Here is a 55,129-nt window from a genome sequence, read left to right on the forward strand (position 1 = left end):
GCATCGTCGAGATCCTCGAGAAGGCCAAGTAACCCCTTCCGAGGGGCATTCCCCTCGGACCAGTTCCGCCAGGCTCCGGGGGCTGCGACCAAGCAGCCCCCGGGGAACCGGCAGACGATCAGGAGATAGACGTGATCCAGCAGGAGTCGCGACTGCGCGTCGCCGACAACACTGGTGCGAAGGAGATCCTTTGCATCCGTGTTCTCGGTGGCTCCGGTCGCCGCTACGCGGGCATCGGTGACGTCATCGTCGCCACCGTCAAGGACGCGATCCCCGGTGGCAACGTGAAGAAGGGTGACGTCGTCAAGGCGGTCATCGTTCGCACCGTCAAGGAGCGCCGTCGCCAGGACGGCTCGTACATCCGCTTCGACGAGAACGCCGCCGTCATTCTGAAGAACGACGGCGACCCTCGCGGCACCCGTATCTTCGGCCCCGTGGGCCGTGAGCTGCGCGAGAAGAAGTTCATGAAGATCATCTCGCTCGCGCCGGAGGTGCTGTAAGCATGAAGATCAAGAAGGGTGACCTGGTCCAGGTCATCACCGGCAAGGACAAGGGCAAGCAGGGCAAGGTCATTGCCGCTTACCCGCGCGACGAGCGTGTCCTGGTCGAGGGTGTCAACCGGGTCAAGAAGCACACCAAGGCCGGCCCGACGGCCCGCGGCTCCCAGGCCGGCGGCATCGTCACGACCGAGGCCCCGATCCACGTGAGCAACGTTCAGCTCGTCGTGGAGAAGGACGGCAACAAGGTCGTCACTCGCGTCGGCTACCGCTTCGACGACGAGGGCAACAAGATCCGCGTTGCCAAGCGGACGGGTGAGGACATCTGATGGCTACCACCACGACTCCGCGTCTCAAGACGAAGTACCGCGAGGAGATCGCGGGCAAGCTGCGTGAGGAGTTCTCGTACGAGAACGTCATGCAGGTTCCCGGCCTCGTCAAGATCGTGGTCAACATGGGTGTGGGCGACGCCGCCCGCGACTCCAAGCTGATCGAGGGCGCCATCCGCGACCTCACCACGATCACGGGCCAGAAGCCGGCCGTCACCAAGGCCCGCAAGTCCATCGCGCAGTTCAAGCTGCGTGAGGGCCAGCCGATCGGTGCCCACGTCACGCTTCGTGGCGACCGCATGTGGGAGTTCCTGGACCGCACCCTGTCGCTCGCGCTCCCGCGCATCCGCGACTTCCGTGGTCTGTCCCCCAAGCAGTTCGACGGCCGTGGCAACTACACCTTCGGTCTCACCGAGCAGGTCATGTTCCACGAGATCGACCAGGACAAGATCGACCGCACCCGGGGTATGGACATCACCGTGGTGACCACGGCGACCAACGACGCTGAGGGCCGCGCGCTCCTTCGTCACCTCGGCTTCCCCTTCAAGGAGGCGTGAGCGAGATGGCGAAGAAGGCTCTGATTGCCAAGGCTGCTCGCAAGCCCAAGTTCGGTGTGCGTGCGTACACCCGCTGCCAGCGCTGCGGCCGTCCGCACTCCGTCTACCGCAAGTTCGGCCTGTGCCGCGTGTGCCTTCGTGAGATGGCTCACCGTGGCGAGCTGCCGGGCGTGACCAAGAGCTCCTGGTAACAGCCCACTTGGGTTGATACCGGACTCTCGGTAAGCAACTGGGTCGGCAGGAGCCCGACTTCACATGGCTTAGGCTTGTGTGGTTGGGCGCCTGCCGCCCTGGACCGACTTACTACGCCGTAGGTCCCCGTGCCGCACCCGTCCCGTCTCGGATCGGGGAGAGGGATGGCACAGACAGGAAACCCCGGCGAGAGAGGCCGAAGGCCAATTCATGACCATGACTGATCCGATCGCAGACATGCTTACGCGTCTGCGGAACGCGAACTCGGCATACCACGACTCCGTGACGATGCCGGCATCGAAGATCAAGTCTCACATCGCGGAGATCCTCCAGCAGGAGGGCTTCATCACGGGCTGGCGCGTCGAGGACGCCGAGGTCGGCAAGAACCTCGTCCTCGAGCTGAAGTTCGGCCCGAACCGTGAGCGCTCCATCGCGGGCATCAAGCGGATCTCCAAGCCCGGTCTCCGGGTGTACGCGAAGTCCACCAACCTGCCGAAGGTGCTCGGCGGCCTGGGCGTGGCGATCATCTCCACCTCCCACGGGCTCCTCACCGACAAGCAGGCCGGCAAGAAGGGCGTGGGTGGGGAAGTCCTCGCCTACGTCTGGTAGCGGAAGGGAACGGAGGAAACAGCTATGTCGCGTATTGGCAAGCTCCCCATCACGGTTCCCGCCGGCGTGGACGTCACCATCGACGGCCGTACGGTCCAGGTGAAGGGGCCCAAGGGCGCCCTCTCTCACACCGTTGCCGCGCCGATCGACATCGTTAAGGGCGAGGACGGCGTTCTCAACGTCACCCGTCCGAACGACGAGCGTCAGAACAAGGCCCTGCACGGCCTGTCCCGCACGCTGGTGGCGAACATGATCACCGGCGTGACCACGGGTTACGTGAAGAAGCTCGAGATCAGCGGTGTCGGTTACCGCGTCGTGGCGAAGGGCTCGAACCTCGAGTTCTCGCTCGGCTACAGCCACCCGATCCTGATCGAGGCCCCCGAGGGCATCTCGTTCAAGGTCGAGTCGCCGACCAGGTTCTCGGTCGAGGGCATCGACAAGCAGAAGGTCGGCGAGGTTGCGGCCAACATCCGCAAGCTGCGCAAGCCCGACCCGTACAAGGCCAAGGGCGTCAAGTACGAGGGCGAAGTCATCCGCCGCAAGGTCGGAAAGGCGGGTAAGTAAGCCATGGCATACGGTGTGAAGATCGCCAAGGGTAATGCCTACAAGGCGACTGCCATCAAGCGCCGCCACATCCGCATCCGCAAGAGGATCTCGGGTACGGCCGAGCGTCCGCGCCTCGTCGTGACGCGCTCGAACCGCCACATCGTGGCCCAGGTCATCGACGACATCCAGGGTCACACCCTGGCGTCGGCGTCGACCCTGGACGCGTCGATCCGCGGTGGCGAGGGCGACAAGTCCTCGGCTGCAGGCAAGGTCGGCGCCCTGGTCGCCGAGCGCGCCAAGGCTGCGGGCGTCGAGGCCGTCGTGTTCGACCGTGGTGGCAACAAGTACGCCGGGCGCATCGCCGCTCTGGCGGACGCCGCCCGCGAAGCCGGCCTGAAGTTCTGAGCCGGTTCCGTAGCTCAGCGGAAAACGAAGAGAGGTAATTCCAATGGCTGGACCCCAGCGCCGCGGAAGCGGTGCCGGTGGCGGCGAGCGGCGGGACCGGAAGGGCCGTGACGGCGGCGCAGCTGCCGCCGAGAAGACCGCGTACGTTGAGCGCGTCGTCGCGATCAACCGCGTCGCCAAGGTTGTGAAGGGTGGTCGTCGCTTCAGCTTCACCGCGCTGGTCGTGGTGGGCGACGGTGACGGCACCGTGGGTGTCGGTTACGGCAAGGCCAAGGAGGTGCCGGCCGCCATCGCCAAGGGCGTTGAGGAGGCCAAGAAGCACTTCTTCAAGGTCCCCCGTATCCAGGGCACCATCCCGCACCCGATCCAGGGTGAGAAGGCTGCCGGCGTCGTGCTGCTCAAGCCCGCGTCCCCGGGTACTGGTGTTATCGCCGGTGGTCCGGTGCGTGCCGTGCTCGAGTGCGCCGGTATCCACGACGTCCTGTCGAAGTCGCTCGGCTCCGACAACGCGATCAACATCGTGCACGCGACCGTGGAGGCCCTGAAGGGCCTGCAGCGCCCCGAGGAGATCGCGGCCCGCCGTGGTCTGCCCCTCGAGGACGTCGCCCCCGCGGCTCTCCTCCGTGCGCGTGCCGGGGCGGGTGCGTAATGGCTCGCCTCAAGATCACGCAGACGAAGTCGTACATCGGCAGCAAGCAGAACCACCGTGACACCCTGCGGACCCTGGGCCTCAAGCGCCTGGGTGACGTGGTCGTCAAGGAGGACCGCCCCGAGTTCCGCGGCATGGTTCGCCATGTCCGTCACCTCGTGACGGTCGAGGAGGTCGACTGATCATGGCGGAGCAGAACCCGCTGAAGATCCACAACCTCCGTCCCGCCCCGGGCGCCAAGACCGCCAAGACCCGCGTCGGTCGTGGTGAGGCGTCGAAGGGTAAGACGGCCGGTCGTGGTACCAAGGGCACCAAGGCCCGCTACCAGGTTCCGGAGCGCTTCGAGGGCGGCCAGATGCCGCTGCACATGCGCCTCCCGAAGCTGAAGGGCTTCAAGAACCCGTTCAAGACCGAGTACCAGGTCGTGAACCTCGACAAGCTGGCCGCGCTCTACCCCGAGGGTGGCGAGGTCACCGTCGAGGGCCTCGTGGCCAAGGGTGCCGTTCGCAAGAACAGCCTCGTCAAGGTCCTCGGCCAGGGCGAGGTCTCCGTGGCGCTGCAGGTGACGGTCGACGCCGTCTCCGGCTCCGCCAAGGAGAAGATCACCGCCGCCGGCGGTACCGTCACCGAGCTCGTCTGAATTCTTCAGAAAACGGGCTTGATGACCTGAACGATCCCACCGGGGATGCTCCACAAATGGGGTATCCCCGGTTGGTCGTTCCAGGGGAGCACGGACGCCGGTAAGGTGGCCTGCACTGTTAACTTTTCGCCTGGTGTGCCTCCAGGGGGGCGCCAGGCGGCCTGACCGTTACGTATTCGTCGAACCTCAAGACCGTCACCTCTGACGCATGTGCGCGGGGGTCGCAGGAGGCACCGTGCTCACCGCGTTCGCCCGGGCGTTCAAGACGCCCGACCTGCGCAAGAAGCTGCTCTTCACGCTCGGCATCATCGTGGTCTACCGGCTCGGTGCCCACATTCCGATTCCGGGCGTCAACTATCAGAACGTTCAGATCTGTATGGAGCAGGCGAGCGCCAACCAGGGGCTCTTCGGCCTGGTGAACATGTTCAGTGGCGGCGCTCTGTTGCAGATCACGATCTTCGCGCTCGGCATCATGCCGTACATCACGGCGAGCATCATTCTCCAGCTGCTGACGGTGGTGATCCCGCGCCTCGAGGCCCTGAAGAAGGAGGGCCAGGCCGGTACGGCGAAGATCACGCAGTACACGCGCTACCTGACCGTGGCGCTCGCCATCCTGCAGGGCACCGGCCTGGTCGCGACCGCCCGCAGCGGCGCACTGTTCCAGGGCTGCCCGCAGGCCAGCCAGATCGTCCCCGACCAGTCGATCTTCGTGACCATCACCATGGTCATCACCATGACCGCCGGCACGGCCACCGTCATGTGGCTCGGTGAGCTCATCACCGACCGCGGTATCGGCAACGGCATGTCGATCCTGATGTTCATCTCGATCGCCGCGACCTTCCCCAGCTCCCTGTGGGCCATCAAGAAGCAGGGTGACCTCGCGGGCGGCTGGATCGAGTTCGGCGTCGTGATCCTCGTCGGCCTCGTCATGGTGGCTCTGGTGGTCTTCGTCGAGCAGGCCCAGCGCCGTATCCCCGTGCAGTACGCGAAGCGCATGATCGGCCGCCGGTCCTACGGCGGTACGTCGACGTACATCCCGCTGAAGGTGAACCAGGCGGGTGTGATTCCTGTCATCTTCGCGTCGTCGCTGCTCTACATCCCGGCGCTGGTCGCGCAGTTCGCCGGCGGCACCTCGGGCTGGAAAACCTGGATCGACCAGCACCTGGTCAAGGGAGATCACCCGTACTACATCGTCACCTACTTCCTGTTGATCGTCTTCTTCGCCTTCTTCTACGTGGCGATCTCGTTCAACCCCGAGGAAGTTGCAGACAACATGAAGAAGTATGGTGGCTTCATCCCGGGCATCCGGGCTGGCCGACCGACCGCTGAGTACCTGAGCTATGTACTCAACCGGATCACCTGGCCGGGCTCGCTGTATCTGGGCCTGATCGCTCTCGTTCCGACGATGGCATTGGCCGGCTTCGGCGCGAACCAGAACTTCCCGCTCGGCGGGACGAGCATCCTCATCATCGTGGGTGTGGGTCTGGAGACCGTGAAGCAGATCGAGAGCCAGCTCCAGCAGCGCAACTACGAAGGGTTCCTCCGCTGATGCGTATCGTCCTCGTCGGGCCGCCCGGTGCGGGCAAGGGAACGCAGGCCGCGTTCCTCGCCAAGAACCTGTCGATCCCGCACATCTCCACGGGCGACCTGTTCCGAGCCAACATCAGCCAGGGCACGGAGCTGGGCAAGCAGGCGAAGGCGTACATGGACGCCGGCAACCTCGTGCCGGACGAGGTCACCATCGGTATGGCCAAGGACCGCATGTCGCAGCCGGACGCCGAGAACGGCTTCCTGCTCGACGGCTTCCCGCGCAACGTGTCGCAGGCCGAGGCGCTCGACGAGACGCTGAAGACCGAGGGCATGAAGCTCGACGCCGTGCTCGACCTCGAGGTCCCCGAGGACGAGGTGGTCAAGCGCATCGCCGGCCGCCGTGTGTGCCGCAAGGACTCCAGCCACGTCTTTCACGTGACGTACAGCCCGGCGAAGCAGGAAGGTGTCTGCGACGTCTGTGGCGGCGAGCTGTACCAGCGCGACGACGACAGCGAGGAGACCGTCCGCAAGCGGCTGGAGGTCTACCACACGCAGACCGAGCCGATCATCGACTACTACCGGGCTCAGGGGCTGGTCGTGACGATCTCGGCGCTCGGGAAGGTGGACGAGGTCACCAAGCGGGCGATGGACGCGCTTTCGCGCGAGAGCGCGTAGCGGTTGGTTTCTCGTCGGCCGCGGCACCCTGTGGGGGTGCCGCGGCCGACGTGTTTCTCACAGTGGGGCGGCGAGCGTGCTGTCGCGGGGCCGTATCGTTGACGTAACTCGTGCTTCCCCCTTCAGAAAGGCGTCAGCCACAGATGGTGCAGATCAAGACCCCCGAGCAGATCGCCAGAATGCGTGCGGCGGGCCTTGTCGTCGCCGCCATCCATGCGGCCACCCGTGAGGCCGCGGTGCCCGGTGCCACCACCCGTGACCTGGACGAGGTCGCCCGCAAGGTGCTCGACGAGCACGGGGCGAAGTCGAACTTCCTGGGTTACGGCGGCTTCCCCGCCACCATCTGCACCTCGGTGAACGAGGTCGTCGTCCACGGCATCCCGGACGACCGGACCGTCCTGAAGGACGGCGACATCATCTCCATCGACTGCGGTGCCATCATCGACGGCTGGCACGGCGACGCCGCGTACACGGCGTTCGTGGGCAGCGGTCACGCCCCGGAGCTGATCGAGCTCTCCCGGGTGACCGAGGAGTCGATGTGGGCCGGGATCGCCGCGATGAAGAACGGCAACCGGCTCGTCGACATCTCCCGCGCCATCGAGACGTACATCCGACGCCAGCCGAAGCCCGGCGGCGGCAAGTACGGGATCATCGAGGACTACGGCGGCCACGGCATCGGCACCGAGATGCACATGGACCCGCACCTGCTGAACTACGTCGAGCGCCGTCGCGGCAAGGGCCCCAAGCTGGTCCCCGGCTTCTGCCTCGCGATCGAGCCCATGGTGAGCCTCGGCACACCGAAGACGCGTGTCCTCGAGGACGACTGGACTGTCATCACTACCGACGGCACGTGGTCGTCGCACTGGGAGCACTCGGTCGCTCTGACGGAGGACGGTCCGCTGGTCCTGACGGCCCCCGATGCCGGCAAGGCGAAGTTGGCGGAGTACGGGATCACGGCTGCGCCGGATCCTCTCGCGTGACGATGGCCTGCCGCCCCGGACCCGCTGGCGTAACGATCACCCGGTGCGGGCATTCTTTGTCGATTCGTCTTTCAGGGGGCACTGACGTAGACTGACTCGTCGGCTCTCGTGTACTCGCATGCCCGCATGCAGTCGCACGGAGTCGATCAAGGTAGTCGATTCGAAGGGCGAAGCGTGGCCAAGAAGCAAGGTGCCATCGAGATCGAGGGCACTGTCGTCGAGTCTCTTCCGAACGCCATGTTCAAGGTCGAGCTCCAGAACGGCCACCAGGTCCTGGCACACATCAGCGGCAAGATGCGCATGCACTACATCCGCATCCTCCCTGACGACCGGGTCGTGGTGGAGCTGTCTCCGTACGACCTGACGCGTGGCCGGATCGTTTACCGATACAAGTGAGCTTGGGCGGGTCCCGTACTCGCCCCGGCGGCCGGGAGGGTCGTCGCCGGACAGGCTTGACCTGTCAAACTCCCCGGAGTGATCCAGGGGAGAGTCTTCTTGGTCCGCCCGGAAGAGAACTCCAACGGTACAAGTAGATCTTTGCCTCGCCCCCGCCTGGTGCGGGGGCACTGACCCGGAGAACCTCACCTAATGAAGGTCAAGCCGAGCGTCAAGAAGATCTGCGACAAGTGCAGGGTGATCCGCCGTCACGGCCGGGTCATGGTCATCTGCGACAACCCGCGCCACAAGCAGCGCCAGGGCTGACGCACGACCGCATCCTCTGCACCCGCAGATCTCGCGCGACGCAAGCACATATGTACATACGCAGGGCCCGGATCCGAGTGATCCGACACCCCCGGTCGGAGGCCGGGGACCCGGTCCGTACCGAATCTTCCGCTGCATCTTTTGAAGAGCGTGAAGAGGACGGCGGACGGGATTCGGTTCTGTGGAAGACCTCCGACAGACAACTGGAGCCATTGAATGGCACGCGTTTCCGGTGTTGACATCCCGCGCGACAAGCGCGTGGAGGTCGCCCTCACCTACGTGTTCGGCATCGGCCGGACCCTTTCCCAGCAGACGCTGGCCGAGACCGGCGTGAACCCGAACACCCGCGTTCGCGACCTCTCCGAGGAGGAGCTGGTCAAGATCCGCGAGTACGTGGACGCCAACCTGAAGACCGAGGGTGACCTCCGTCGTGAGGTTCAGGCCGACATCCGCCGCAAGGTCGAGATCGGCTGCTACCAGGGTCTGCGCCACCGCCGTGGCCTGCCCGTCCACGGTCAGCGCACCAGCACCAACGCCCGCACCCGCAAGGGCCCGCGTCGCGCCATCGCCGGTAAGAAGAAGCCGGGCAAGAAGTAGTCCGCAGCGGACACTGCGGTTTTTCGGGGGACGACCCCCGAGGGCCGCGTGGCCCCCGCATTCCAGCGGTCTTCGCTGTAGGACCGACCACCTCCCGTAGGAGTTAAGACATGCCCCCCAAGGGACGTCAGGGCGCTGCCAAGAAGGTGCGCCGCAAGGAAAAGAAGAACGTCGCTCACGGCCACGCGCACATCAAGAGCACGTTCAACAACACCATCGTTTCGATCACCGACCCGACCGGCAACGTGATCTCCTGGGCCTCCGCCGGCCACGTCGGCTTCAAGGGCTCGCGCAAGTCCACCCCCTTCGCCGCGCAGATGGCTGCCGAGTCGGCCGCCCGCCGCGCGCAGGAGCACGGCATGCGCAAGGTCGACGTCTTCGTCAAGGGTCCGGGCTCGGGTCGTGAGACGGCCATCCGTTCGCTGCAGGCGACCGGTCTCGAGGTCGGCTCCATCCAGGACGTCACCCCCACCCCGCACAACGGCTGCCGTCCGCCCAAGCGCCGCCGCGTCTGAGGTCCGGTTGTCTTGAGGATTCGGGCGGTACGTCCCCTTGGGGCCGTGCCGCCCGTACCCTTGCAGTACCCCGCCGGGTGACCGTGCGGGTTCCGTCGGGCGTCAAATAGCGGGCGTCCACGACTGAAGGATCTGATCCACACATGCTGATCGCTCAGCGTCCCTCGTTGACCGAAGAGGTCGTCGACGAGTTCCGCTCCCGGTTCGTGATCGAGCCGCTGGAGCCGGGCTTCGGCTACACCCTCGGCAACTCCCTGCGTCGTACGCTCCTGTCCTCGATCCCGGGTGCGGCGGTCACGTCCATCCGTATCGACGGCGTTCTGCACGAGTTCACCACCGTGCCGGGCGTCAAGGAGGACGTCACCGACCTGATCCTCAACATCAAGCAGCTGGTCGTCTCCTCGGAGCACGACGAGCCGGTCGTGATGTACCTGCGCAAGCAGGGCCCGGGTCTGGTCACCGCCGCCGACATCGCGCCCCCGGCCGGTGTCGAGGTGCACAACCCCGACCTCGTCCTCGCCACGCTCAACGGCAAGGGCAAGCTGGAGATGGAGCTGACCGTCGAGCGCGGTCGCGGCTACGTCTCCGCCGTGCAGAACAAGCAGGTGGGCCAGGAGATCGGCCGTATTCCGGTCGACTCCATCTACTCGCCGGTTCTCAAGGTCACCTACAAGGTCGAGGCGACCCGTGTCGAGCAGCGCACCGACTTCGACAAGCTGATCGTCGACGTCGAGACCAAGCAGGCCATGCGTCCGCGCGACGCCATGGCGTCGGCCGGTAAGACCCTGGTCGAGCTGTTCGGTCTGGCGCGCGAGCTCAACATCGACGCCGAGGGCATCGACATGGGCCCGTCCCCGACGGACGCCGCGCTCGCTGCCGACCTTGCGCTGCCGATCGAGGAGCTCGAGCTCACCGTTCGCTCGTACAACTGCCTGAAGCGCGAGGGCATCCACTCCGTGGGTGAGCTCGTGGCCCGCTCCGAGGCCGACCTGCTCGACATTCGCAACTTCGGTGCGAAGTCGATCGACGAGGTCAAGGCGAAGCTGGCCGGCATGGGCCTGGCCCTGAAGGACAGCCCGCCCGGATTCGACCCGACCGCTGCGGCCGACGCCTTCGGCGCGGACGATGACGCGGACGCCGGGTTCGTCGAGACCGAGCAGTACTAGGCGCTCCGCGAGGAGGCCGGATTTTGGGTGCGGGCCCGCTGTGGCTGGTCGCGCAGTTCCTCGCGCCCCTTCCGGGCGCCCTTTCGGGGACGCCCGGATCTCCGACAGGCGACCGCCTGCTCGGATACTGACCCCGGTACCTGATACGGCCGGGGCAGACACCTAGGAGAAACACCATGCCGAAGCCCACCAAGGGTGCCCGTCTGGGCGGCAGCGCCGCGCACGAGAAGCTCCTCCTCGCGAACCTCGCGAAGTCGCTGTTCGAGCACGGCCGTATCACCACCACCGAGGCGAAGGCCCGCCGTCTGCGGCCGTACGCCGAGCGTCTGGTCACCAAGGCGAAGAAGGGCGACCTTCACAACCGCCGTCAGGTGCTCCAGGTGATCACGGACAAGAGCATCGTCCACACGCTCTTCACCGAGATCGGCCCGCGGTACGAGAACCGCCCCGGTGGCTACACCCGCATCACCAAGATCGGTAACCGCCGTGGCGACAACGCGCCCATGGCTGTCATCGAGCTGGTCGAGGCGCTGACGGTCGCGCAGCAGGCCACGGGTGAGGCCGAGGCCGCCACCAAGCGTGCGGTCAAGGAGGCCGAGGAGGCCAAGGTCGAGGAGACCAAGGTCGACGTCACCAAGGATGTCGCCGAGGCTCCGGCCGAGGAGACTGCGGCCGAGGAGTCGAAGGACGCCTGAGGCTGAGCTCTCGCTGAGCGGGCCTGCCCTTGACGGGGCGGGCCCGCTTTCGCGTACCTGAGAGGATCAAGGAGTGAGTGACGAAGTACAGCCCGGGTTCGTACGCCTACGGCTCGATCTGTCCTACGACGGCACCGGCTTCTCCGGCTGGGCCAAGCAGGCCGGCGGGCGGCGGACCGTGCAGGGGGAGGTCGAGGACGCGCTGCGTACCGTCACGCGGTCGAGGGATACGTACGAGCTGACCGTCGCCGGACGGACCGACGCCGGGGTGCATGCGCGCGGGCAGGTGGCGCACGTGGATCTGCCGGAGGCTGTCTGGCGTGAGCATCACGAGAAGCTGCTCAAGCGGCTCGCCGGGCGGCTGCCCCGGGACGTGCGGGTGTGGGCCCTCAGGGAGGCGCCCAGTGGCTTCAATGCTCGTTTCGCGGCGACCTGGCGGCGCTACGTCTACCGGGTCACCGACAATCCCGGCGGCGTGGACCCGCTGCTGCGCAACCATGTGCTCTGGCACGACTGGGACTTGGACGTAGACGCGATGGACGCCGCCGCCAAGTCTCTTGTCGGGGAGCATGACTTCGCGGCGTACGCGAAGAAGCGCGAGGGGGCGACGACGATCCGCGAGATCCTCGACTTCGGGGTGCGCCGGCACGCGGACGGCATCGTCGAGATCGAGGTCCGCGCCGACGCCTTCTGCCACAACCAAGTACGTTCCATGGTCGGTGCATTGCTGTTCGTGGGCGACGGGCACCGCGGCGTGGAGTGGCCGCGGAAGGTCCTCGACGCGCGGGTCCGCGACAGCGCCGTGCATGTCGTCCGACCGCACGGGCTGACGCTGGAGGAGGTCGGCTACCCGCCGGACGACCAGCTCGCGGAGCGGCAGCTGCAGGCTCGGCGGGTGCGCGTCCGGGGGCAGTAATGGGTGGTTGACGGGTCTGTTCCGGCCGCTCCGGCCGGAGCGGCCGGGGTGGCCGGAGCGGGACGGGAGGCGGGCTATGCCTTGTCGAGTACCTCTTCCAGGGCCGGCTTGAGGAACGGCTTCAGGGTCTTCGAGTACGTCGACGTGATGTGGCTGTTGTCGAAGTAGACGACCTGGTCACCGATCACCGCCGGGCAGATGTCCACGGCGCAGAACGCGTCCGTCGTGTCGATGATCTCCGCACCGTACTTCTCGGCCACCTCCCGCTCCATGGCACGGAACTCCGGGTACTCGAGCGCCTGCCACTCCTTGCGGTTGCAGAGGGAGATGTTGTCGATGTGCGTGGCGAGACAGTCGGGGACGTTCTGGCCGGGCTGCGGGGTGTCCGTCATGTAGACGAGCTTGGCGCCCGTCTCCTTGAACACCTTGAACGAGGTCTCGGCGCCCGCCCGGTTCGCCTCACGGCGGGCCCGGTCGGCGATGACGAGGACGTCGGGCCGGATCTTCTTCAGCTCGGCGAAGGCAGATTCGCGCCAGCTGTCGCACTCGGTGTACGCGCGGTTCACGTTCGGATTGACGATGCGATAGACCTGCGGCGAGCAGCCGCCCTTCGCGATGGTCACCACCCGCACGCCGAGTTCCTTGCCGATCTCGTGGTAGACATCGTTCCACTGCCAGGCGTGGGAGTCCCCCATGAGGACAAGGGTCTTCTTGCCCTCCGGGTCACCGGCGACACAGCCGTCCCGCATCTCGAACTTCTTGACCTCGAAGTCGTCGATGCAGCCGTGCTCGGCGAAGTTCTCGGGCGTGTCCTGAAGAGCGCTCTGCACGGTTGCGGAGAGCCGCGTGCGGTGCACGGCGTCCTCGACCGATGCCTGGCTGGTGAACCCGACGCCGAGCGTGCTCCCCGAGGGTGCGGTCGCCAGGTTCAGCGGGATGATCGTGGCCAGGACCATCGCCCCCGCCGTGCCCGCGGTGGTGAACCCGCCGCTGAAGACGCCCTTCCAGGGGCGGGCCACCCACTGCACGTTCTTCTTGAACTTGCGCTCGACGGCGTAGTGCAGGACGACGGCGACCAGGAACGAGAGGACGGCGACCCGCAGCCGGTCCTGGAACGCGAACTCCCGGTCGGTGATCGACGGCCAGAGCACCAGCAGCGGCCAGTGGGTCAGGTACCAGCCGTAGCTGACGTTGCCGACGAAGTCGAGGACGGGGTTGTCGAGCAGCCGCTCCGCGCCGAACCCGGGATTGGCGCAGCCACCGGCGATGACCATGACGGTGCCGAGGACCGGGCCGGCCACCGCGTACCCCGGCAGCGGGGTGTGTTCGGTGATGAGCATCGCCGTGACGAGCACGGTGCCGAGCCCCAGCCACGAAACGACCGCGGCCACGCCCCTGTTCATGCGGGAGGCGAGGGGAGCCGCGAGGGAGAGCAGAACGCCGCAGGTGATCTCCCAGATCCGGGTGTGGGTGCTGAAGTACGCGAGCGGCTGGTTCTCGGGAGTCTGAGACCAGCCCAGATAGAACGATCCGCCGATGATGGCCATGAGGAACAGCGCCACCAGAGCGCGGTTGCGGAAGATCAGGCGGCTGATCCACACCATCGCGACGAGAAGGAGCGGCGCGACGACATAGAACTGCTCTTCGATGGCCAGCGACCAGAAGTGCTGATACGGGGACTGCGACCCGTCGTTGGCGAAGTAGTCGGTGCCGGTCTCGACCAGGCGCCAGTTCATGAAGCTGAGGGAGGCGGCGAGACCGTCGGCCATGAAGTCGCGGAACTTGAGCGGGCTGCCGTACATCCACGCCAGGGCCGCGGTGCCGACGATGACGACGGCCATGGGCGGCGTCAGACGGCGGAAGCGGCGCGCCCAGAACTTGGTCAGGGACACCTTGCCGGTTTTCTCGATCTCCGCGAAGAGCTGGCTGCCGATGAGGAAGCCGCTCAGCACGAAGCTCACGTCCACGCCACCGTGGATGTCGAGTATGCCGCAGTGCATGCTGACCACCATCATGATGGCTACGGCACGCAAGCCCTGAATGTCAGGCCGGTACTTGCGAAGACGCTCTGTCTTCACGGCCTTGGTGCGATGGCGGGACATGTTTCTCCAGTAACTGACTGTCCGGGTCGAGCCGTGTGGCAGACAGGTGACTTCAGTGGACCGCCGCGCAGGCGGCAGCCGTACCGCTGACGCGTACTCCTTGGGCGGGAATGCGGATGCCGCACGACAGCCTCAGCTGGGCGGGCAGCTCGTTCTCGGCACCGACGTGCGCATGGCAGCCCACCACCGCCTCACGAAGGAGCGATGCGCTGCCGATGGAGGCGTCGTGGTCCACCACTGAGTCGTGGATCTGTGCGCCCTCGGCGACCGTGACGCCCTCGCCGATGATGGAACGGTCGACAACCGCGTGCGGACCGATGACGGCGCGCGGTCCGATCGTCGAGCCGCCGGTGATGCGGGCTGTCGGGGCGATGGCGGCCGTGGGATGGATCAGAGCCTCGGCCGGCCGCTCCACGAGGGGAGAGGTCGCCTTGCCGGTGACCAGGTCGGCGGAGCCGTGGACGAAGGCCAGCGGGGTGCCGAGGTCACGCCAGTAGTCGTCCGTGGTGTGGCCGAACACGCGCTTCCCCTGGGCGACGAGTTCCGGGAACGTCTCCTGTTCGACGGAGACTTCACGGCCGGTCGGGATGGAGTCGAGCACGGAGCGGCGGAAGACGTAGCAGCCGGCGTTGACCTGGTCGGTAATGCATTCCTCGGCGGTCTTGGGCTTCTCCAGGAAGGACAGCACCCGTCCGGCCTCGTCGGTCGGTACGAGGCCGAAGGCGCGCGGGTCGGAGACGCGGGTGAGGTGCAGGGTGACGTCCGCTTCCCGCGCCTCGTGCCGCTGAAGGACGTCCCGCAGGTCAAGGCCGGACAGGATGTCGCCGTTGAGGATCAGGACCGGCGCGTCCGCTGGACCACGCAGCAGTCGCCCGGCGTTGCGGATCGCACCGCCCGTGCCGAGCGGCACCTCCTCGACTGCGTAGGAGATCTCCAGGTCCCGGGTGAAGTCCCTGAACTCCTCCTCGAAGAGGCCGGCGAGATACGAGGTGGCGAACACCACGTGCCCGACCCCGGCGTCCATGAGCTTGGCGATCTGGTGCCGGATGAAGGAGGAGCCCGCGACGCTGAGAAGCGGCTTCGGGGTGTGGTTCGTCAGGGGGCGCAAGCGGGTTCCCTTGCCGCCCACCAGGATGATGGCTTCTTGCATGATGGCCTCGCTCGGTCAGCTGGTGGCGTCGGCGCCAGGGCCTGCGTAGTCGGAGGTGAAGCAGGACTTGATGGCCTTCTCCGTGAGGGGGCGTCCCGCGAAGTCGAGCCGGGAGGCGACCTTGTCGTCAGGCTTGGTGTTCGGGTCGTCGTCGAACCAGATCGACCACCAGTAGACGCCCTGCATCTGCCGGTCCTGGACGACCTGGCAGACGGCGGTGTACCAGTTGGCCTGCACTCTGGGGTTGACGGCGCGCTTCGTGTAGAAGTCGCCGGGAGCGTGGTAGGCGCCGTTCATGGCGCCGATGCCGGCCTCGGCGATGACGATGTTCGGCAGCGAGCCGGTGGCCTTCTTGTCCAGCCAGTCGTTCCAGCCCTCGACCAGGGTCTTGACGCGTGCGGTGTCCGCCACCTTGACGGGGAAGTAGGCGTCGACGCCGAGGTGGTTGACCGGCATGTTGATGCGGCCGGACACGTAGTTGTCCCAGTTGGCGTCGTAGGCGACCTCGCCAGAGAAGGTCTTCTCGGCGAAGGCGACCAGGGCGTCCCAGCCTGGGTCGCCCTCCAAGGAGTTGAGCTCGGTGCCGACCACGAAGGTGTTCGCCTTCGTTTTCTCGGCGGCTTCGAGATACGGGGTGAGGAACTGCTTGTACGACGCGAACCAGGCGGAGCGCGAGGCAGGTTCGATGTTGCCGCGCCAGCCGTCCGGCGGGTTCAGGGACTTCTCGTCCATGATCGGGCGGAGCGTGGTGCGGAAACCGGCGTCCTCGAACACCTTCAGTACCCGCTGGAGGCGTTCCGGGGACGGTGTCTTGGCCCCGGCCGAGAGTTCGTTGGATGCGACGCCCTCGGTGAAGAAGGGGAAAGAGATGGACACCGAGTTCGCGCCCAGGCCGATGAGGTACTCGGCGTGCTTGCGGGCCTGGTTCTCGATGAACGTGTCGGAGCGCTTCTTCTTCTCCTCCTCCCAGTAGAGCTGTACGCCCCACTGCGCCATGCCGGCCTTCCAGGGCTTGGCGACCTTGAGGGCGTCGGCGGAGGAAGGGGGAGAGGGGGAGGACGCGGATGTCGAAACGGTGGCGTCGTCGGACGGGGTGGCGGACTCCTCGGCGTCGCCCCTCACGATTCTGGGCAGGGCCGAGCCCGACTCCCAGCGCACCGGGTGGTCGCCGAGGACGAAGGGGGTACCCAGAACGATGGTGAGGACGGTCACCGGGAAGATGGCGAGCAAGGGCAGTCGCGAGCGCATGTCAGTTGTCTTCCGGGCGGTCAGGCGGGCTTGGCGATCACGACGAACTTGTTCTCCTCGCGACGGACGAACTTCAGGAAGCCCTTGAAGCCGCCGAGCCCTTCCAGTACGGAGAAGACGGGGATGAGCGCGACCACCACGATCGGCTCCCACCACTTGCGCCGGCCGCTGACCGACGCGAGCGCGTTCAGCCGCAGCCCCTCCCAGTAGGTCCAGATCACGTAGGCGAAGTTGAGGGCCCAGAGGATCACGATGGACTGGGTCACGGGCGAGGTGTTCATGTCGTTGATGAGCCAGCCGAGGAGCAGCACGGCGCCGATGTGCTGGAGGGGGCCGAGGATCCAGGTGGCCACACAGATCGACAGGAACCAGCGGTAACGCAGCGGCACGGCCCTGTTGAAGCAGAGCGCCACCAGGCCCCAGGCCCACCGGTCGCGCTGCTTGACGAAGTCGGCCGCGCTGGCGGGGGAGGCGCCGTAGCAGCGGCCGTTGAACCAGTCGCTGCGGCCCGGGTACCTGCGGCAGAAGGTCAGGGCGAGGCGGGCGTCCTCGACGATCTCCTTGGGACCGAAGTCCCAGCCGATCTCGGCCTCGATGGACGCGCGTAGCACCAGCAGCTCGCCGTGCACACCGGCGGCCGGGGTGCCCATGCCGGTCAGTGCGCGGAAGCGGGCGATGTCGTCGGCGGGGCGCACCGCGTCCGCGAGCCAGGTGAAGAGGTTGACCGCGTTCTCGCGGGGATACGTGAGGATGCCCTGGGCCATGTGCTTGGCCTTGTCGGGGTGGGCCCGGCGCTGGCGGTTGATGAACTGGGCGAGCGAGGACGCGGTGTCGGGGCCGACGCCGGTGTCGTCGTCCATGTGCAGCACCCAGACGTAGTCGAGGGCCTCGCCCTCCGCGATGCGCAGCTCGTGGGCGTAGTGGTTGGCGCGGGCCTTGAAACGGGTGCCGTTGGCCGGGACGTAGTCCTTGGGGACCGTGATCACCCGGATCAGCGGGTGCGAGTCGGCGAGCCGGTCGATGTCCTCCGCCGCCTCGCAGCCCTCCTCGGTGAGGATGTCGACGCGCATGTAAGGGAACCACTCCGGCAGGTGCTCGACGTACGAGAGGATCGAGCGCTCCAGGGCCGGGTAGGTGTCATGCCGTCCGATGGTCGGGCACAGGACGATCAGGAAGTCCTGCTCGGCCGGCGCGGGAGGGACCATCTTGCCGCTCTTGCGGACCCGGCGGCGGATCAGCAGCGCACCCTGGATGCCGACCATCACACCGACCACCGGCAGGGACCAGACGACGGTCAGGGCCCAGCTCAGCAGCGACGAGCTGGGCCGGTAGGTCCACAGCCCGAAGGCGACCAGCAGGACGAAGGGCAGCAGGAACGGGAGGATCCCCGGCTTCCACGCCGCAGTGCGCTTGGCCAGCTTCTGATTGTGCCGCGAGTACGGCAGACCCCCGTCGACGACTGTCGTTGCCATGACGTGCGCAACTCCCATGAGATCGGTGGTGCGTTGAGGCAGCGACAGATCTCGGCCGAGGCACGACGGAGCGCGCCACGGCACATTCACTCTGGGTTTTGCCCCCCAACGCCTTCTTTGGCGCTATCGGCCACTCACCAGTCAGAAGCCCCCCCAGGCGCCTAAACCACTGGCCGAACAGGAATGCGATTGTGCCACATGAGTTCGAGCTGAAGTGTTGCCCGTGTGAAAAATGTGCGTGAAGAGTAAATCAACTCAGGTTTTGTGGAGCGATCTCCAGTCGAAGTTCCCCTGTCGGTCATTCGCGCCGCCGGTGATGACCAGCGGTGAACCATATGTCCGCTTCACGTCCTCGTTGGTGTTCTTGCCCCGGGGCGAGGACACGTTGTCGTACGAAAGCGCCTGGCCCCACACGGTCCAGAGCACCCACGGCGTGGCCGAAAGGGTGCGCGGCTGTGCCGCGTTGAGCGGAACGTGGAAGGACTCGGCCATGATCCGGGGCTTGTGGTACTGCTCCAGTCCGCGGTACCAGACCTCGGTCCAGGTCTCTCCGTGGAAGGGCCGCGACGGGGTGTCGCTGTAGTCGTCCACCCCCACGATGTCCACGTACCGGCTGCCCGGGTAGTAGTCCCGCGGCTCCTGCCCGTAGGTGCCGTCCCAGGAGTTCGGTGACCAGACGAAGATCAGGTTGTGCAGGCCGCGGCTGCCCACGAGGTAGTCGTGCATGATGCGCCACAGCTTCCGGTACGCGCCCGGGTCCTGCCCTGCCCACCAGAAACCGCCCTTGCCAGGGGCCGTGTTCATCTCGTGGTAGGGGCGGAGGAGGACCGGTACCCCGAGGGCCGCGAGGTACTGGAGGTGGTCGGCGAGATAGCTCAGGTCGAGCAGCAGCTCCCTGTGCTCGTCGCTGCCCTGGGTGACCACCCGTCCGAACCAGCCGGAATCGTTCGCCGCGGGCGAGTTGCGGCGCATTGTCTGCTTGTACCCCTTCACCTCGCTGCCCGGGTACGGCTGGTGGAAGGAGAAGCCGACGATGCCGGCCGGGCCGCCGCCGTTGTGCGGAAGGCTGACCGTGGTACCGGACGCGCAGTCCTCGCGGGTGCCGGTCGGGTTGTACGAGCCGTCCGCCTCGCGCGGCAGGCCCGCCCATACGCCGACGGCCAGGTCCACCGCGTCCTCGGCGTATCCCCAGTGGGGGCGGCAACTCGGCCATGCCGACCGCGAGTAGGACCGCGGCTCGCCCACCCCCCAGCCCTGTCCGCCGTAGCCGGGTCCGAGGTCTACCTCCACGAAGCCGGGCAGCCGTCCCGTGATGTCCCGGACCTTGCGGTAGTAGTAGCCAGGCTGCTTCACGCCCCGGTAGTCGCCGTACTGCGCGTTGTACCGCTCGTTCTGGAGCTCGACGTGCTGGCCGATCACGGTGCGGGTGGAGCGCCCGCGGCGTGCGTCGTTCTCGAGGCCGGCCAGCAGCGCGTAGACCCGGCGCGCGGCGGCCGTCGCCTGCGGATCCCGGTCCCGCAGGTCGGTCGGGACCAGCGTCGGCCTGCGCTCGGCGGCCTCCGGCCAGGCCCATAGCGTCAACGGCGTCAGCAGGGCGGCACAGGCGCCCGCCCCGATGAGCTGCACTCGCCCTCGCATACGCATGGTCCCAGCCCTTTCCCCCGGCGATCTGCGAGGAGATTCTGCCCCGTCTACGGATGAAGCAGGGGATCCCTCAGGACGCCGGGGAGTTGGCCGCCGCCGACGCCTGTGCCTCGCCGCGGCGGCGGATCTGCCGGAACGTGAACTCGGCGAGGTCGTCGCCCGTGGTGAAGACCGCGCTGTCCTTCTGCGTCACGTTCTTGCCGTTGGTGAAGCCGGAGACCGTGAAGTACGCGTAGCGCCCGTACGAGTTGGCCGTGGAGCGGCAGACCGCCGTGGTGCAGAAGGCCGGGACGCCGGAGCCGGACAGGGAGGCGACATTGCCCTTGTCCCACTCCTGCTTGGCCTTGGTGGCCTTGGCCTCGGTGTCGAACAGGGCGACGCCGACGGTGACCGCGACGCCTTTCCTGGAGTACGTGGCACGGATTACGCGGGTGCAGTCGTTGCTGGTCAGGACCTTGGCGAGCGCGCCCCGGACCGCCGTCGCGCACTTCGTCGTGCTGCTGGTGGAGCCCTTCTTGTAGATCCGCTCACCCATCGTCAGGCTGCTGCCGGGAAAGAGGGTGTCCGCGCTGAGCGGCGCGGTGTCCTTCTTGACGCTGGAGACGAAGTCCTTCGGGTCCAGCGGGGGCGGGGCAGTGGTCGCCTCGAAGGACGGGCCGGGCTGTGTGGTGTCGCTGGGGATGTCCGCGGAGGTGGGGAGCTCGTCGGCGGGCTGGTTCGACGCCGAGCTGCTGTTTGCGGAGACGACCGCCATGGCCACGAGCGCGCCGACCACGACCGTGGCCAGGGCGCTGCCGCCTATCCACAGCCACCTGCGGCGGCGGGCGCGCGCCTCCGAGGCCTCGGCGAGCGCCGCCCAGTCGGGAGTATCCGAACCCGAACCCCAGTTGGGGGGACCCGCATCCGGCCCCCCGGGGCCCCACTGAGGCCCTCCTTGCCCAAAGCTCATGGGGCGCATCTTAGACGTGCCGAACGGGGGCGCGAACACGCGCAAGCGGGGCCGGTGGAGGGCCCGTTCGGGCCGATCGTCATTCCTTCCCTTTGTGGTGTGCCCGTGCGGGCTGTCTGCGCGGGACGCCGCATGGGCGGCGGCATCGTGAACACGGTTGCCGCCGGCGGCGGCGACGCTGCGATGCCTGGTGTGGCCGGGCGGGCCTGAGCCGTGCGCTGACGGTTCCCGTCGCGCGGCGGGGGGCCCCGACGGCGGGCGGTTCCGCGTCGCGCGGCGGCGGTCCCGCACCTCGCCGTCAGCCGCTCGGCCACACGCTCGGGCTCGCGACCCTCCGTAGATCCGGTCACCCAGGGCGACCGGCCGTACGTAGTGGGCACGCGTGCGTGCCGACCCCGATCCGCGGCGGGGGCTACTCCCTTCCGTATGTCTCTGATCCGTATGTCTCTATGAGGCCGCCTCTTCGCGGGCGCCCCTGGGCGGTCCTTCCGGGCCGGCCGCCCCTGGGTGGTCCTTCCGGGAGGTCCCCCTGGGCGGTCCCCGAGGCGGTCCTCCCGGGGCGGTCCTCCCGAGGCGGTCCTCCCGGGGAAGCGCCGCTGCGGCCGGAGCCGGGGTGCCGCAGACGGCCGCGAGCCGGGCTCATCGGGGTAGCCGGGGCGCGCCGCGGGTGCGGTGTGCGTGCGCGCCGATGGCGGTGCCACTGTGACGCCGGCTTTCGGGGGACTCCCAGCCTGTGCCCGCTCCCGGGCGACGCCCGGCGGAGGCCGGCTGCGCGGCGCCGCCGGGAGCGAAGCCCCGACGCACCGCCGCAGGGAAGCCCCGCGACGCGGTGCCGCCGTGCGAGGCCCCGCGACGCGGTGCCGCCGGGCGAACGCCCGACGCGCCGCCGCCCGGCGAAGGCCCCCGACGCGGCGCCGCCCGGCGAAGGCCCCCGACGCGGCGCCGCTCGGCGCAGGCCCCCGACGGGCCGCCGCCCGGCGAAGGCCCCCGACGCGGCGCCGCTCGGCGCAGGCCCCCGACCCGGCGCGTTCGGCGCAGGGCCCACGACTCGGCGCCGCCCTGCTCAGGTCCCCACGCGGCCGCGAACGGTCTCCGTGGCGGTTAACCTGGAGGTGCAGGGCCGCCCACGGCGGTCGAGTGCCGACTGCGAACGGCCCCCGGCCCCGCGTTTTGACCCATACGGGCAGGCGCGGGTATCCTGCTTGTTCGTTATGTGTATTGGCTTGCTCAATCTCACGTGAGGGGCCCTTACACCGGTCCACCGGGCCGATGACCAGCGGCAAGCACTCGGTTGCGTCACCGATGTGCGGCCAGGGCTGTCGTGATCGTCCGTGGTGGCCTTGTCAGGACCCACTCACTGAAGAAGCGAAGGCTACGAACCGTGCGTACGTACAGCCCCAAGCCCGGCGATGTCACCCGCCAGTGGCACGTCATCGACGCCCAGGACGTTGTCCTGGGTCGTCTGGCATCGACTGCCGCCACCCTTCTGCGGGGCAAGCACAAGCCGATCTACGCGCCCCACGTCGACGCTGGTGACTTCGTCATCATCATCAACGCGGACAAGGTGCACCTCTCCGGCAACAAGCGGACCCAGAAGATGGCGTACCGCCACTCGGGCTACCCGGGCGGTCTCCGCTCGATCCGCTACGACGAGCTGCTCGCGAAGAACCCGGAGAAGGCCATCGAGAAGGCCGTCAAGGGCATGCTCCCCAAGAACACCCTGGGCCGTCAGATGCTCTCCAAGCTGAAGGTCTACTCGGGCGACCAGCACCCGCACGCTGCCCAGCAGCCGGTGCCGTTCGAGATCACCCAGGTCGCGCAGTAAGTCCGGCCACCCCTAAGACTGAAGAGAATCTGAGGAGAATCGTGGCCGAGACCACCGTTGAGCAGCCGCTCGAGGACGTCGCCGACGTCGAGCACTACACCACCGAGTCGGAGGTCCCCGTCGAGGGCGAGTACACCTCCGAGTCCCTCGCTTCCCGCTTCGGCGAGCCGCAGCCGGCCGCCGGCCTGGGTCGCCGCAAGAACGCCATCGCCCGCGTCCGGATCGTCCCGGGCACCGGCAAGTGGAAGATCAACGGTCGCACCCTCGAGGACTACTTCCCGAACAAGGTGCACCAGCAGGAAGTCAACGAGCCCTTCAAGGTGCTCGAGCTCGAGGGCCGCTACGACGTCATCGCCCGTATCGCGGGTGGCGGCGTCTCCGGCCAGGCCGGCGCCCTGCGCCTCGGCGTGGCCCGCGCCCTGAACGAGGCGGACGTGGACAACAACCGCGGCGCGCTGAAGAAGGCCGGCTTCCTGCGCCGCGACGACCGTGCGGTCGAGCGGAAGAAGGCCGGTCTGAAGAAGGCCCGCAAGGCCCCGCAGTACAGCAAGCGCTAATCGCTGCTGCTTGTACAGCACTTTCGCCCCGGCGGCACGCAGTGTGCTGCCGGGGCGTTCGTTTATCACAGGCGTGCGGCGTATAACGGCATGAGGCCATGAGGCCATGAGCCCATAAGGCCATGAGGCGTTCATACGCCTGCCTGGTCGGACTGTTTCCGAAGCTTCCTGAGCCTCCCCCACCGCTTGATGCGTGGGAGGCACCCGCAGAAATTCTGAAAGTTCGGAGGACACCAGTGGGACGACTCTTCGGCACGGACGGCGTGCGCGGTGTCGCCAACGCGGATCTGACGGCTGAGCTCGCGCTCGGCCTGTCTGTCGCGGCGGCGCACGTGCTCGCCGAGGCGGGCACCTTCGAAGGCCACCGGCCGGTGGCGGTGGTCGGGCGGGACCCGCGCGCGTCCGGGGAGTTCCTCGAGGCCGCGGTGGTCGCGGGCCTGGCCAGCGCCGGTGTCGACGTCCTGCGTGTCGGCGTGCTGCCCACCCCCGCGGTGGCGTATCTCACCGGCGAGCTGGGCGCCGACCTCGGCGTGATGCTCTCCGCCAGCCACAACGCGATGCCCGACAACGGCATCAAGTTCTTCGCCCGCGGCGGCCACAAGCTCGCCGACGAGCTCGAGGACAAGATCGAGGCCGTGTACGAGGAGCACCGCACCGGTGCCCCCTGGGACCGTCCCACGGGCGCGGGCGTCGGCCGCGTGAAGTCGTACGACGAGGGCTTCGAGCGGTACGTCACGCACCTCCTCGGCGTCCTGCCGAACCGGCTCGACGGGCTGAAGGTCGTCCTCGACGAGGCGCACGGCGCGGCCGCCGGCGTCTCGCCCGAGGCGTTCAAGCGGGCCGGTGCCGAGGTCGTCACGATCGGCGCCGACCCCGACGGGCTGAACATCAACGACGGCTGCGGCTCCACCCATCTGGACCTGCTGAAGGCCGCCGTCGTCGAGCACGGCGCCGACCTCGGCATCGCGCACGACGGCGACGCCGACCGCTGCCTCGCCGTGGACCACACGGGTGCCGAGGTGGACGGCGACCAGATCCTCGCCGTGCTCGCTCTGGCGATGCGCGAGCGCGGTGCCCTGCGCGAGGACACCGTCGTCGCGACCGTCATGTCCAATCTGGGCTTCAAGCTCGCCATGGAGCGCGAGGGCCTGTTCCTCGTGCAGACCGCCGTCGGCGACCGCTATGTGCTCGAGGAGATGAAGGAGAACGGCTACGCGCTGGGCGGCGAGCAGTCCGGGCACGTGATCATCCTCGACCACGCCACGACCGGTGACGGCACGCTGACCGGCCTTCTCCTGGCGGCGCGGGTCGCCGAGACGGGCCGGGCGCTCGCGGACCTGGCCGCCGTCATGGAGCGTCTGCCGCAGGTGCTCGTCAACGTTCCGGACGTCGACAGGTCCCAGGTGCACACCTCCGCCGAGCTGACCGCCGCGGTCGTCGACGCGGAGCGCGAGCTGGGCTCCACGGGCCGGGTGCTGCTGCGCCCGTCCGGCACCGAGCCGCTCGTACGCGTCATGGTGGAGGCCGCCGACATCGAGCAGGCGCGCTCGGTGGCCGGGCGGCTCGCCGACGTGGTGAAGTCGGCTCTCGGTTAGGCCGACAGGACCTGGGGGGCTCGGTCAGAGCCTGCTCTTCGCGGCGGTACGTTCACGCTGCCTGTTCCAGAACAGCTTCTGGGCGAGCAGCGTGAGCGTACCGGCGAGGACGATGCCGAGCAGGTTGAGCAGGAGCTGTTCGGTGGAGCCCAGGGTCTGGGCGGTGTCGCCGTAGCTGAGCGCCACGGCCGCGTTCGCGGCCGCCGGGACGGTCGTCACGGAGATGGCGACGCCGACCAGGGCGCCCGACTTCGCGGAGGTCAGCGAGAGCGTTCCGGCGGCGCCCGCGAGGACGGCCACGACGAACGAGAACCAGTCGGGGGCGTAGATGAAGCCCGTGTTGGGCCGGTCCGCCTCCAGCTGCGCCTCGCTGAACAGCCCGACCCAGTCCATGAAGAGGCTGAAGACCACCGTCATCAGCATCGCGATGGCGAACCCCGCGAGCAGAGCCGTCACCGCGCGCAGGGCCAGGCGCGGTGCGCGCCGCACCAGGGCCGTGCAGATCCCGGCCAGGGGCCCGAACTCCGGGCCGACCGCCATCGCGCCCACGATCAGGATCGCGTTGTCGAGGACCACACCGCAGGCCGCGATCATCGTGGCGAGCGTGATGAAGGCGACATACGTGACGGAGAGCGTCGACTCCTCGTGCGTGGCGTCGGTCAGGTGTTCCCACAGCACCGCGTCCGCGGCCTCGCCCGGCGCCTCCTCCTCGGCCTTGTCGGCGCGCTTGGACAGCGACAGGTCGATGTTCTCGACGGCGATCGAGCCCCGCTCGTGGATGCCGAGGGTCTGCAGCCCGGAGAGGAGTTCGTCGCCGGCCTCGCGGGCGACGTCGCACAGCACCACGTCGCCGGCGGGGTTGCGGGCGGCGCCCGGCAGCACGGCGAGATGTGTCGTGCCGGGGGTCCGCTCGATGAGGCGCACCGCCTCTTCGGTGACGTCCGCCGGGGTGATCAGGCGCAGATGCAGCATGGCGGCAGGGTAACCGGCGCTGTTTGCGCCGGCGTCACGGCTTCCGGGCCTCGGCGGTCACAGCTTGCGCAGGCTCAGCCGCTGCACCTTGTGGTCCGGGCCCTTGCGCAGGACGAGGGTGGCGCGGCCGCGCGTGGGCGCCACGTTCTGCAGAAGATTGGGCTTGTTGATGGTCCGCCAGGTCCTGCGCGCGTAGTCGAGGGCCTCCTCCTCGGAGACCTGGGTGTACTTCCGGAAGTACGAGGACGGGTTCTGGAAGGCCGTCTCGCGCAGCCTGCGGAAACGGTTCAGGTACCAGCTCTCGATGTCCTCGGTGCGCGCGTCCACGTACACGCTGAAGTCGAAGTAGTCGGCGAGGCCGACCCGGGTGCGGCCGTCCTTGCCCGGCAGCGCGGGCTGCAGGACGTTGAGGCCCTCGACGATCAGGATGTCGGGGCGGCGGACCGTCAGCTTCTGGCCGGGCACGATGTCGTAGATCAGGTGTGAGTAGACGGGGGCCGTCACCTCGTCCTTGCCCGCCTTGATGTCGGCGACGAAGCGGGTGAGGGCGCGGCGGTCGTACGACTCGGGGAAGCCCTTGCGCGACATCAGGCCGCGCGCCTCGAGCTCCTTGGTGGGGAGCAGGAAGCCGTCGGTGGTGACCAGTTCGACGCGGGGGTGCTCGGGCCAGCGGGAGAGCAGGGCCTGCAGCAGACGGGCGACGGTGGACTTGCCGACCGCCACGGACCCCGCGACTCCTATGACGAAGGGCGTGCCGGACTGCGAGCCCTTCTCGCCGAGGAAGGTGTTGAGCGCGCCGCGCAGCCCGCTCGTCGAGCCGACGTACAGATTGAGCAGGCGGGACAGCGGCAGATAGATGTCCCGCACCTCGTCGAGGTCGATGACGTCGCCCAGACCGCGCAGTCTCTCGACCTCCTCCGCGGTCAGCGGCAGTGGCGTCTTGGCGCGCAGGGCGCTCCACTCGGCACGGGTGAGGTCGACGTAGGGAGTCGCCTCCGGCCTTGACCGGTGGGCGCTCCGCGGCGGCGAGGAGACCGGAGAGATCACAGTCCATTGTTACGGGAGTTTGAACACCGCGGGGCGTGGGGTCGGTCACGCGGGTATCTCCGGCATTCCGGCCACGTGCAGCACGAGGTCTGGACCAGCGTTCCGCACGGGGATACGGTCCCGCCACCCGGTGCCGAGCCGCGCACCGGGGTCGCAGGGGGTTTGGGGGTCGCCATGTCCGTACATCTTCGTGTTTTCGCCCGTCGCCGAGCCGCGGCGGGAGATGCGAGGACGGCTGCGCGGGCAGGTGTGCGGGCGGATTTCGAAGGGCGCGTCTGCAGCGAACTGTCCGCCGATCTGCCCGACGAGGACCTGGGCGAGGACCTCGGCGATGTCCTGGACCTCTACGAGATGGGCAGCAAGCCGCGGTGCGAGGAGGCCGAGTACCTGGAGCTGGTCCAGGAGGCGATCGAGCGCATCGAGCGGGGGGAGTAACCCTCTGGATCCACAAGCCGGTACCACGGGGTGCACGAGGTGGCGGCCGGCCGGCCGGGTGCGTGGCAAACCTCCCGGTGCATAACACAAGATGGCCGGATCTGCCGGAAACGCGCGGCCGGTGAAGAGGGTGAAACGACCTTCAAGTCGTGGGGGGTGAGGGCTCGCCGTAGGCTGCGGCCATGTGCGGAATCGTGGGTTACGTCGGCTCGCAGCCGGCGCTTGATGTCGTCCTCGCCGGGCTGAAGCGGCTGGAATACCGGGGCTATGACTCGGCCGGTGTCGCCGTGCTCGCCGACGGTGGGCTGGCCGCCGCCAAGAAGGCCGGGAAACTCGGCAACCTGGAGAAGGAGCTGGCCGAGCGGCCGCTGCCGACCGGTTCCACGGGCATCGGACACACCCGCTGGGCCACCCACGGAGGGCCCACGGATGCGAACGCACATCCGCACCTCGACAACGCGGGCCGTGTCGCGATCGTGCACAACGGCATCATCGAGAACTTCGCCGCCCTGCGCGCCGAACTGGCGGAGCGGGGGCACGAGCTGGCGTCCGAGACGGACACCGAGGTCGTCGCGCACCTGCTCGCCGAGGAGTTCTCCGGCTGCGCGGACCTCGCCGAGGCGATGCGGCTGGTGTGCCGGCGTCTGGAGGGCGCGTTCACGCTGGTCGCCGTGCATGCGGACGACCCGGATGTGGTGGTCGGGGCGCGGCGGAACTCGCCGCTGGTGGTGGGCGTTGGGGAAGGTGAGTCCTTCCTCGCCTCGGACGTCGCCGCCTTCATCGCCCATACGCGCTCGGCGATCGAGCTGGGGCAGGACCAGGTGGTCGAGCTGCGGCGCGACGGGGTGACGGTCACCGACTTCGACGGCCGGCCCGCCGACGTGCGCTCGTACCACGTGGACTGGGACGCCGAGGCGGCCGAAAAGGGGGGTTATGACTACTTCATGCTCAAGGAGATCGCCGAGCAGCCCAAGGCGGTCGCCGATACGTTGCTGGGGCGCATCGACGCCTCGGGTTCCCTGACGCTGGACGAGGTCCGCATCCCGGGCTCCGTGCTGCGGGAGGTCGACAAGGTCGTCATCGTCGCGTGCGGTACGGCATTTCACGCCGGACTGATCGCGAAGTACGCCATCGAGCACTGGACGCGGATTCCCTGCGAGGTGGAGCTCGCCAGCGAGTTCCGCTACCGGGACCCCATCCTCGACCCGGGGACGCTGGTCATCGCCATCTCGCAGTCCGGCGAGACCATGGACACCCTCATGGCGCTGCGGCACGCCCGAGAGCAGGGCTCCAAGGTGCTGGCGATCTGCAACACCAACGGCTCGACGATCCCGCGCGAGTCCGACGCCGTGCTGTACACGCACGCGGGTCCGGAGGTCGCCGTCGCCTCCACCAAGGCGTTCCTGACGCAGCTCGTCGCCTGCTATCTGGTGGCGCTCTATCTGGGCCAGGTGCGCGGCACCAAGTGGGGCGACGAAATCCACGCCGTCGTCAGGGACTTGGCGAAGATCGCCGACCAGGTCGAGCGGGTCCTGGAGACCATGGAACCGGTGCGGGAACTGGCGCGTTCGCTCGCCGACAAGGACACCGTGCTGTTCCTGGGCCGCCATGTGGGCTATCCCGTAGCCCTGGAAGGCGCGCTGAAGCTCAAGGAGCTCGCGTACATGCACGCCGAGGGCTTTGCGGCGGGCGAGCTGAAGCACGGGCCGATCGCCCTCATCGAGGACGACCTGCCGGTGGTCGTCGTGGTCCCGTCGCCGCGCGGACGCTCGGTACTGCACGACAAGATCGTTTCGAACATACAGGAGATCCGGGCGCGCGGTGCCCGGACGATCGTGATCGCGGAGGAGGGGGACGAGACGGTCGTCCCGTACGCCGACCACCTGATCCGTGTCCCGGCCACGCCGACGCTGCTCCAACCGCTCGTCGCCACCGTGCCGCTGCAGGTCTTCGCCTGCGAGCTGGCCACGGCGCGCGGCAACGAGGTGGACCAGCCGCGCAACCTCGCGAAGTCTGTGACGGTGGAGTGATGAGGGCGCGCGCTGTCGGCACCGGCGGAGCGGCCGGGGGAGCGAGATCGTGATCATCGGGGTGGGCATCGACGTCGCCGAGATCGACCGGTTCCGCAAGTCCATGGAACGCACGCCCGGGATGGCCCGACGGCTGTTCGTGGAGCGGGAGTTGCTGCTGCCCAGCGGGGAGCGGCGCGGCATAGCCTCACTGGCCGTCCGTTTCGCGGCCAAGGAAGCCATCGCCAAGGCCCTCGGCGCCCCGGCCGGCCTGCACTGGACGGACGCGGAGGTCTACGTGGAGGACAGCGGCCAGCCGCGCGTACGCGTACGGGGCACGGTCGCGGCCCGCGCGGCCGAACTGGGCGTCCGCTCCTGGCACGTGTCGCTGAGCCATGACGCGGGGGTGGCTTCGGCGGTGGTGATCGCGGAGGGGTGACTACCGCCGCACTGCTGCACCGCTGTGGCACAGCCACGCGTCAGGGCGCACCGAAAAGCAACGGCACCCCCGGCTAGGGGAGACTCGACGGCATGCGTACTGCGTACAGCGTGGAAACCGTAAGGACAGCCGAACGCACCCTCATGGCGAGGCTCCCGGAGGGAACCCTCATGCAGCGCGCAGCGGCAGGCCTCGCCGCCGCATGCGCGGAGTTGCTGGGCCGCGTCTACGGCACCCGCATCGTCCTCCTCGTCGGCAGCGGCGACAACGGCGGCGACGCCCTCTACGCGGGCGCCCGCCTGGCCCGCCGCGGCGCGGGCGTGACGGCGGTACTGCTGGCGGCCGAGGACCGAACCCACCCAGGGGGCCTCGCGGCCCTGCGGGCGGCCGGGGGGAGCACGGCCGCCCGCAGGGCCGCCGAAGCGCTGATCCACCACGCCGACCTGGTCGTCGACGGCATCGTGGGCATCGGCGGCAAGGGCGGTCTCCGCCCGGACGCCGCGCAACTGGCGGCGCTGGTCGGGGACGCGGGCGTGCCCGTCGTCGCCGTCGACCTGCCCAGCGGCATCGAGCCCGACACGGGCGAGGTCCGCGGCGAGGCGGTACGGGCCGACGTGACCGTGACATTTGGCACATACAAGCCGGGCCTGCTCATCGACCCCGCGCGGGAGCACGCGGGCACCGTCCGGCTGGTCGGCATCGGGCTCGACCTGCCGGCCGAGGCAGATCTCGAGGCGCTCCAGTACGCCGATGTGGAGCGGCTGTTGCCGGTGCCGGTTGCGGAGAGCGACAAGTACCGGCGGGGCGTCGTGGGCATCGTCGCTGGCTCCGCCCGCTATCCCGGCGCGGCCGTGCTGGCCGTCGCCGGGGCGCTGCGGGGCGGGGCCGGGGCCGTGCGCTACGTCGGGCCCGCGGGCGACGCCGTGATCGCACGCTTCCCGGAGACCCTGGTGTCCGCCGGGCCGCCCGCGAAGGCGGGCCGCGTGCAGGCCTGGGTCGTCGGACCGGGCATCGGCGACAACGCGCAGGCGGTGGCGGAGGTGCTCGGCGCCGACGTGCCGGTGCTGGTGGACGCGGACGGGCTGCGCCTCGCCGACCCGGACGCGGTGCGGGCCCGCACCGCACCGACCCTGCTCACTCCGCACGCGGGCGAGGCGGCCGCGCTGCTCGGCGTCGACCGCGCGGAGGTGGAGGGCGCACGGCTGGCGGCGGTACGGGAGCTCGCGGGGCGGTACGGGGCGACGGTGCTGCTCAAGGGTGCGACCACGCTGGTGGCCGGGCCCCGTGGGGGCGCCGTGCGGGTGAACCCGACGGGGACGCCGTGGCTGGCCACGGCCGGGAGTGGTGATGTGCTGTCGGGGCTTGCGGGGTCCTTGCTGGCGGCGGGGCTGGAGGCGCGGGACGCCGGGTCTGTCGCGGCGTATATGCATGGGCTGGCGGGGCGGTTCGCTGCGCATGGCGCGCCCACGGGTGCGCTTGAGGTGGCCGAGGCCTTGCCTCGGGCTTGGCGGGACGTCACTGCGTGACTCTCGCCACGGGGCGGACGCGCGCCCCGTTGGGGGCGGGCGCTGCGGGGCGGGCGCGGCGCCGCGGTGGTTCCGCCTGTGCCCACCTGTTCCGCCCCAGCGGAACGACTGCCCACAGGCGCAGCGGCGCCCAACGTCGCAGTGGGGTGTCGTAGGGCTCTGAGACACTGGGTGCGCCATGAATGAGACTGCCCCGTTGCGCGCCCGCGCTGAGATCGATCTGTCCGCCCTTCGGGCCAACGTGCGGACGTTGCGTGCCCTGGCGCCCGGGGCCGCGTTCATGGCCGTCGTGAAGGCGGACGCGTACGGGCACGGGATGATTCCCTGCGCGCGTGCCGCACTGGACGCGGGCGCGACCTGGCTCGGCACCGCGACGCCCGAGGAGGCGCTCGCGCTGCGGGCCGCCGGGATCGGGCCCGACCGCGCCCGCGTCATGTGCTGGCTCTGGACGCCGGGCGGCCCGTGGCGCGAGGGCATCGAGGCGGATCTCGACATCGCGGTGAGCGGGATGTGGGCCCTGCGGGAGGTCAAGGCCGCCGCGCGGCAGGCGGGCCGCCCCGCACGCATCCAGCTGAAGGCCGACACCGGCCTCGGGCGCAACGGCTGCCAGCCCGCAGACTGGCCCGAACTCATCGCCGAGTCCCTCGCCGCGCAGGCCGAGGGGCTCGTCCAAGTCACCGGCCTCTGGTCGCACTTCGCGTGCGCCGACGAGCCCGGCCACCCGTCCATCGAGGCCCAGCTCACCCTGTTCCGCGAGATGGTGGCGTACGCAGAGGCCAAGGGCGCGCGCCCCGAGGTGCGGCACATCGCCAACTCGCCGGGCACGCTGACCCTTCCGGAGACGCACTTCGATCTCGTACGACCGGGGATCGCGATGTACGGGATCTCGCCGAGCCCCGAGATCGGCACATCGGCGGACCTCGGGCTGCGTCCGGTCATGACGCTGTCCGCGTCGCTCGCACTCGTGAAGCATGTGCCGGGGGGCCATGGCGTGAGTTACGGACATCACTACGTCACACCGGGGGGCACGACTCTCGGCCTCATCCCCGTCGGTTACGGTGACGGGATCCCGCGTCATGCGTCGGGCACCGGGCCCGTGTTGGTCGGGGGCAAGCTCCGGACGGTGGCGGGGCGTATCGCGATGGACCAGTTCGTGGTCGATCTCGGAGGGGACGAGCCTCCGGCCGGCGCGGAAGCGCTGCTGTTCGGACCGGGCGACCGGGGCGAGCCGACCGCCGAGGACTGGGCACAGGCGGCGGGGACCATCGCGTACGAAATCGTCACCCGCATCGGATCGCGCGTTCCACGCGTCTATGTGAACGAGCGGCCCGAGGGCGACGAGCGGTGCGACGGCGAGGAACGGTGCGACGGCCAGGAGCGGTACGGCCAGGAGCGGTCCGACGGTGAAGCCGGCCCCGGCGGCGGACGGCGCGACGGCACGGACTGACCCGGGCGAGGCGACCGGCCCCGCGACGGGGCCCTGAGCCGGCAACCGAGCGCCCAGCACCCAGCACCGAGCGCCCAGCACCGAGCGCCGAGTACCGAGCACCAAGCACCCAGCACCGAGCCCGACGACCGGGCACCCGAGCACCGAACGCACAGCCCTATGACCGAGCACGACCCCGACGACCGAGCACCGAGTGAGGAGCGGCACGTGAGCGAGAGCAGCGCGGAGGCTGTCGCGGAAGCGGCCACGGCGGCCGCCTCTGCCACCGGCAGTTGGCGCCGCGCCGGACTGGTGGGCACCGCGATAGGCGTGATCGCCGCGGGAGCCGCCGCCGGCGTCGCCATCGAACGGATGACAGTGGGCCGCGGGATGCGCCAGAAGGCGCGGCTCGCCCTGGATTCCACCGGACCCTACGGAGCACTGCGCGGCAAGCCGGGCAAGGCGTACGCGGACGACGGCACCGAGCTGTACTACGAGATAGACGAGGTCGAGCCCGACGGCGGGACGGCGCCCCGCCGCAGGAGGCTGTTCGGCCGCAAGGCCCCGGCGCCCGTGACCGTCGTCTTCTGCCACGGCTACTGCCTCAACCAGGACTCCTGGCACTTCCAGCGGGCCGCGCTGCGCGGGGTCGTACGGACCGTGCACTGGGACCAGCGCAGCCACGGCCGCTCCGGGCGCGGTGTGGCGCAGGCCCCGGGCGTCGACGGGGACGGCGTGCCGATCTCCATCGACCAGCTGGGCCGCGATCTGAAGGCCGTCATAGACGCGGCCGCCCCGGAGGGGCCGCTCGTGCTCGTCGGGCACTCGATGGGCGGCATGACCACGATGGCGCTGGCCGGCCACTACCCGGAGCTCATCCGCGACCGTGTCGTCGGCGTGGCTCTCGTCGGTACGTCGTCCGGGCGGCTCGGCGAAGTGAACTTCGGGCTGCCGGTGGCGGGCGTCAACGCTGTGCGGCGCTTCCTGCCAGGCGTACTGAAGGCGCTGGGGCAGCGCGCCGAGCTGGTGGAACGGGGACGGCGGGCGACGGCCGACCTGTTCGCGGGGATCATCAAGCGCTACTCGTTCGCGTCCAGGGACGTCGACCCGGTGGTCGCGCGGTTCGCCGAGCGGATGATCGAGGCCACGCCGATCGACGTGGTCGCCGAGTTCTATCCGGCGTTCCACGAGCACGACAAGACCGAGGCCCTCAAGCGGTTCGCCGACGTCCCCGTTCTCGTCCTGGCCGGCGACCAGGACCTGGTCACGCCCAGCGAGCACAGCGAGGCGATCGCGGACCTGCTGCCCGACGCCGAGCTGGTGCTCGTGCCGGACGCGGGGCACCTGGTGATGCTGGAGCACCCCGAAGTGGTCACGGACCGTCTCGCGGACCTGCTCGCCAAGGTCGGTGCCGTCCCGGCAGGGGCTAACGTGGGCAGCTATGGAAGCACCGCACAACCCGGCCACTGAACAGGCCGAACCGGTCGACCGCACCAGCACCCCGACCAGCGCCCGCCTCACCGTCACCTCGCCGGAGCAGATGCAGGAGCTGGGCCGCCGCCTGGCCAAGCTGCTGCGCGCCGGCGACCTCGTGATGCTCAGCGGCGAGTTGGGGGCGGGCAAGACGACGCTGACCCGCGGGCTCGGCGAGGGCCTGGACGTGCGCGGCGCGGTCACCTCGCCGACCTTCGTCATCGCCCGCGTCCACCCGTCGCTGGGCGGGGGCCCGCCGCTGGTGCACGTGGACGCGTACCGGCTGGGCGGAGGGCTCGACGAGATGGAGGACCTGGACCTCGATGTGTCGCTGCCCGAATCCGTGATCGTCGTGGAGTGGGGCGAGGGGAAGGTCGAGGGCCTCTCGGACGACCGGCTGCAGGTCCTCATCCACCGGGCCACCGGAGACACCACGGACGAGGTGCGCGAGGTCACGCTCACGGGCTACGGCGAGCGGTGGGCGGCGACGGACCTGGCGGTGCTGGCCGCCTGACCGGCGGACTTTCGTGGGTTCACCCGTCTTCTTCGTATGTTCACCCGAAGGTGCCGACAGGATGTCGGGAAGATGTTGCGCTGTGCGGGCCGCGCGTGGTCACATGGACACCTGTACGGGTTAGGTCTGCCTAACCACGGCTGCTCCCGGAGCCCCCAGGAGGCGTCCATGTCGGCTTCTGAACGTGATGTGCCGGCTGCTGCGCAGGCGGGGGACCGGCCGGTCATGTCGCCCGAGGCGCCGCGCGCGACGGCGTCTGGGCCGCCGTCGATGCGGGAGCTGCTCGATGCCTGTGCGGCGGCTGCCGCGGTTTCGACGCCGCCGTGGGCGCCCCATCCGGTGCGGCGGCGCCCTTGATTTCGCGGGTGCCGTAACGGGTGGGCTGTGCCCACCCCCGTTCCGCCCTGGGGCCTACGGCACCACTACGACCGTCGTGCCCACCGTCGCAAACGTCCACATCGCGTTGCCGTCCTCGCGGGACTCGCGGATGCCGCCTGTCTGCTTCGACGGGTCGGGCTTCGGGGTCGAGCCGTCGACGGCCGCGCTGAAGCCGATCACCACGCCGTCCACGTCGGTGAAGCGCACCACATGCTCGATCGGCACGCCGTCGGAGCCTGTCACCGTGCTGGAGCGCGAGGTGACGCTGTAGGTGCCCGCCTCGGGGTCGACCGTGCTCGGCGTGACCTGAAATGTCCGCTTCGTCTCGCCGTCCGCACCGACCAGCCACACGCGGTCGTCCCCCAGCGAGTAGACGACCCGCTCGCCGGTGCCGGACTCCTCAGGGGGCGCCGCCGACTCCTGCTTCGCGCTCTCCGTGGGGGACTGCGACGCGGTGGGGGAGGGGGACGGCTCGGCCTTGCCGAGCGTGTCGGGCACATTGGCCGAGGCCTGGAAGGCGAGGAAGGCGACCGCGGCGATGGCGGCCGCGGTCAGCCCGGCCACGAATCCCGAGCTGCTCCTTGCCACGTGTGCCCACCTCTCGTACGTACGCCCGTCTCGACCCTCGACGGTGACGGTAGCAGCAGGTGTGCGGCACACCTGGGCGGCCGTGCCTCCGGCGCCCAAGCCGTAGGCTGTTTGCGTGCTCTTGCTCGCTCTGGATACCGCCACACCCGCCGTCACCGTCGCGCTGCACGACGGAGAGTCCGTCGTCGCGTCGTCGAGCCAGGTGGACGCCCGCCGCCACGGCGAGCTGCTGCTGCCCGCCGTCGACCGTGTGCTGGCCGAGGCCGGACGGAAGCTCGACGCGGTCACCGGCATCGTCGTCGGCGTCGGCCCGGGACCGTACACCGGGCTGCGTGTCGGCCTGATGACCGCCGACACCTTCGGCCTGGTGCTGGGGGTGCCCGTGTACGGCCTGTGCACGCTCGACGCCCTCGCGTACGCCTCATGCATCGAGGGCCCCTTCGTCGCGGCGACGGACGCCCGGCGCAAGGAGGTCTACTGGGCCCGGTACGCCGACCGGCGCACCCGCGTCACGGAGTCGGCCGTGGACCGGCCCGCCGACATCGCGGACCAGGTCGCCGGGCTGCCGGCCGTCGGCGCCGGGGCTCGGCTCTACCCGGACACGTTCCCGAACGCCCATGAGCCGGAGCACGTGTCCGCGGCCGCGCTCGCCTCGCTCGCGGTGGAGAAGCTGGAGGCGGGCGAGGAACCGGCCGCACCCCGGCCGCTGTATCTGCGCCGCCCGGACGCTCAGGTGCCCAAGAACTACAAGGTGGTCACACCGAAGTGACAGCTGTCGTACTGCGCGAGATGCGCTGGTGGGACATCGATCCCGTGCTGGAGCTCGAGCGCGAACTGTTTCCCGACGACGCCTGGTCGCGAGGCATGTTCTGGTCGGAGCTCGCCCATGCGCGCGGCCCGGGCGCGACCCGCCACTACGTCGTGGCCGATGACGGCGAACGGCTCGTCGGCTACGCGGGACTCGCGGTCACCGGATCGGGTGACGACGAGCACTCCGCGATGGTGGGTGACGTACAGACCATCGCCGTGGCCCGCGAGCAGTGGGGCACGGGGCTCGGCGGGCGGCTGCTCACCGAGCTGCTGCGGGCCGCGACCGCCTTCGAGTGCACCGAGGTGCTGCTCGAATGCCGTGTCGACAACATCCGCGCCCAGAAGCTCTATGAGCGCTACGGCTTCGAACCCATCGGCTTCCGGCGCGGCTACTACCAACCGGGGAACGTCGATGCCGTCGTCATGCGGCTGACCGGACCCTCCTCAGCCGACGCGGCCTCTGCCGATGCCTCCGCCGACTCCTCCGATGCGGCGACCCACCATCCCTCCACCTCCGCGAACGGCGTACAAGGAAACCGGATCCATGGCTGACTCACGCGATGCCCCCCTCGTACTCGGCATCGAGACCTCTTGCGACGAGACCGGCGTCGGCATCGTCCGCGGCACCACGCTGCTCGCGGACGCGGTCGCGTCGAGCGTGGACGAGCACGCCCGCTTCGGTGGCGTCGTGCCGGAGGTCGCGAGTCGCGCGCATCTGGAGGCGATGGTGCCGACCATCGAGCGTGCGCTGAAGGAGGCGGGGGTCGCCGCCACCGATCTGGACGGCATCGCGGTGACCGCCGGGCCCGGGCTCGCGGGGGCGCTGCTGGTCGGCGTCTCGGCCGCGAAGGCGTACGCGTACGCGCTGGGCAAGCCGCTCTACGGCGTGAACCACCTGGCCTCGCACATCTGCGTGGACCAGCTGGAGCACGGCGCGCTGCCCGAGCCCACGATGGCGCTGCTCGTCTCCGGCGGGCACTCGTCGCTGCTCCTGTCCACGGACATCACCTCGGACGTACGGCCGATGGGCGCGACCATCGACGACGCGGCGGGCGAGGCCTTCGACAAGATCGCGCGGGTGCTGAACCTGGGCTTCCCGGGCGGCCCGGTCATCGACCGGTACGCGAAGGAGGGCGACCCGGAGGCGATCGCGTTCCCGCGCGGCCTCACAGGGCCGCGCGACCCCGCGTACGACTTCTCCTTCTCCGGCCTGAAGACGGCCGTGGCCCGCTGGATCGAGGCGAAGCGGGCCGCGGGCGAGGAGGTTCCGGTGCGCGATGTCGCCGCGTCCTTCCAGGAGGCCGTCGTGGACGTGCTGACCCGGAAGGCCGTACGGGCCTGCCGCGACCAGGGCGTCGACCACCTGATGATCGGCGGCGGTGTGGCGGCCAACTCCCGGCTGCGGGCGCTCGCTCAGGAGCGCTGCGAGGCCGCCGGTATCCGACTGCGCGTGCCGCGGCCCAAGTTGTGCACCGACAACGGCGCGATGGTCGCGGCGCTCGGCGCGGAGATGGTGGCGCGCGGGCGTGCCGCCTCGGACTGGGACCTGTCCGCGGACTCCTCGCTGCCGGTGACGGACCCTCATGTGCCGGGTGTGTCCCACGGGCACGACCACGACCATGTGCACGAGGTCGCGAAGGACAACCTGTACTCATGACGGTCGCGTTGATGTGGGAGGCGCGGGCGGCCGAGGGGCGGGGCGAGGAGCTGCTCGCCTGGGCGCGGGCCCAGGAGTTGACCGGCCGGCCCCTGCGCCGGGAGACCTTTCGCGCACCTGGGGGTACCTCTCAGGCCCTTGAGGCACTGGGGGAGGACCGGGTCCTGGTCATCACCTGGTGGGACGCCGAGTACGGTGCCGAGTTGCCCGAACTGCCCGATCCCGACGAGGAGTTGGTGGCGCGGGCGGTGCACCGGTGGCGGTTCGAGTCGGTGGGCGCGGAGGCGTAGCCGCACGTATGACGTGGGCGCGGGCCCCCGAAGAACCGTGTGTGCGGTCGTTTCTGAGAATTCTCTGTGAACTCTGAGAGTTTCCGAAGGAAACCCGAGAAGCGGTATCCGCTGTAATAATTCGGACTTACGTTCTTGCGCGTGACGGAAGACAGAGGCAGCGGAAGCCGGGACGGAGTGCACGGCGACGGCGGTAACCGCGACGCGGACGGCAGGAGACGCGGCCGGCGGTCCCATGCGCTCAGGACCGCCGGAGTCATGCTCGGCTGCATCCTCGTGCTCACCGGCGCCGGAGCGGGCTGGATGTACTGGCAACTGAACGACAACATCCAGAGCGTGGACATCGACAGCGCGCTGGGCGACGACCGGCCGGGGAGGGCCGCAGCGGTGTCGACCCCGTCTCCCACGGCGTCGTCCTCCGACGAGGCCACCCCGTCCCCGTCCCCGTATCCGTCCGTGTCGGCCCTCCCGGCCGGAGCGCTGAACATCCTTGTGCTGGGCTCGGATTCGCGCAGCGGTGAACGGAACTCCGAACTCGGCGGGGGCAACAGCTCGGGCGCCCGCTCCGACACGGCGATGATCGTGCACCTCGACTCGGACCGGACCGAGGCGACGGTGGTCAGCATCCCGCGCGACACGCTGGTCACGCGCCCGTCGTGCCCCACGTCGTCGGGAGGCAGCACGGCGGTCGCGTACAACGCCATGTTCAACAGCGCGTACTCCGTGGGTGGTCCGGTGTGCGCGATCAAGACGGTGGAGCAGCTCACCGATGTCCGCATGGACCACTACATCGAGATCGACTTCGCCGGTTTCGCGGACCTGGTGGACGCGCTCGGCGGGGTGACGGTCACCACGGAGGAGGACATCGACGACGACAAGAGCCAACTCCACCTCGACGCCGGCACGCACCACCTCGACGGCACCGAGGCCCTTGCGCTCGCCCGGACCCGGCACGGCATAGGGGATGGCAGCGACCTCGGGCGCATCGGCCTCCAGCAGCAGCTGATCAAGGCGATGCTCGAAGAGGCGACGGCGAGCGACCTCCTGACCAGTCCCAGCCGCCTGTACAAGGTGGCCGACGCCGTCACGGGAAGCCTCACGACAGACACGGGCCTCGACTCGCTCGGCGAGCTGATGGGCCTGGCGGACGCGCTGAGCGGCATCTCCGCCGACGATCTGACGACGGTGACCATGCCGGTCGTGACAGCCCCCTACGACGCCAACCGGGTGGTGGCGGACGAGCCGGAGGCGAGCGAGCTGTGGGCGTCGCTGCGCTGAGGCCGCGGTGGCGGTGAGGCCGCGGTGGGGGTGAGGCCGCCGTGGCGGTGAGCCGCCGCCGGCCCGTCCGGAGAATTCCTCGAAGAATTTCCCGCCCGGTGTCGATTCACGTGTCTCCCGATCGACGCACGGGTGAGAGGCGGGGAAGGACCCCGCCCCCCGACCGATGGGAGACGATCATGCCGCGTTATCTGTCGATGATCCGTATCGATGAGAACAACGCGCCCGCCGAGGGCCCGAGCGAGGCCCTCATGCAGCGCATGGGCGAGCTGATCGAGGAGATGACCAAGGCCGGAGTGCTCCTCGACACCGCTGGCCTCGGGCCGACCGCGCAGGGCACCCGCGTGCGCTGGGAGGGCGGACAGCTGTCCGTCACCGACGGCCCGTTCACCGAGTCCAAGGAGGTCATCGGCGGCTACTCGATCCTCCAGGCCAAGGACATGGCGGAGGCCGTCGAATGGACGAAGCGCTTCCTGAAGGTCCACGAGGAGTACTGGACGGTGACCTGCGAGGTCCGGGAGATCCAGGAGCCCTGACGGGACGTCGAGGAGCCCTGACGAGAGAGAGACGGGCGGGACGGCGGCGGCCCTGGGCCGGGCGCGCGGGGCAGGCGCTAGGCGGCCGCCGCCGGCCGCCCGACCAGCATGGTCGGCGCCCCCGCCACCCGTGTGAGGAAGACCGTCGCCGAATTCGGCCCCTGCGGCTTCACCTTGCGCCGCAGCTCCTCCGGTTCGACGGCGGACCCCCGCTTCTTGACGGTCAGGATTCCGACCTCACGTTCCCGAAGCAGCGCCTTCAGCCTCTTCACGTTGAAGGGAAGCCGGTCGGTGATCTCGTAGGCGGTGGCGTACGAGGTGGGGCGCAGGTCGTCCGCGGTGACGTACGCGATGGTCTCGTCGATCAGGCCTCCGCCGACGTCCTGGGCGACCTCGGCGACCAGATGCGCGCGGATCACGGCGCCGTCCGGCTCGTAGAGATAGCGGCCGACGGGCCGTACCTCCGGATCGGGCAGTCCGCGGCCCACCAGCGAGCGCGGGCCGGGCAGCAGCGTCGCCCGGACCGTTCCGGGCTCGGTGCCGAACCACAGCACCGCCTCCTTCACGTCCCCGTGGTCCGAGATCCACTCGGCCCCGGCGTCGGCGGGGATCGTCTCGTGAGGGATGCCCGGCGCGATCTTCAACGCGGCGCGGGGCGCTGTGCGGGCCGCTCCGACGGCCCAGGAGAGCGGCGGTGAGTACGCCTCGGGGTCGAAGACCCGCCCTCGTCCGCCGCGCCGCGCAGGGTCCACGAACACCGCGTCGTACGACCCGGTGTCCACCTCCGTGACATCGGCCTCCCGCACCTCGATCAGGCCGTCGAGGCCGAGCGTCGCGGCGTTCGCGCGGGCGACCGCGCACGTCAGCGGGTCCCGGTCCACGGCCAGCACCGAGATGCCCGCGCGGGCCAGCGCGATCGCGTCGCCGCCCACCCCGCAGCACAGGTCGGCGACGCTGCGTACGCCGAGGTCGGCGAACCGGCCTGCGCGGTACGCCGCGACCGACGCGCGCGTCGCCTGCTCCACGCCGTTCGGCGTGAAGAACATCCGGCCGGCGTCCGCCGCGCCGAACTTCGCCGCGGCCCGCTGCCGCAGCCGCGCCTGACCGATGGCCGAAGAGACCAGCTCGGCTGCGTGTTCACGGCGCAGCCGCGTGGCGACAGCCAGCTCCTGCGCCGGGTCGATGTCGCGCACCTCGTCGAGGAGGGCGCGGCCCTCTTCGGTGAGCAGCGCGGAGAAGGCGGAGACGTCGGAAGCGGCGGAGGCAGCGCGAGCACGGTCGTTCACCGGCCCATTGTGGGCCAGCCGGTGGACGATGCGCGCCCGGCGGCGGTGTCAGCCCGTTCCCGGCGTCCGCCGCTGAGAGGATGCGGCGCCATGCGGCAAATGCGACAAAAAGACAATATTTTCGGCGCTGGGCTGCGCAGCGCGAGACCGGACGCGTCAGGGTCGCCCCAGCAGGCCGCCTGCAGGGCGAACGAGGCGAGGTCCGCCACCCTGATCTCGGGCGCCGGAAACCGCGGCAGCCGCCCGTCCTCCGCCTCCGACCAGCACCGGTACACGGCGCGTCAGGTCTGTCTCGCCGTAGCCGCCGTCGCCGTGATCGCCTCGGGCTGCGGCGACTCCGGCTCGGCCTCCGGTTCCCGCTCGGGCGCCGTCTCCCGGCCGGGCCCCGGTCCCGGCTCGGGGCCCGGCGGGGCCCAGCCCCTTCAGGCCCCTCCCGCCCGCGCCCTCGACGAGTACGCGCGGGAGCTGCGCGTCTCGCAGGCCGCCCGGGTCGCCGCCGCAAAGCGCTGGGGGCTGTCCGGGCCCCCGCTGCCCGCCCCCGCCCCGCCCTCCGTCAAGCCCGGGATCGAGACCCGAGAGGGCTTCGAGGTCACGGACGGCGAGGGCCTGCCGCCCGTCTTCACGACCGTCCCGACCAAGGACAAGGTCGTCTTCCTCACCATCGACGACGGGGCCGAGAAGGACCCGGCGCTGCTGAGGATGATGAGCGAGCTGAAGATTCCGTACACCGCCTTCCTCAGCGACTACCTGGTCAAGGAGGACTACGGCTACTTCAGGAAGATGCAGGAGCGCGGCGTCACGCTGAACAACCACACCCTCAACCACCCCTATCTACCCGGTCTCTCCTACGCCGAGCAGCGGCGTGAGATCTGCGGCATGCAGGACGTCATCGAGAAGGAGTACGGCACACGTCCCACCGTGTTCCGTCCGCCCTTCGGCAACTACAACCGGGACACGCTGCGTGCCGCCAAGTCCTGCGGCATCAAGGCCGTTCCGCTGTGGAACGCCGAGGCCTTCCCGGACCACATGGACTGGCGCGAATGGGACCGCGACCTGCACCCCGGCGACATCATCCTCACCCACTTCCGGGGTCGGGAGGACTGGAACGGCACGATGTCCGACATGATCCGGCACGTCATGAAGGTGATCACCGCCAAGGGATACGCGGTGGCCAGGCTGGAGGACTACCTCTGATGCGGGCGACACCGAACCGAGTGCGGCCGCTTCGTACGCCGTATTCGTACAACCGTCCCGTAACCAGCCCGTGCGGGCGATTCGCGGTGTTGTCTGCGCCGCGTTGGCACTCCGCTTGACCGAGTGCTAATCGCGGTCATAGTCTCGGCCCTGGCACTCCCCACTGGAGAGTGCCAATAGCGACGGGCAGGTCCGGCACCCGCGACGACGGATCGACCTGGTCGCCACCTCAGACAGTTAACCCCGTGAGATCTCCGAAGGGGGAGGTCGGATCGTGACGACCACCAGCTCCAAGGTTGCCATCAAGCCGCTTGAGGACCGCATCGTGGTCCAGCCGCTCGACGCCGAGCAGACCACGGCCTCTGGCCTGGTCATCCCGGACACCGCCAAGGAGAAGCCCCAGGAGGGCGTCGTCCTGGCCGTGGGCCCGGGCCGCTTCGAGAACGGCGAGCGCCTTCCGCTCGACGTCAAGACCGGCGACATCGTGCTGTACAGCAAGTACGGCGGCACCGAGGTGAAGTACAACGGCGAGGAGTACCTCGTCCTCTCGGCTCGCGACGTGCTCGCGATCATCGAGAAGTAATTCACCGCAGATTTGCTTTGTGAGCTGCGCCCCTGGTCACCCCGCTGAAGCCGGGCGGCGAGGGGCGCAGTTCTTTAAACCGAGTTCCGAGAGGGCTGAACCGCTCCCATGGCGAAGATCCTGAAGTTCGACGAGGACGCCCGTCGCGCCCTCGAGCGCGGCGTCAACAAGCTTGCCGACACGGTCAAGGTGACGATCGGCCCCAAGGGCCGCAACGTCGTCATCGACAAGAAGTTCGGCGCGCCCACCATCACCAACGACGGTGTCACGATCGCCCGTGAGGTCGAGATCGACGACCCGTACGAGAACCTCGGCGCCCAGCTGGTGAAGGAGGTGGCGACCAAGACCAACGACATCGCGGGTGACGGCACCACCACCGCCACCGTGCTGGCCCAGGCCCTCGTCAAGGAGGGTCTGCGCAACGTCGCCGCCGGTGCCTCCCCGGCCGCCCTGAAGAAGGGCATCGACGCGGCCGTCGCCGCGGTCTCCGAGGAGCTCCTCGCCACCGCCCGTCCGATCGACGAGAAGTCCGACATCGCCGCCGTCGCCGCGCTGTCCGCCCAGGACCAGCAGGTCGGCGAGCTCATCGCCGAGGCGATGGACAAGGTCGGCAAGGACGGTGTCATCACCGTCGAGGAGTCCAACACCTTCGGTCTGGAGCTGGACTTCACCGAGGGCATGGCCTTCGACAAGGGCTACCTGTCGCCGTACATGGTGTCCGACCAGGAGCGTATGGAGGCCGTCCTCGACGACCCGTACATCCTCATCAACCAGGGCAAGATCACCTCCATCCAGGACCTGCTGCCGCTGCTGGAGAAGGTCATCCAGGCCGGTTCCTCCAAGCCGCTGCTGATCATCGCCGAGGACGTCGAGGGCGAGGCCCTGTCGACCCTCGTCGTGAACAAGATCCGCGGCACCTTCAACGCCGTCGCGGTGAAGGCCCCCGGCTTCGGCGACCGCCGCAAGGCGATGCTGCAGGACATGGCGGTCCTCACCGGCGCCCAGGTAGTCGCCGAGGAGGTCGGCCTCAAGCTCGACCAGGTCGGCCTCGAGGTGCTGGGCACCGCCCGCCGCGTGACCGTCACCAAGGACGACACGACCATCGTCGACGGCGGCGGCAAGTCCGAGGACGTCGCGGGCCGCGTCAACCAGATCAAGGCCGAGATCGAGAACACCGACTCCGACTGGGACCGCGAGAAGCTCCAGGAGCGCCTCGCGAAGCTGGCCGGCGGCGTGTGCGTGATCAAGGTCGGCGCCGCCACCGAGGTGGAGCTGAAGGAGAAGAAGCACCGTCTGGAGGACGCCATCTCCGCGACCCGCGCCGCGGTCGAGGAGGGCATCGTCTCCGGTGGTGGCTCCGCGCTCGTCCACGCCGTGAAGGTGCTCGAGGGCAACCTCGGCAAGACCGGCGACGAGGCCACCGGTGTCTCGGTCGTCCGCCGCGCCGCCGTCGAGCCGCTGCGCTGGATCGCCGAGAACGCCGGCCTCGAGGGCTACGTCATCGTCTCCAAGGTGGCCGAGCTCGAGAAGGGCAACGGCTACAACGCCGCCACCGGCGAGTACGGCGACCTGGTGAAGTCCGGCGTCATCGACCCGGTCAAGGTCACCCGCTCCGCGCTGGAGAACGCCGCGTCCATCGCCTCCCTGCTGCTCACGACCGAGACCCTGGTCGTCGAGAAGCCGGCCGAGGAGGAGGCCGAGGCCGGTCACGGCCACGGTCACGGCCACGCGCACTGACGTCGTGCCGGCGCACGTCGGCTGACGAGCACGTCGGCTGACGAGCACGTCGGCTACGGACGAAGGGAAGGTCCCCGCTCCCTCAGGGAACGGGGACCTTCCCGCGTTCAGCCGTAGGCATCTCCCGGAGCCGGAGCCGGAGCCGGAGCCGGAGCCGGTGCCCGTGCCGCGCAGAGTCCTTCGGCGGCCGCTACATCTCCAGTGCCTCCAGCTGCCCCATCAGGCCAAGCCTGTCGTACTGCCACCAGCCCTCGACGATCTTGCCGTCCTCGCGGCACCGGTGGATGGTCGTTCCGGTCATGGTGACCTGCTTGTTGCTGGCCGGAATCCCCATGAACTCGCCGCTGTGAGTGGCGTTCCAGGTCCAGCGGTTGCAGACTCTGTCGCCCTCCGCGAGCTGGTCGTCGATGGTGAACTCGAAATCGAACCCGCCGCGCCACATCTCTATCTCGCGGCGCATCGCGTCCATCCCGATGTTGTCCGGGTCGTTGGCCGGATCGTGGTCGTGGTAGTTCTCCGCCAGGAAGCCGTCGAGCGGCGGAAGGTCGCCCTTGACGGCGATCGTCTCGAAGAACCCTCGGCAGGTGTCCTTGTAGAGCTGCTCGTCGCGGACGATCTCCAGGTCCGTGAACGTCGGCATCTCGTCGCAGAGGGCCACCATCTCCCGGAAGACCCGGTCCGTCTCCGGGAGGTTCGAGTTCCTCATCGCGTCCTCGTACGACGGGAACTCGACGATCTCGATGAAGTGGGAGTCGTCGGACCGGTCCTTGCCGATGATGCTGTGCGAGGCGGTCCTCTTGCCCTTGGTCTGCTCGACCCATGTGTCCATGAGCCGGTTCATCTCGTCGAATCTGCTCGTCTTGCAGTCAATGAGCTGCACGAACGTCATGGCGCCTCCCGACGTGCTCAGGCCTGGTGAGATGCATCCATTTTAGTGAAAAATCCCATTCCGCCGATGTGGCGGAACGGGATTCGGGAGGTCACTGGGGTCCGTATTTCCGACCCGTCTTCGAGGAGACCCCGCCGACCAGGGACCGCGGGGCGACCTTCACCAGGCCCATCAGCGCCTTGTACCGAGGATCCGGAATCGACAGGGTCTTGCCGCGGGACAGATCGGTCAGTGCCGCGGTGACCAGCTTGTCCGCATCCAGCCACATCCACTTCGGGATGTTGTCCGTGCTCATCCCGGCACGCTCGTGGAACTCGGTCCGTACGAAGCCGGGGCACAGCGCCATCAGCCGTACGCCCGATCCGGCCAGGTCCTTCGCGGCACCCTGCGTGAACTGCACGACCCACGCCTTCGAGGCCCCGTACGTCCCGCGCGGGACGAACGCCGCCACCGAGGCGACGTTGATCACGGCTCCACGGCCGCGCTCCCGCATCGCCTCCGCCGCCGCCGACGTCAGCCGGAGCACGGCCTCGCAGTGCACCTTCAGCATCGTCAGCTCGTCGGCCATGGAGACCTCCAGATAGCGGCCCTTGTTGCCGAAGCCCGCGTTGTTCACCAGGAGGTCGACCGGCCTCTTGCGGTCCGAGAGGCGTGCGGTGACCGCCTCGATGCCGTCCTCCGTCGCGAGGTCCGCCGTCAGCACCTCCGCCTCGATGCCGTGCCGGTCGTGCAGCTCGGTGGCCTGCTCGCGCAGCCGCTTGGTGTCGCGGGCCACCAGGACCAGGTCGCGACCGTCTGCGGCGAGGCGCCGCGCGAAGGCGGCGCCGATGCCCGCCGTGGATCCCGTAATCAGAGCCGTTGTCATGGATCAAGGCTAGTCAACTGCCCGTTTCCGGGGCGCGGCCAGTCCACCCGCCCAGCCGGATGGCGGGGTATCGGCCGTACGGGTGACAGGCCGTCAGGAGCGGTACGTCGCCACGTAGTCGCGGGCGTCCCTGGGCGCCCCGGCGTGCAGCCCCTCCGCTGCCGCAAGCAGCCGCGGCAGCAGCTCCCGCTCACCGCAGCGCCAGGTACAACGCCAGGCAGTCGGTCGCCAAAGGGTCCACTCACTATTAGCCGCTGTATCCAAGACTCGCTTATGCTCGAACCGTGATCGAGGCCCGTCATCTCCGTGTCCTGCGTGCCGTGGCCACCACGGGTTCCTTCTCGGCGGCGGCCCGCGAACTCGGCTGCACCCAGCCCGCGGTCAGCCAGCAGATGAAGGCCCTCGAAGCCACCACCGGCACGCCGCTGCTGATCCGCACGGGCCGCGAGATGCGTCTCACCCAGGCAGGCGAGGCGCTGGTCCGGCACGCCACGACCATCCTCGCCGGGCTCACCGCGGCCGAGGAGGAGATCGCCGCCATCGCGGGCCTGCGGGCCGGCCGGGTCCGGCTCGTCTCCTTTCCCAGCGGCAGCTCCACGCTCGTTCCCTCGGCGCTGGCCGCGCTGCGCGCCGCGCACCCCGGCACCCGTGTCTCGCTGGTGGAGGCCGAGCCGCCGCGCTCGGTCGAGATGCTCCGCGAGGGCGACTGCGATGTGACGCTGGCCTTCCGCTACGAGGGCGCTCCGGGCGCCGAGGAGTGGGACGACCTGGTGGTGCGCCCCCTGCTCGCCGACCGGCTCGTCTGTCTCGTCCCCGAGGGGCACCGGCTCGCCGGGACGGAGTCGCTCGCCATCGGGGAGCTCGCCGACGAGCCGTGGATCGCGGGCTGCCCGCGCTGTCGGCGGCAGCTGGTCGAGGTCTGCGAGAGCGCGGGATTCGCGCCGCGGATCGATTTCGCCACCGACGACTATCCGGCGGTGGTCGGGCTGGTCCGGGCAGGTCTTGGCGTGGCGGTCCTGCCTGAGCTCGCACTGGAGTCCGTACGCCCGAAGGGGGTGCGCGCGGTGGCGGTCGAGCCTCCGGTGCAGCGGGAGATCGTGGCGCTCACGCTGCCGGATCTGGCACAGGTTCCGGCGGTGGCGGCGACGCTCGATCATCTGGCTCGGGCCGCGACGCGTTAGGGCGCGAAGGCCGCCGGGAAGCGGTACGAGCAGCGTGCGGAAGCCGGACGGGCAAGCGCCGGGAGTCGGACGGGCAAGCGCCGGGAGTCGGACGGGCGGCGCGGGGAAGCCGGACGCGCAAGCGCCAGGAGTCGGACGGGCGGCGCGGGGAAGCCGTACGAGCAGCGTGCGGAAGCCGTACTAGCAGCGCGGGGAAGCCGTACTAGCAGCGCGGGGAAGCCGTACGAGCAGCGCGGGGAAGCCGGACAGGGAACAGCCGGACCGGAAACAGAACAGGCACGCATGCGCGTGCCCCACGCAGGAACCCCTCCTGCCGAATCGATCCTTCAGTTGGCTGCTGCGCTGAGCGTCAGCTGTCGTCGATGCCGCCGATGCCGCCGCCCGTCGTGGAAGCCGAGACCAGCCGGTTGCGAGCGCGCCCCATGAGCTCCTCGCGTTCGTCCTCGGTCAGCCCGCCCCACACGCCGTAGGGCTCGCGCACCGCCAGGGCGTGGGCGGCGCACTGGGCCCGTACCGGGCATCGCATGCAGACCTCTTTGGCCGAGTTCTCGCGGGCACTCCGTGCCGCGCCCCGCTCGCCCTCCGGGTGGAAGAAGAGCGAGCTGTCGACTCCGCGGCAGGCCGCGAGCAACTGCCAGTCCCACAGATCTGCGTTCGGTCCGGGAAGGCGGGAGAAATCTGCCATCGCTTGTCCCCTTGTAGCCGTTCTGGCGCGGACAGTGCCCACGACCGTACATCTACTGTCTAAGGAGATGAAAATATGACTCTTTGCGAATCTAGTCGCAGACACCAGGAAATGGAAAGAAAAGGGGCCTGAATGGGGCATAAGGGTCGTCGGAACAGCGAGCAGTGACCGCGCGACCTGCGGTGTGTCCGTACCCTCACGTAGAGTGCCGAAGGTGGCTGACCGACCCGTAACTCTTTCGAGTGACCATCGTTGAGTCTGCGGAAGCGGTTGAAGGAACAAGCGCTCGGGCAGACGGCAGTCGTCGTCGGCGAGTGTCGACCGCACAGGTGACGATCCGTAACAGCCTGGAGGTTCAAGGTGACGCGCATCAGCTGCGGAGGGCGGCCATGACATCCGTCCTCGTCTGCGACGACTCCCCGCTTGCCCGAGAAGCGCTCCGACGCGCGGTCGCGACCGTGCCCGGTGTCGAGCGTGTGACGACAGCGGCCAACGGCGAGGAAGTCCTCCGCCGCTGGGGGGCCGACCGCTCGGACCTGATTCTGATGGACGTACGCATGCCCGGTCTGGGGGGCGTGGAGACCGTCCGGCGGCTGCTCTCCGCCGACCCGGGTGCCCGGATCATCATGCTCACCGTCGCCGAGGACCTGGACGGTGTCGCGCTCGCCGTCGCCGCAGGTGCCCGCGGCTATCTGCACAAGGACGCCTCGCGCGCCGAACTGCGTGCCACCGTGACGCAGGCACTCGCCGACCCGACCTGGCGCCTCGCACCGCGGCGGCTGCGCTCCGCCGAGATGGGGGCGGCGCCGACGCTCACCGCACGTGAGATCCAGGTCCTCGAGGGCATGAGCCACGGCCGGTCGAACGCCGAGATCGGCAGGGAGCTCTTCCTCTCCGAGGACACCGTCAAGACGCACGCCCGGCGGCTTTTCAAGAAGCTCGGCGCCTCGGACCGGGCGCACGCGGTGGCGCTCGGTTTCCGCTGGGGCCTGGTCCGTTAGGTGTGCCGCCGCGGGGGTACGGCGATCCCCGCCCGCCGTACGGTGGGCGGGGCGGCGAATGCCCGCTTCCGCCCACCACGACAGCGGCCGATGTCCCCGCCGCGATGGGGGTACCTCCCGCTCGAGCGAAGCCGAGAGTGGGGGAGGCTGGTGTCGCTTCGCGGCCGATGCCGCATCCTTGAGGTGTGGAGTTCCTCGGGGACAAGTCGGTCGAGCGGAAGGGGAGGGCGCAGGAGATGAGTTCCGGCGCACCTGCTCATAACGCTTCGGTGCACAACTACGGACGTGGTGCCACGGAGCGGTCAGCCCCAAGGCACCATGGACCGATGCGCGAGGACGGGACGACGGTGATCGGTGCGCTCGTCCATCGTGCCGTCGAGGGTGATGAGCAGGCCACGCATGACCTGCTCGCCCATGTTCACCCCCTCGCCCTTCGCTACTGCCGTACGCGGCTGTCCCGGCTGCCGGGTGATGCCCGCCACTTCGTGGAGGACCTGGCGCAGGAGGTGTGCGTCGCGGTGCTGCTGGCACTGCCGCGCTACAAGGACACGGGGCGCCCCTTCGAGGCCTTCGTCTTCGCCATCGCCGCGCACAAGGTCGCCGACCTGCAGCGCGCCGCCATGCGCCACCCGGGGTCCACGGCGGTGCCGTCGGACGAGATGCCCGAGCGGCCCGACGACTCACTCGGCCCGGAGGAACGGGCCGTGCTGAGCAGCGATGCCGAGTGGGCGAAGAAACTCCTCGCGAACCTTCCGGAGAACCAGCGGGAGCTGCTGCTCCTCAGGATCGCCGTCGGGCTCACGGCCGAGGAGACGGGCCAGATGCTGGGGATGTCGCCGGGGGCTGTGCGGGTGGCGCAGCATCGGGCGCTGAGCCGGCTGAGGGCGTTGGCCGAGCAGTAGATACGGCTTGGGGCCCTGAGGGCCGGTCGGATCAAAACCGCAGGCCGCCGTCACGTACGAACGTACAAAGCTACCTGGCGATCTTGTTCGTGGAATGAGACGCCTCCAGATCCCGTTAGCATGGACATCCGCACCGATCAAGGCCATTTGGAGAAGGTGTCATGACTGCCAACGTCGACGGAGTGCCCGACAAATTCGCGACACTCGGGCTGACCTACGACGATGTGCTGCTGCTGCCGGGCGCATCGGAAGTGCTGCCGAACGCGGTCGACACCTCCTCCCGTATCTCCCGCAACGTGCGCGTGAACATCCCGCTGCTCTCGGCGGCGATGGACAAGGTGACCGAGTCGCGCATGGCGATCGCCATGGCCCGGCAGGGCGGCGTCGGCGTGCTGCACCGCAATCTCTCCATAGAGGACCAGGTCAACCAGGTCGACCTCGTGAAGCGCTCCGAGTCCGGCATGGTCACCGACCCGATCACGGTGCACCCGGACGCGACGCTGGCCGAGGCCGATGCGCTCTGTGCGAAGTTCCGCATCAGCGGCGTCCCGGTCACCGACGGCGGCGGCAAGCTGCTCGGCATCGTCACCAACCGTGACATGGCCTTCGAGTCGGACCGCTCGCGCCAGGTGCGTGAGGTCATGACTCCGATGCCGCTGGTCACCGGCACGGTCGGCATCTCGGGCGTGGACGCCATGGAGCTGCTGCGTCGCCACAAGATCGAGAAGCTCCCGCTGGTCGACGAGGCGGGCGTCCTCAAGGGCCTCATCACGGTCAAGGACTTCGTGAAGGCCGAGCAGTACCCGAACGCCGCCAAGGACGCCGAGGGCCGCCTGCTCGTGGGCGCCGCCGTCGGCGCCAGCCCCGAGGCGCTGGAGCGGGCTCAGGCGCTGGCCGAGGCCGGTGTGGACTTCCTGATCGTCGACACCTCGCACGGGCACAACAGCAACGCCCTCAACTGGATGGCGAAGATCAAGTCGAGCGTGCACGTCGACGTGATCGGTGGCAACGTCGCCACCCGCGACGGTGCCCAGGCGCTGATCGACGCCGGCGTGGACGGCGTCAAGGTGGGCGTGGGCCCCGGCTCGATCTGCACCACTCGGGTGGTCGCCGGCATCGGCGTCCCGCAGGTCACCGCCATCTACGAGGCGTCCCTCGCGGCCCGTGCCGCCGGCGTCCCGGTGATCGGTGACGGTGGTCTGCAGTACTCCGGCGACATCGGCAAGGCGCTGGCCGCCGGGGCCGACTCGGTGATGCTCGGCAGCCTTCTCGCGGGCTGTGAGGAGTCTCCCGGCGAGCTGCTCTTCATCAACGGCAAGCAGTTCAAGTCGTACCGCGGCATGGGCTCCCTGGGCGCCATGCAGTCGCGGGGCCAGGGCAGGTCGTACTCGAAGGACCGCTACTTCCAGGCCGACGTGGCGTCCGACGACAAGCTGGTGCCCGAGGGCATCGAGGGTCAGGTGCCCTACCGCGGTCCGCTGGCCAACGTGCTGCACCAGCTGGTCGGCGGTCTCCGCCAGACGATGGGCTACGTGGGCGCCGCCACCATCGACGAGATGGAGTCCAAGGGCCGCTTCGTACGGATCACCTCGGCGGGCCTCAAGGAGAGCCACCCGCACGACATCCAGATGACGGTCGAGGCGCCCAACTACAGCCGCAAGGGCTGAGCACACGCGCGTGAAGGGCGGCCCCGGAGGTTCCGGGGCCGCCCTGGTCGTGTGTGTCGGCGATACTGGAAAGCGCTGAAACGCAGAGGGAAAGGCCACACACGTGACTGAGATCGAGATCGGGCGCGGCAAGCGCGGCCGCCGGGCGTATGCGTTCGACGACATCGCCGTCGTCCCGAGCCGTCGTACGCGGGACCCGAAGGAGGTCTCGATCGCCTGGCAGATCGACGCCTACCGCTTTGAGCTGCCGTTCCTGGCCGCTCCCATGGACTCGGTCGTCTCGCCGGCCACCGCGATCCGCATCGGTGAGCTCGGTGGCCTCGGCGTGCTGAACCTCGAGGGCCTGTGGACGCGGTACGAGGACCCGCAGCCGCTGCTCGACGAGATCGCGGGGCTGGACGCCGAGACTGCGACCCGCCGCCTCCAGGAGATCTACGCCGCCCCGATCAAGGAGGAGCTGATCGGGCAGCGGATCAAGGAGGTGCGCGACTCGGGTGTCGTCACCGCGGCCGCGCTGTCGCCGCAGCGTACGGCCCAGTTCTCCAAGGCCGTCGTGGACGCGGGTGTCGACATCTTCGTGATCCGCGGTACGACGGTGTCGGCCGAGCACGTGTCGGGCGCGGCCGAGCCGCTCAACCTCAAGCAGTTCATCTACGAGCTGGACGTCCCGGTGATCGTCGGCGGCTGCGCCACGTACACCGCGGCGCTGCACCTGATGCGTACGGGCGCGGCGGGCGTGCTGGTCGGCTTCGGCGGCGGCGCCGCGCACACCACGCGCAACGTGCTCGGCATCCAGGTCCCGATGGCGACCGCCGTCGCCGATGTGGCCGCCGCCCGGCGTGACTACATGGACGAGTCCGGGGGCCGCTATGTGCACGTGATCGCGGACGGCGGTGTGGGCTGGTCCGGCGATCTGCCGAAGGCCATCGCGTGCGGCGCCGACGCCGTGATGATGGGCTCCCCGCTGGCGCGCGCCACGGACGCGCCCGGCAAGGGCCACCACTGGGGCATGGAGGCTGTCAACGAGGAGCTGCCGCGCGGCAAGAAGGTGGACCTCGGCACGGTCGGCACGATCGAGGAGGTCCTCACCGGCCCCTCGCACACCCCCGACGGCTCGATGAACTTCTTCGGCGCCCTGCGCCGCGCCATGGCGACCACGGGCTACAGCGAGCTCAAGGAGTTCCAGCGGGTCGAGGTCACGGTGGCGGACTCGCAGCACAAGCGGTGACGCTGTCCGCTGCCTGAACTGGTCCGGGGGCGCCCTCCTTGTCGGGGGCGCCCCCGGAGGTTTTCGTGTGGGCGCGGAGTTCCCGCCCGCAGGCGGTCATAGGCGGTGCGCCGCCCCCGCCGGCGTGGCTCCCCGTGTGTCCAGCAGCAGCTGGGCCTTCACAGAGAGGCCCTGGAGGTCGTACGTGCGGTGGTGCTGGAGGAGCAGCGTCAGGTCCGCCTCGGCTGCCGCCTCGTAGAGCGAGTCGGCGCGGGGGACGGGGTGGCCGAGCACACTCCAGGCGGGGACGTACGGGTCGTGGTAGCTGACCGCGGCGCCCAGTTCCAGGAGGCGGGTGGCGATCTCCCGGGCGGGTGAGCCCTGTTGGTCGGCCAGGTCCGGCTTGTACGTGACGCCCAGCAGCAGGATGCGCGCACTGCGCACGGACTTCCCGTGCTCGTTGAGGAGGGTCGCGGCGCGCTGGATGACGTACCGGGGCATATGGCCGTTGACCTGCTGGGCGAGCTCGACCATGCGCAGGGGGCGGACGGTGTGCGGGGGGCCCGACAGGTCCTGGGGGACGCCGTGGCCGCCGACTCCGGGGCCCGGCCGGAACGGCTGGAAGCCGAACGGTTTGGTCTCGGCGCAGCGGATGACGTCCCACAGGTCGACGCCCAAGTCGTGGCAGAGGACGGCCATTTCGTTGACGAGGGCGATGTTGACGTGCCGGTAGTTGGTCTCCAGGAGCTGCACCGTCTCGGCTTCGCGCAGGCCACGCGCGCGTACCACCTTGTCGGTGAGGCGGCCGTAGAAGGCCGCGGCCGATTCGGTGCAGGCGGGGGTGAGGCCGCCGATGACCTTGGGTGTGTTGGCGTGGCCGTGGGTGCGGTTGCCGGGGTCGGTGCGGCTGGGGGAGTACGCGAGATGGAAGTCGCGGCCCGCGCGGAGCCCTGAGCCCTCTTCGAGGAGGGCGCGCAGGACGTCCTCGGTGGTGCCCGGCGGCACGGGGGACTCGAGGATGACGGTGGTGTGCGGACGCAGCCGGGCGGCCAGGGCGCGGGCCGCGTCGGCCAGGTGGCCGAGGTCGAGCGCGCCGTCCGCGCCCTGCGGAACCGGCGCGCAGATCACCGCTGTGCGGACCCGGCCGAGCTCGGCGGGGTCGGCGGTGGGCCGGAAGCCCCCCGAGAGCATCCGGCGCAGTTCGGCGGCGGTGAGGACGCCGGTGTCCATGAGGGTCCCGGTGTCCGGAAGGGCGCCGGTGTCCGTGCCGTCGGCCGGTAGCCGGGCGGCTGAGCGGTCGGTGGCGAGGCCGGGATCGTAACCGAGAGTGGCGACACCGGCGGCGACGGCGGCCTGGGCGAGGGGCAGCCCGATATGGCCGAGTCCGATGACTGCGAGATCTGCGGGCATGGGGGTGGGACGTCCTTCCCAGTAACCGGAGCGGGCGGATCGCGCAAGTCCTGTGGACAAGGTGGACCAGCGCAATGTCAGACTAGGAGTAAATATGACCGTTATGCGGCATTGCTGGCCCGGTGATCTCCGAGTGTTGTCCACAGGTTGGGAGGTGGGCGGTGGCTGAAGTCGGGCGGCGCGGTCAGAATTTGGGCATGGGGGATGCGGGCCCGGGCAACACCCGAAGGGGTGCGGCAGCGAGCGCGACGACAACGGGAGGCGGCAGTGAGGACAGCGACACTGGGGCCGGCGGAGCGCGCGGAGTCACTCGCGGGCATGGCCGAGCGTGAGCTGGACGTCCTGGTCGTGGGTGCCGGCGTGGTCGGTGCGGGCACCGCGCTCGACGCCGCGACGCGCGGC

At 69.4% G+C, this 55,129-nt stretch carries 60 protein-coding genes (2 of these 60 only partly in view); 46 read left to right on the forward strand and 14 right to left on the reverse strand.

The window, feature by feature from the left end; all coding sequences use genetic code 11:
* From rpsQ to truA, 21 genes are all read left to right on the forward strand, one after another.
* Positions 1–32: the 3' portion of a 30S ribosomal protein S17 gene (rpsQ, locus tag H1D24_RS20505; protein ID WP_181659086.1), read on the forward strand. 253 nt of this gene lie to the left of the window's left edge; only the last 32 of its 285 coding nucleotides appear in the window; its start codon lies beyond the left edge, outside the window; the stop codon is at positions 30–32.
* A 99-nt stretch (positions 33–131) separates the two neighbouring features.
* A complete protein-coding gene (gene rplN, locus H1D24_RS20510; RefSeq protein ID WP_003956455.1) occupies positions 132–500 on the forward strand; it encodes a 50S ribosomal protein L14 in 369 nt (122 codons plus the stop codon).
* 2 nt (positions 501–502) lie between these two features.
* Complete coding sequence (gene rplX, locus H1D24_RS20515; protein WP_053674523.1) at positions 503–826, forward strand: 50S ribosomal protein L24; 324 nt, start codon at positions 503–505, stop codon at positions 824–826.
* The gene (gene rplE, locus H1D24_RS20520) at positions 826–1,383 is read left to right on the forward strand and encodes a 50S ribosomal protein L5 (protein WP_077796752.1); all 558 of its coding nucleotides are present in this window, start codon (positions 826–828) and stop codon (positions 1,381–1,383) included. The genes rplX and rplE overlap by 1 nt, the downstream gene beginning before the upstream one ends.
* 5 nt (positions 1,384–1,388) lie before the next feature.
* Positions 1,389–1,574, forward strand: a complete 186-nt coding sequence (locus H1D24_RS20525) for a type Z 30S ribosomal protein S14 (RefSeq protein WP_003956452.1) — start codon at positions 1,389–1,391, stop codon at positions 1,572–1,574.
* 211 nt (positions 1,575–1,785) lie between these two features.
* Positions 1,786–2,184: a 30S ribosomal protein S8 gene (gene rpsH / locus H1D24_RS20530; RefSeq protein WP_030046382.1), complete on the forward strand. Its 399-nt coding sequence runs from the start codon at positions 1,786–1,788 to the stop codon at positions 2,182–2,184.
* Between the two features lie 24 nt (positions 2,185–2,208).
* A complete protein-coding gene (gene rplF / locus H1D24_RS20535) occupies positions 2,209–2,748 on the forward strand; it encodes a 50S ribosomal protein L6 (protein WP_181659087.1) in 540 nt (179 codons plus the stop codon).
* Between the two features lie 3 nt (positions 2,749–2,751).
* Positions 2,752–3,135 carry a 50S ribosomal protein L18 gene (rplR, locus tag H1D24_RS20540; RefSeq protein WP_181659088.1) on the forward strand — a complete coding sequence of 128 codons (384 nt, stop codon included), beginning with the start codon at positions 2,752–2,754 and terminating at the stop codon, positions 3,133–3,135.
* A gap of 43 nt (positions 3,136–3,178) precedes the next feature.
* Positions 3,179–3,784 (forward strand): 30S ribosomal protein S5, encoded by a 606-nt coding sequence (rpsE, locus tag H1D24_RS20545; protein WP_019753099.1) that lies wholly within the window; start codon positions 3,179–3,181, stop codon positions 3,782–3,784.
* Positions 3,784–3,966: a 50S ribosomal protein L30 gene (gene rpmD / locus H1D24_RS20550; RefSeq protein ID WP_181659089.1), complete on the forward strand. Its 183-nt coding sequence runs from the start codon at positions 3,784–3,786 to the stop codon at positions 3,964–3,966. Before rpsE ends, rpmD begins: the two co-directional genes overlap by 1 nt.
* Positions 3,967–3,968: 2 nt before the next feature.
* Entirely contained in the window at positions 3,969–4,424 is a 456-nt protein-coding gene (gene rplO, locus H1D24_RS20555; protein WP_030745257.1) for a 50S ribosomal protein L15, read from the forward strand.
* Between the two features lie 235 nt (positions 4,425–4,659).
* Positions 4,660–5,973: a preprotein translocase subunit SecY gene (gene secY, locus H1D24_RS20560; RefSeq protein WP_181659090.1), complete on the forward strand. Its 1,314-nt coding sequence runs from the start codon at positions 4,660–4,662 to the stop codon at positions 5,971–5,973.
* Positions 5,973–6,629, forward strand: coding sequence for an adenylate kinase (locus H1D24_RS20565; protein ID WP_181659091.1), 657 nt, complete (start codon positions 5,973–5,975; stop codon positions 6,627–6,629). The genes secY and H1D24_RS20565 overlap by 1 nt, the downstream gene beginning before the upstream one ends.
* 143 nt (positions 6,630–6,772) lie before the next feature.
* Positions 6,773–7,609 (forward strand): type I methionyl aminopeptidase, encoded by an 837-nt coding sequence (gene map, locus H1D24_RS20570; protein WP_181659092.1) that lies wholly within the window; start codon positions 6,773–6,775, stop codon positions 7,607–7,609.
* Between the two features lie 174 nt (positions 7,610–7,783).
* On the forward strand, positions 7,784–8,005 hold the full coding sequence (gene infA / locus H1D24_RS20575; protein WP_003948620.1) for a translation initiation factor IF-1: 222 nt from the start codon (positions 7,784–7,786) through the stop codon (positions 8,003–8,005).
* A 192-nt stretch (positions 8,006–8,197) separates the two neighbouring features.
* Positions 8,198–8,311, forward strand: coding sequence for a 50S ribosomal protein L36 (gene rpmJ / locus H1D24_RS20580; RefSeq protein ID WP_003974245.1), 114 nt, complete (start codon positions 8,198–8,200; stop codon positions 8,309–8,311).
* A gap of 216 nt (positions 8,312–8,527) precedes the next feature.
* On the forward strand, positions 8,528–8,908 hold the full coding sequence (gene rpsM, locus H1D24_RS20585; protein WP_181659093.1) for a 30S ribosomal protein S13: 381 nt from the start codon (positions 8,528–8,530) through the stop codon (positions 8,906–8,908).
* 110 nt (positions 8,909–9,018) lie between these two features.
* Positions 9,019–9,423, forward strand: a complete 405-nt coding sequence (rpsK, locus tag H1D24_RS20590; protein WP_003948617.1) for a 30S ribosomal protein S11 — start codon at positions 9,019–9,021, stop codon at positions 9,421–9,423.
* Positions 9,424–9,566: 143 nt separating this feature from the next.
* A complete protein-coding gene (locus tag H1D24_RS20595; protein WP_003966937.1) occupies positions 9,567–10,589 on the forward strand; it encodes a DNA-directed RNA polymerase subunit alpha in 1,023 nt (340 codons plus the stop codon).
* A 176-nt stretch (positions 10,590–10,765) separates the two neighbouring features.
* Positions 10,766–11,284, forward strand: a complete 519-nt coding sequence (gene rplQ / locus H1D24_RS20600; protein ID WP_181659094.1) for a 50S ribosomal protein L17 — start codon at positions 10,766–10,768, stop codon at positions 11,282–11,284.
* 73 nt (positions 11,285–11,357) lie between these two features.
* Positions 11,358–12,200 carry a tRNA pseudouridine(38-40) synthase TruA gene (gene truA / locus H1D24_RS20605; protein WP_181659095.1) on the forward strand — a complete coding sequence of 281 codons (843 nt, stop codon included), beginning with the start codon at positions 11,358–11,360 and terminating at the stop codon, positions 12,198–12,200.
* 74 nt (positions 12,201–12,274) lie between these two features.
* Here the strand turns inward: truA and H1D24_RS20610 are convergent, their stop codons facing one another.
* The 6 genes from H1D24_RS20610 to H1D24_RS20635 form a co-directional block, all read right to left on the reverse strand.
* Entirely contained in the window at positions 12,275–14,233 is a 1,959-nt protein-coding gene (locus H1D24_RS20610) for an acyltransferase family protein (protein WP_258564207.1), read from the reverse strand.
* A 121-nt stretch (positions 14,234–14,354) separates the two neighbouring features.
* Positions 14,355–15,452 (reverse strand): mannose-1-phosphate guanylyltransferase, encoded by a 1,098-nt coding sequence (gene manB / locus H1D24_RS20615; protein WP_181659097.1) that lies wholly within the window; start codon positions 15,450–15,452, stop codon positions 14,355–14,357.
* Positions 15,453–15,467: 15 nt separating this feature from the next.
* Positions 15,468–16,700 carry a glycoside hydrolase family 113 gene (locus tag H1D24_RS20620; RefSeq protein ID WP_258564208.1) on the reverse strand — a complete coding sequence of 411 codons (1,233 nt, stop codon included), beginning with the start codon at positions 16,698–16,700 and terminating at the stop codon, positions 15,468–15,470.
* 20 nt (positions 16,701–16,720) lie between these two features.
* On the reverse strand, positions 16,721–18,172 hold the full coding sequence (locus tag H1D24_RS20625) for a glycosyltransferase family 2 protein (protein ID WP_258564209.1): 1,452 nt from the start codon (positions 18,170–18,172) through the stop codon (positions 16,721–16,723).
* Between the two features lie 255 nt (positions 18,173–18,427).
* The gene (locus tag H1D24_RS20630; RefSeq protein WP_181659098.1) at positions 18,428–19,816 is read right to left on the reverse strand and encodes a glycoside hydrolase family 26 protein; all 1,389 of its coding nucleotides are present in this window, start codon (positions 19,814–19,816) and stop codon (positions 18,428–18,430) included.
* Positions 19,817–19,886: 70 nt separating this feature from the next.
* Entirely contained in the window at positions 19,887–20,765 is an 879-nt protein-coding gene (locus H1D24_RS20635) for a hypothetical protein (RefSeq protein ID WP_181659099.1), read from the reverse strand.
* Positions 20,766–22,146: 1,381 nt separating this feature from the next.
* On the opposite strand from H1D24_RS20635, the gene rplM reads away from it, so the two are divergent.
* From rplM to glmM, 3 genes are all read left to right on the forward strand, one after another.
* Complete coding sequence (gene rplM / locus H1D24_RS20640) at positions 22,147–22,590, forward strand: 50S ribosomal protein L13 (RefSeq protein ID WP_181659100.1); 444 nt, start codon at positions 22,147–22,149, stop codon at positions 22,588–22,590.
* A gap of 41 nt (positions 22,591–22,631) precedes the next feature.
* Complete coding sequence (gene rpsI / locus H1D24_RS20645) at positions 22,632–23,147, forward strand: 30S ribosomal protein S9 (RefSeq protein ID WP_181659101.1); 516 nt, start codon at positions 22,632–22,634, stop codon at positions 23,145–23,147.
* 236 nt (positions 23,148–23,383) lie between these two features.
* A complete protein-coding gene (gene glmM / locus H1D24_RS20650; protein WP_181659102.1) occupies positions 23,384–24,742 on the forward strand; it encodes a phosphoglucosamine mutase in 1,359 nt (452 codons plus the stop codon).
* 24 nt (positions 24,743–24,766) lie between these two features.
* Here glmM and H1D24_RS20655 read toward each other — a convergent pair whose 3' ends face one another.
* Together H1D24_RS20655 and coaA are read right to left on the reverse strand one after the other, a co-directional pair.
* Complete coding sequence (locus H1D24_RS20655) at positions 24,767–25,714, reverse strand: DUF389 domain-containing protein (protein ID WP_181659103.1); 948 nt, start codon at positions 25,712–25,714, stop codon at positions 24,767–24,769.
* Positions 25,715–25,771: 57 nt separating this feature from the next.
* On the reverse strand, positions 25,772–26,761 hold the full coding sequence (gene coaA / locus H1D24_RS20660; RefSeq protein ID WP_181659104.1) for a type I pantothenate kinase: 990 nt from the start codon (positions 26,759–26,761) through the stop codon (positions 25,772–25,774).
* A gap of 249 nt (positions 26,762–27,010) precedes the next feature.
* On the opposite strand from coaA, the gene H1D24_RS20665 reads away from it, so the two are divergent.
* From H1D24_RS20665 to tsaE, 7 genes are all read left to right on the forward strand, one after another.
* The gene (locus H1D24_RS20665; RefSeq protein WP_181659105.1) at positions 27,011–27,196 is read left to right on the forward strand and encodes a hypothetical protein; all 186 of its coding nucleotides are present in this window, start codon (positions 27,011–27,013) and stop codon (positions 27,194–27,196) included.
* Between the two features lie 182 nt (positions 27,197–27,378).
* The gene (gene glmS, locus H1D24_RS20670) at positions 27,379–29,226 is read left to right on the forward strand and encodes a glutamine--fructose-6-phosphate transaminase (isomerizing) (protein WP_181659106.1); all 1,848 of its coding nucleotides are present in this window, start codon (positions 27,379–27,381) and stop codon (positions 29,224–29,226) included.
* A 46-nt stretch (positions 29,227–29,272) separates the two neighbouring features.
* Complete coding sequence (locus tag H1D24_RS20675) at positions 29,273–29,644, forward strand: holo-ACP synthase (RefSeq protein WP_181659196.1); 372 nt, start codon at positions 29,273–29,275, stop codon at positions 29,642–29,644.
* A 92-nt stretch (positions 29,645–29,736) separates the two neighbouring features.
* On the forward strand, positions 29,737–31,170 hold the full coding sequence (locus H1D24_RS20680) for an NAD(P)H-hydrate dehydratase (protein ID WP_181659107.1): 1,434 nt from the start codon (positions 29,737–29,739) through the stop codon (positions 31,168–31,170).
* A gap of 178 nt (positions 31,171–31,348) precedes the next feature.
* Positions 31,349–32,617, forward strand: coding sequence for an alanine racemase (gene alr / locus H1D24_RS20685; protein ID WP_181659108.1), 1,269 nt, complete (start codon positions 31,349–31,351; stop codon positions 32,615–32,617).
* Positions 32,618–32,824: 207 nt separating this feature from the next.
* Entirely contained in the window at positions 32,825–34,066 is a 1,242-nt protein-coding gene (locus H1D24_RS20690; protein WP_181659109.1) for an alpha/beta fold hydrolase, read from the forward strand.
* Positions 34,038–34,583, forward strand: coding sequence for a tRNA (adenosine(37)-N6)-threonylcarbamoyltransferase complex ATPase subunit type 1 TsaE (tsaE, locus tag H1D24_RS20695; RefSeq protein ID WP_181659110.1), 546 nt, complete (start codon positions 34,038–34,040; stop codon positions 34,581–34,583). The genes H1D24_RS20690 and tsaE overlap by 29 nt, the downstream gene beginning before the upstream one ends.
* Before the next feature lie 411 nt (positions 34,584–34,994).
* On the opposite strand, the gene H1D24_RS20700 is transcribed toward tsaE, so the two are convergent.
* The gene (locus tag H1D24_RS20700; RefSeq protein ID WP_181659111.1) at positions 34,995–35,549 is read right to left on the reverse strand and encodes a hypothetical protein; all 555 of its coding nucleotides are present in this window, start codon (positions 35,547–35,549) and stop codon (positions 34,995–34,997) included.
* 115 nt (positions 35,550–35,664) lie between these two features.
* Here H1D24_RS20700 and tsaB point away from each other — a divergent pair, with 115 nt between their 5' ends.
* From tsaB to H1D24_RS20730, 6 genes are all read left to right on the forward strand, one after another.
* Positions 35,665–36,318 (forward strand): tRNA (adenosine(37)-N6)-threonylcarbamoyltransferase complex dimerization subunit type 1 TsaB, encoded by a 654-nt coding sequence (tsaB, locus tag H1D24_RS20705; protein ID WP_181659112.1) that lies wholly within the window; start codon positions 35,665–35,667, stop codon positions 36,316–36,318.
* Between the two features lie 20 nt (positions 36,319–36,338).
* On the forward strand, positions 36,339–36,911 hold the full coding sequence (gene rimI, locus H1D24_RS20710; protein WP_181659197.1) for a ribosomal protein S18-alanine N-acetyltransferase: 573 nt from the start codon (positions 36,339–36,341) through the stop codon (positions 36,909–36,911).
* Positions 36,904–38,016, forward strand: coding sequence for a tRNA (adenosine(37)-N6)-threonylcarbamoyltransferase complex transferase subunit TsaD (tsaD, locus tag H1D24_RS20715; RefSeq protein WP_181659113.1), 1,113 nt, complete (start codon positions 36,904–36,906; stop codon positions 38,014–38,016). Before rimI ends, tsaD begins: the two co-directional genes overlap by 8 nt.
* Positions 38,013–38,306: a hypothetical protein gene (locus H1D24_RS20720; protein WP_181659114.1), complete on the forward strand. Its 294-nt coding sequence runs from the start codon at positions 38,013–38,015 to the stop codon at positions 38,304–38,306. Before tsaD ends, H1D24_RS20720 begins: the two co-directional genes overlap by 4 nt.
* 141 nt (positions 38,307–38,447) lie before the next feature.
* Positions 38,448–39,584 (forward strand): LCP family protein, encoded by a 1,137-nt coding sequence (locus H1D24_RS20725; RefSeq protein WP_374064271.1) that lies wholly within the window; start codon positions 38,448–38,450, stop codon positions 39,582–39,584.
* A gap of 179 nt (positions 39,585–39,763) precedes the next feature.
* Positions 39,764–40,120, forward strand: coding sequence for a YciI family protein (locus H1D24_RS20730; RefSeq protein WP_181659115.1), 357 nt, complete (start codon positions 39,764–39,766; stop codon positions 40,118–40,120).
* Between the two features lie 77 nt (positions 40,121–40,197).
* Here the strand turns inward: H1D24_RS20730 and H1D24_RS20735 are convergent, their stop codons facing one another.
* Positions 40,198–41,406 carry a THUMP-like domain-containing protein gene (locus tag H1D24_RS20735; protein ID WP_309484398.1) on the reverse strand — a complete coding sequence of 403 codons (1,209 nt, stop codon included), beginning with the start codon at positions 41,404–41,406 and terminating at the stop codon, positions 40,198–40,200.
* Positions 41,407–41,505: 99 nt separating this feature from the next.
* Here H1D24_RS20735 and H1D24_RS20740 point away from each other — a divergent pair, with 99 nt between their 5' ends.
* From H1D24_RS20740 to groL, 3 genes are all read left to right on the forward strand, one after another.
* The gene (locus H1D24_RS20740) at positions 41,506–42,600 is read left to right on the forward strand and encodes a polysaccharide deacetylase family protein (protein WP_181659116.1); all 1,095 of its coding nucleotides are present in this window, start codon (positions 41,506–41,508) and stop codon (positions 42,598–42,600) included.
* Positions 42,601–42,874: 274 nt separating this feature from the next.
* Positions 42,875–43,183, forward strand: coding sequence for a co-chaperone GroES (gene groES, locus H1D24_RS20745; RefSeq protein WP_003998759.1), 309 nt, complete (start codon positions 42,875–42,877; stop codon positions 43,181–43,183).
* 108 nt (positions 43,184–43,291) lie between these two features.
* On the forward strand, positions 43,292–44,920 hold the full coding sequence (groL, locus tag H1D24_RS20750; protein WP_181659117.1) for a chaperonin GroEL: 1,629 nt from the start codon (positions 43,292–43,294) through the stop codon (positions 44,918–44,920).
* A 190-nt stretch (positions 44,921–45,110) separates the two neighbouring features.
* On the opposite strand, the gene H1D24_RS20755 is transcribed toward groL, so the two are convergent.
* A complete protein-coding gene (locus tag H1D24_RS20755; protein WP_181659118.1) occupies positions 45,111–45,809 on the reverse strand; it encodes an ester cyclase in 699 nt (232 codons plus the stop codon).
* 91 nt (positions 45,810–45,900) lie between these two features.
* Positions 45,901–46,674: an SDR family NAD(P)-dependent oxidoreductase gene (locus H1D24_RS20760; protein ID WP_181659119.1), complete on the reverse strand. Its 774-nt coding sequence runs from the start codon at positions 46,672–46,674 to the stop codon at positions 45,901–45,903.
* Between the two features lie 284 nt (positions 46,675–46,958).
* On the opposite strand from H1D24_RS20760, the gene H1D24_RS20765 reads away from it, so the two are divergent.
* On the forward strand, positions 46,959–47,855 hold the full coding sequence (locus H1D24_RS20765) for a LysR family transcriptional regulator (RefSeq protein WP_181659120.1): 897 nt from the start codon (positions 46,959–46,961) through the stop codon (positions 47,853–47,855).
* A 349-nt stretch (positions 47,856–48,204) separates the two neighbouring features.
* On the opposite strand, the gene H1D24_RS20770 is transcribed toward H1D24_RS20765, so the two are convergent.
* Positions 48,205–48,540: a WhiB family transcriptional regulator gene (locus tag H1D24_RS20770; RefSeq protein ID WP_181659121.1), complete on the reverse strand. Its 336-nt coding sequence runs from the start codon at positions 48,538–48,540 to the stop codon at positions 48,205–48,207.
* Positions 48,541–48,929: 389 nt separating this feature from the next.
* Here H1D24_RS20770 and H1D24_RS20775 point away from each other — a divergent pair, with 389 nt between their 5' ends.
* From H1D24_RS20775 to H1D24_RS20790, 4 genes are all read left to right on the forward strand, one after another.
* A complete protein-coding gene (locus H1D24_RS20775) occupies positions 48,930–49,541 on the forward strand; it encodes a response regulator transcription factor (RefSeq protein WP_003948568.1) in 612 nt (203 codons plus the stop codon).
* Positions 49,542–49,867: 326 nt separating this feature from the next.
* Positions 49,868–50,443 (forward strand): sigma-70 family RNA polymerase sigma factor, encoded by a 576-nt coding sequence (locus tag H1D24_RS20780; protein WP_281399109.1) that lies wholly within the window; start codon positions 49,868–49,870, stop codon positions 50,441–50,443.
* A gap of 161 nt (positions 50,444–50,604) precedes the next feature.
* Entirely contained in the window at positions 50,605–52,110 is a 1,506-nt protein-coding gene (gene guaB, locus H1D24_RS20785; protein ID WP_181659122.1) for an IMP dehydrogenase, read from the forward strand.
* A 103-nt stretch (positions 52,111–52,213) separates the two neighbouring features.
* On the forward strand, positions 52,214–53,338 hold the full coding sequence (locus H1D24_RS20790) for a GuaB3 family IMP dehydrogenase-related protein (RefSeq protein ID WP_181659123.1): 1,125 nt from the start codon (positions 52,214–52,216) through the stop codon (positions 53,336–53,338).
* A gap of 96 nt (positions 53,339–53,434) precedes the next feature.
* On the opposite strand, the gene H1D24_RS20795 is transcribed toward H1D24_RS20790, so the two are convergent.
* Positions 53,435–54,727, reverse strand: a complete 1,293-nt coding sequence (locus tag H1D24_RS20795) for a nucleotide sugar dehydrogenase (protein ID WP_181659124.1) — start codon at positions 54,725–54,727, stop codon at positions 53,435–53,437.
* A gap of 267 nt (positions 54,728–54,994) precedes the next feature.
* Between H1D24_RS20795 and H1D24_RS20800 the strand changes: the two genes are divergently transcribed.
* Positions 54,995–55,129: the 5' portion of a glycerol-3-phosphate dehydrogenase/oxidase gene (locus H1D24_RS20800; RefSeq protein ID WP_181659125.1), read on the forward strand. Its footprint extends 1,572 nt past the window's final position; 135 of the gene's 1,707 nt are visible here — the first part of the coding sequence; the start codon lies at positions 54,995–54,997; its stop codon lies beyond the right edge, outside the window.

Origin of the sequence: Streptomyces himalayensis subsp. himalayensis, assembly GCF_013778455.1 — a bacterium.
Classification (GTDB): domain Bacteria; phylum Actinomycetota; class Actinomycetes; order Streptomycetales; family Streptomycetaceae; genus Streptomyces; species Streptomyces himalayensis.

Bases quoted from the DNA above. Each gene is read 5' to 3' on its own strand.
- rplX (WP_053674523.1), top strand. From the start codon at position 503: ATGAAGATCAAGAAGGGTGACCTGGTCCAGGTCATCACCGGCAAGGAC.
- rplE (WP_077796752.1), top strand. From the start codon at position 826: ATGGCTACCACCACGACTCCGCGTCTCAAGACGAAGTACCGCGAGGAG.
- H1D24_RS20525 (WP_003956452.1), top strand. From the start codon at position 1,389: ATGGCGAAGAAGGCTCTGATTGCCAAGGCTGCTCGCAAGCCCAAGTTC.
- rpsH (WP_030046382.1), top strand. From the start codon at position 1,786: ATGACCATGACTGATCCGATCGCAGACATGCTTACGCGTCTGCGGAAC.
- rplF (WP_181659087.1), top strand. From the start codon at position 2,209: ATGTCGCGTATTGGCAAGCTCCCCATCACGGTTCCCGCCGGCGTGGAC.
- rplR (WP_181659088.1), top strand. From the start codon at position 2,752: ATGGCATACGGTGTGAAGATCGCCAAGGGTAATGCCTACAAGGCGACT.
- rpsE (WP_019753099.1), top strand. From the start codon at position 3,179: ATGGCTGGACCCCAGCGCCGCGGAAGCGGTGCCGGTGGCGGCGAGCGG.
- rpmD (WP_181659089.1), top strand. From the start codon at position 3,784: ATGGCTCGCCTCAAGATCACGCAGACGAAGTCGTACATCGGCAGCAAG.
- rplO (WP_030745257.1), top strand. From the start codon at position 3,969: ATGGCGGAGCAGAACCCGCTGAAGATCCACAACCTCCGTCCCGCCCCG.
- H1D24_RS20565 (WP_181659091.1), top strand. From the start codon at position 5,973: ATGCGTATCGTCCTCGTCGGGCCGCCCGGTGCGGGCAAGGGAACGCAG.
- map (WP_181659092.1), top strand. From the start codon at position 6,773: ATGGTGCAGATCAAGACCCCCGAGCAGATCGCCAGAATGCGTGCGGCG.
- rpmJ (WP_003974245.1), top strand. From the start codon at position 8,198: ATGAAGGTCAAGCCGAGCGTCAAGAAGATCTGCGACAAGTGCAGGGTG.
- rpsM (WP_181659093.1), top strand. From the start codon at position 8,528: ATGGCACGCGTTTCCGGTGTTGACATCCCGCGCGACAAGCGCGTGGAG.
- rpsK (WP_003948617.1), top strand. From the start codon at position 9,019: ATGCCCCCCAAGGGACGTCAGGGCGCTGCCAAGAAGGTGCGCCGCAAG.
- H1D24_RS20595 (WP_003966937.1), top strand. From the start codon at position 9,567: ATGCTGATCGCTCAGCGTCCCTCGTTGACCGAAGAGGTCGTCGACGAG.
- rplQ (WP_181659094.1), top strand. From the start codon at position 10,766: ATGCCGAAGCCCACCAAGGGTGCCCGTCTGGGCGGCAGCGCCGCGCAC.
- manB (WP_181659097.1), bottom strand. From the start codon at position 15,452: ATGCAAGAAGCCATCATCCTGGTGGGCGGCAAGGGAACCCGCTTGCGC.
- H1D24_RS20620 (WP_258564208.1), bottom strand. From the start codon at position 16,700: ATGCGCTCGCGACTGCCCTTGCTCGCCATCTTCCCGGTGACCGTCCTC.
- H1D24_RS20625 (WP_258564209.1), bottom strand. From the start codon at position 18,172: ATGGCAACGACAGTCGTCGACGGGGGTCTGCCGTACTCGCGGCACAAT.
- H1D24_RS20630 (WP_181659098.1), bottom strand. From the start codon at position 19,816: ATGCGTATGCGAGGGCGAGTGCAGCTCATCGGGGCGGGCGCCTGTGCC.
- H1D24_RS20635 (WP_181659099.1), bottom strand. From the start codon at position 20,765: ATGAGCTTTGGGCAAGGAGGGCCTCAGTGGGGCCCCGGGGGGCCGGAT.
- H1D24_RS20655 (WP_181659103.1), bottom strand. From the start codon at position 25,714: ATGCTGCATCTGCGCCTGATCACCCCGGCGGACGTCACCGAAGAGGCG.
- glmS (WP_181659106.1), top strand. From the start codon at position 27,379: ATGTGCGGAATCGTGGGTTACGTCGGCTCGCAGCCGGCGCTTGATGTC.
- H1D24_RS20680 (WP_181659107.1), top strand. From the start codon at position 29,737: ATGCGTACTGCGTACAGCGTGGAAACCGTAAGGACAGCCGAACGCACC.
- alr (WP_181659108.1), top strand. From the start codon at position 31,349: ATGAATGAGACTGCCCCGTTGCGCGCCCGCGCTGAGATCGATCTGTCC.
- tsaE (WP_181659110.1), top strand. From the start codon at position 34,038: ATGGAAGCACCGCACAACCCGGCCACTGAACAGGCCGAACCGGTCGAC.
- rimI (WP_181659197.1), top strand. From the start codon at position 36,339: ATGCGCTGGTGGGACATCGATCCCGTGCTGGAGCTCGAGCGCGAACTG.
- tsaD (WP_181659113.1), top strand. From the start codon at position 36,904: ATGGCTGACTCACGCGATGCCCCCCTCGTACTCGGCATCGAGACCTCT.
- H1D24_RS20720 (WP_181659114.1), top strand. From the start codon at position 38,013: ATGACGGTCGCGTTGATGTGGGAGGCGCGGGCGGCCGAGGGGCGGGGC.
- H1D24_RS20730 (WP_181659115.1), top strand. From the start codon at position 39,764: ATGCCGCGTTATCTGTCGATGATCCGTATCGATGAGAACAACGCGCCC.
- H1D24_RS20740 (WP_181659116.1), top strand. From the start codon at position 41,506: ATGCGACAAAAAGACAATATTTTCGGCGCTGGGCTGCGCAGCGCGAGA.
- groL (WP_181659117.1), top strand. From the start codon at position 43,292: ATGGCGAAGATCCTGAAGTTCGACGAGGACGCCCGTCGCGCCCTCGAG.
- H1D24_RS20755 (WP_181659118.1), bottom strand. From the start codon at position 45,809: ATGACGTTCGTGCAGCTCATTGACTGCAAGACGAGCAGATTCGACGAG.
- H1D24_RS20760 (WP_181659119.1), bottom strand. From the start codon at position 46,674: ATGACAACGGCTCTGATTACGGGATCCACGGCGGGCATCGGCGCCGCC.
- H1D24_RS20770 (WP_181659121.1), bottom strand. From the start codon at position 48,540: ATGGCAGATTTCTCCCGCCTTCCCGGACCGAACGCAGATCTGTGGGAC.
- H1D24_RS20775 (WP_003948568.1), top strand. From the start codon at position 48,930: ATGACATCCGTCCTCGTCTGCGACGACTCCCCGCTTGCCCGAGAAGCG.
- H1D24_RS20780 (WP_281399109.1), top strand. From the start codon at position 49,868: ATGCGCGAGGACGGGACGACGGTGATCGGTGCGCTCGTCCATCGTGCC.
- guaB (WP_181659122.1), top strand. From the start codon at position 50,605: ATGACTGCCAACGTCGACGGAGTGCCCGACAAATTCGCGACACTCGGG.
- H1D24_RS20795 (WP_181659124.1), bottom strand. From the start codon at position 54,727: ATGCCCGCAGATCTCGCAGTCATCGGACTCGGCCATATCGGGCTGCCC.